The following is a 54798-nucleotide window of genomic DNA, read 5'->3' as shown; positions in this document are numbered from 1 at the left end:
CGGCCTGCTGCTGGTCAGCGCGCTGATGGTGGTGCCCGTCGCGGCGGCCCAGCAGATCAGCCGCAGCTTCGCCGCCACGTTCGCGATCGCCGTCGCCATCGGCGTGAGCGTGACGATCGGCGGCACGGTCACCTCGTACTACCAGGATGTCCCGCCCGGTGCGACGATCGTATTGCTGACCATCGGCGCGTTCATCGTGCTGACGGCACTCGCGGCTCCGCTGGCCCACCGCCGCGCCCGCGCCCGGGCTTCCGCGCAATCCGCCCATGACCCCGGCGAGTGCGCGATTCCGGGTACCCGGGAGGCGGCCGACGAAGTCGGCGTCTGACCGCCCCCACCCCGGGCTGGCACAATGACCCGGGCAAGGCAGACGTGAGGAGGCAACGGTGACGACCGCTGGACCGTCCGTGAAGGGCCGCGCCACCCGGCAGCGGGCCGCCGTGTCGGCGGCCCTGGAAGAGGTCGACGAGTTCCGCAGTGCGCAGGACCTGCACGACATGCTCAAGCACAAGGGCGACTCGGTCGGGCTCACCACGGTCTACCGCACGCTGCAGTCCCTCGCCGACGCCGGTGAGGTCGATGTCCTGCGCACCGCCGACGGCGAGTCCGTCTACCGCCGTTGCTCCACGGATGACCATCACCACCACCTTGTGTGCCGTGGGTGCGGCAAGGCCGTCGAGGTGGAGGGGCCGGCCGTGGAGAAGTGGGCGGAGGCCGTCGCCGCGGAGCATGGGTATGTGAACGTGGCTCACACGGTGGAGATTTTCGGTACCTGTGCGGAGTGTGCGGCTGCCGCTGGCGGTTGAGCGTCGGCTGCGGGTGCGTTGGGGCTTGTCGCGCAGTTCCCCGCGCCCCTGAGCCCCTGAGTGGGTGAAGCGGAGTTCGGCGCCCAGGTCGCTGGTGCCGGCGCGCTTGGCCTCGACCTGCTTGAAGAAGTCGTCGAGAAAGATCAGCGCCGCGCCCGCGCCCTGCACCACCCGGCACACGACGAGGACGCCCAGGGTGGGCGCGAGAGCACAGCCGACGATGACGAGACAGCCGATGGCGAGCATGTAGGCCGACACCGTCCACTGGGCTGCCGAGACCGTCGTGTCCAGCTCTGCGGAGATGCCGGGGATGGCCAGGTTGAGCGCGAAGAAGTCGAGCTGGATGCAGAACAGGGCGAGCGAGGCCGCGACGAAGGTCCCGGCCGTCCCACTCGTCTCGCGAGGTGCACTGACGGCCGTCGAACCCATGCCACCAGCACACCTCCGGTACGGCCCGGCTGCCACCGCAGGGGCTGCCGGGCCAAGGGAGGCCGGTGGGGCCAGGGGGCCGGGGGGGGCTACTCCTGCCTGCCCTCCATGGCCAGCAGCTCCTCGTTCGGGATGGCCCCGCCGAACCGCCGGTCGCGCGAGGCGAACTCCAGGCATGCCCGCCACAGGTCGCGCCGGTCGAAGTCCGGCCACAGCACGTCCTGGAAGACCATCTCGGCGTACGCGCTCTGCCAGATCAGATAGTTGGAGGTGCGCTGCTCACCGCTCGGGCGCAGGAACAGGTCCACGTCCGGCATGTCCGGGTAGTACATGTACTTCGAGAAGGTCTTCTCGTTGACCTTGGACGGGTCGAGCTTCCCGCTCTTCACGTCCTCGGCCAGCGCCTGCGCGGCGTCGGCGATCTCGGCCCGGCCGCCGTAGTTCATGCAGAAGTACAGCGTCAGCTTGTCGTTGTCCTTGGTCTGCTCCTGGGCGATCTGCAGCTCCTTGGCCACGGAACGCCACAGCTTCGGCATCCGGCCCACCCAGCGGACCCGGATGCCCAGCTCGTCGAGCTGGTCGCGGGTCTTGCGGATGAAGTCCCGGTTGAAGTTCATCAGGAAGCGCACCTCGTCCGGCGACCGCTTCCAGTTCTCGGTGGAGAAGGCGTACAGGGAGATCGCGCCCACGCCCATCTCGATGGCGCCCTGGAGCACGTCCAGCACCCGCTCGGCGCCGACCTTGTGACCCTCGGTACGCGGCAGGCCCCGGTCCTTGGCCCAGCGGCCGTTGCCGTCCATGACGATCGCCACATGCTTCGGTACGAGCTCTCCGAGCTTCGGCGGCCGTGCGCCGGACGGGTGCGGCTCCGGCGTCCTGTACTCCCGGCGCTGGCGCCCCAGGATCCCGCGTACGGCCATGTGTCTCTCGCTCCTCGTGCTCGCTTGCAATGCGTCTGTACGGGCGGGGCCTACTTCTCCACGTACCGCAGGGAACGCAGCCCGCGCTCCATGTGCCAGTGCAGATACGCGGACACCAGCCCGCTGCCCTCGCGGACGTACCGCGCCTCGCACGCGTCCGCGGTGTCCCAGTCTCCCGTAAGCAGCGCGGCGAGGAGTTCGAGGGCCTGAGGCGAGGGTACGACGCTGCCGGGCACCCGGCAGTCCACGCAGACGGAACCGCCCGAGGCGACCGAGAAGAACCGGTTGGGCCCGGGCATCCCGCACTTCGCGCAGTCCGTGAAGCTCGGGGCGTAGCCGTTGACGGCGAGGGAGCGCAGCAGGAAGGCGTCGAGCACGAGATGCGGGGCGTGCTCTCCCCGGGCGAGGGTCCGCAGCCCGCCGACGAGCAGCAGATACTGCTGCACGGCCGGCTCCCCCTCGTGATCGGTGAACCGCTCGGCGGTCTCCAGCATGACGGTCCCGGCGGTGTACCGCGCGTAGTCGCTGACGATCCCGCCGCCGTACGGCGCGATGGTCTCACTCTGCGTACACAGCGGCAGCCCGCGCCCGATCAGCTCGCTCCCCTTCGCGAAGAACTGCACGTCGACGTGGGAGAAGGGTTCGAGGCGCGCACCGAACTTCGACTTCGTCCGGCGCACGCCCCGCGCCACGGCCCGTACACGTCCGTGACCGCGCGTGAGCAGCGTGATGATCCGGTCCGCCTCACCCAGCTTCTGGGTGCGCAGCACGATGCCGTCGTCGCGGAACAGACTCATGGCGTCATTCTCGCAGGGTCACCGGGTCGCCCGGGTCAAGGGACCTCACCCCTGCTGCGGGCGTTGGCGTACGCCGTCGCCGCGCTCAGCCGCTCGGCCGGGGTGGCGTGCCGGACGGCGCCGGGGTCCACGTCCCATTCCTTCCCGCCCCCGTACGGCCGCAGCTGCACGTAGGGCCCCTCATGCCCCATGACGATGCCGATGCGGCCGCTGCGGGTGTCCACGACATACGCGCCGACCGGGGGCTTCATCGCAGCACCGCCGCGAGCCGCCGGGCGGTCTCCACGGAACACCGGCCCAATTCCACGAGCGGACAGGGTGCTTCCCGCGCAAGACTCACCGGGTCCAGGCCCAGTGACGGCAGGGTAATTCCCGCCTTGGCGAGTTCTGCCCGCAATTCTTTCACCGCGTCCTCCGCTTCTTCGACGCAGTGCGCCGAGTGTCGTGCCTCCACCGTGCTCCCCTTCCTTTTGCAGTTTCACTCTTCGCATCCCTACGGTGACGCTCCGCGCCTACACTCGGGAGGGGTCTGTGCCCTACAACTGCGGGGCAGCACAAAGGGGTTCGGTAATGGCCAACGGTTCTCGGCAGGCGGCGTGGGAGTTCTTCGGCACGGAGCTCAAGCGGCGGAGGGAGGACGCGGGGATCACCCAGGTGGAGCTGGGGTCGCGGGTTTTCGTCTCCGGCGGATACATCGGCCAGTTCGAACAGGCCATTCGCAAGCCGCAGTTGGACGTGGCGCAGCGGATCGACGGGGTGCTGCAAACCGACGGTATTTTCGAGCGGTTGTGCAGGAAGCTGATTGACGATAAGCGGTATGCGGATTATTTCGCGGAGGTTCTGGAGCTGGAGCGGCAGGCGACGGCGATCTGCGAGTTCGAGCCGACCGTCGTGCCGGGTCTTCTTCAGACGCCTGCGTACGTGAGGGCACTCACTCTGGCGACGCATCCATTCGCCGCGGACGAGTTCATCGAGGACAGAGTCGCCGCCCGCGTGGAACGCGCCCAGATCCTCGACGACGCTACAAGGCCTGTGTATTGGGTGATCGTGCACGAAACCGTGCTCCGGATCCCGGTCGGCGGTCCTCACGTCGCGGCGCAGGCCCTGGACCACATGGCCGACCTCGCGGGCGCACGCAAGGTGGTGCTGCAGGTGCTCCCGTTCTCGGCAGGTGCCCCCGCCAACAACGGCTCGCTACGGCTCATGCAGTTCGAGGAAGCGCCGCCCGTCGCCTATACAGAGACGTCGTTTTCGGGAACGTTGATCGACGACCCGGCCATGGTGAAGCGTGCACAGCGCGCCTACGATCTGCTCAGGGGTGCCGCGCTGTCGCCGGAGGCGTCCCTCGCCCTGGTCCGATCGGCGGCTGAGGATTTCAGACGATGCACTCCTACGACCTGAGCAACGCCCGCTGGCGAAAGAGCAGCTACAGCAACGGCGATGGCGGCAACTGCCTCGAGGTCGCCGACGGAATCCCCGGCACCGTTCCCGTCCGGGACAGCAAGCTGGCCGACAGCCCCGTCGTCCTGGTCGGGGTCACCGCCTGGGGCGCGTTCATACGTCACCACCGCCGCTGACATACTCCGGCCGTGCACTGGACCATGCGCCCCGCCGAACCGGCGGATGTCGAGCCGATCGCGGAGCTGCGGGCGGTCGTGATGCGCCCGGACCTGGAGCGGTTGGGCCGCTACGACGAGCACCGGGTCAGGCAGCGGCTGCGCGACGGCTTCGCCCCGCAGCACACGTCCGTCATCGAGGCCGACGGCACCTTCGCGGGCAGCGTCACGCTGCGCCCGTCCGAGGACGGCACCTGGCTGGAGCACTTCTACCTCGATCCCGGCCTCCAGGGCCGGGGCCTGGGTTCGGCGGTACTCCGAACCCTGTTGACCCGAACCGACGCCGACGGCGAACCCGTACGCCTGAACGTCCTCCAGGGCAGCCCGGCCCGACGCCTCTACGAACGCCACGGCTTCACCGTCGAGACCCAGGACCCGATCGACGTCTTCATGGTGCGACCGCCCGACAAGCCCTAGACCCCCAGGCCCACTCCCCCTCCACCCAACGCCCGATGACCAAGAAGGCGGGGCGTGGGAAGGTCCCCGTACCACCTGACGAAGGGGACCCCATGTCGTATCCGGAACCGCGCTACCTCGGTGAGAACGGCGAGATCAACGCCGTCTTCAGGTCTGCCGACACCCCGCCCGACATCGTCTCCCCGGGCGGGACCACCACCCACTACCTCGCGAGCCACGCCTCCACCGGAGGAGAGTTCGGGCTGTACAAGGTGGACATGGGACCCAAGGCACCCGGCGCGAAGACGCACTTTCACCGGAGCATCTCCGAGTCCTTCTACGTCCTGTCCGGCGAGATCGAGCTCTACGACGGCGAGCGTTGGGTCACCGGGCGGCAGGGCGACTTCCTGTACGTGCCGGTCGGCGGGCTGCACGCGTTCAAGAACGACAGCGACGACCCCGTGTCCATGCTGATGCTGTTCTCACCGGGCGCTCCTCGCGAGGAGTACTTCGAGCGGGTCGCCGAGTTCGCGCAGCGCGGCGGCGAGGAACTCCGGGACTTCCAGCTCCGGCACGACAGTTACTTCATTCAGTGATCGCGGCCTGGACGGCCAGTTGATCGCGGACGTACTGGACGAGGTTCTGCCACTGGCGGGTGAATCCCGGTGTCTGCTCCAGCACGTCCCACAGGTGCCCCAGCGAGGGGGCCACGCGGGCGCGCGGCATCCACAGATGCAGGAGGTGCTCGACGACCGGACGCAGGGCCGGGACGGGCGAGGAGGCGGCAACGCGCCGGCTGCGATCCAGCAGATGTGTCACGGTCGTGAGCAGCCAGTCGTGCAGCGCGAGGTCCTCGCACAGGCCCGCCGCCGTGGCGGCGGGGATGTCCTCCGGCAGTCGCAGCTCCACGGTCCGCAGCCCTTCCTCGGCCAGGGTGAAGCGTTCCAGTGACGCCCCCTCCCCCACGGGGACGTACCTCGCGACCCAACGCAGTTGCGTGGAGCGGGACTTGAACGGCACCCTCTGATCGAGCAGGGGGCCCCGGCGGAGTTGGGCGAGCAGCCCTTCGGCGATCATCCCCAGGTTCAGCTCGTCACGTTCCGGGCCGTGCAGAATGCCCTTCGCCGTCGCTTCCTCGGGCAGCTTTCCGAAGGGTTCGAGCACACCCGGCCGTACGAGGTACTGGCCCCAGGGCCGGCGTGTTTCCGGGCCGGAGGCCGGTGCGCTGAAGTAGGCGGAGGCCTGCAGGACACGGCCCTCGGTGAGCGCGGCGCGGGCGGCCACCGTCCCCACGGCACGGACCTTGGCACCGTTGGAGGTCGGCAGCCCGCAGTCCACGCCGGTGAGGACCTCCGGTGAACGGACGTACAGGTTCGGCCGCTCGGAGACACGGACGTGCTCGTCGGCACGCAGCCGCAGCATCCGGGCAGCGGCCAAGCCGTCCAGTGCCCGGAGGGCCGGCAGCAGACAGGTGCGCACCTCACCGCAGGCGAGGACCGACCGCACCGGCTGTCCGAGGGATGCCGCCACTCAAGTCGCCTCGGAGGTGCGGGAGGCCGTGGGCTCCTCGTAGAAGACGTACGTCGTCCGCTGCGCGATCGCCGCCGGCACCGGCACCCCTTCCCCCGCGGACCGCTCGGCGACCTGCTGCAGTGCCCCGGCGTCGATGTCCGTCTGGTCGAGGATGATCCGTACGGCGTCCTCGACGGGCAGGAAGCGGTTGGGCAGCAGCGTGCAGGTGCGGTAGGCGCTGAACGGGGCCGCGGAGTCGTTGAGCCGGAGCAGCGGCGGCAGGTGGTCCCAGTCGTCCGGGAAGCCGCCGCCGGTCCAGGGGCGCGGGGTGAGGACGGGCTCGCCGAGGTGCCGTAGGAGGCCGAGCCGGGCCAGTTGCCAGACGGCGGCCAGGAACGGGCAGGACCACATGCGCCGCCCGTCCTGCTCCGACCAGAGTTCGACGTCCATGAAGACCGAGTGGGTGCGGGCGGCCGTCTCCTGGGGCGGCTGCCAGCCGGGGGCCCCGGACAGCGCGCTGCGGGCCGTGCTAGGCGTGCGCTGCCCGTTGGCGAGCCAGCCGGTCTGGCCGACGGGTGGGCGCGCGCCGTAGCTGCCGGGCGGCGGCGACTCGACGAGGCGGTGCAGGACGGACTCGGCAGGCTCGGTCCTGCCGTCGACCGCGCAGCCGGACTCACGAGCCAGATAGTCGATGACCAGGCCCGCCCTCTCCGCCTCTTCGAGGACGACGGGGAGGAGTTCCGCCGGGGTGGAGAAGCGCGTGAAGTAGTCGTCGACGAGGAAGCAGGTGCTGACGCGACTGCGCCCGCCACCCACGCGACGGGCCGCAGCGGCACGGGCGGCATCCGCCCAGACCCGCACCTCGCCGAAGTGCTCCCGCAACCGCCCGGGCCCGGCCTCGAAGTCCTCCATGTAGAGATGGCCCACTTCCAGGGAGAGATGGGCGAGCGGTACGGCCTGGGTGCGGGGCTCGGCGGTGGACTCCCGGAACACGGACCCCGTCATGGCCGCCCCCCTTTCGCGCCGTCCTCAAAAAGTACAACTCGGCGCCAGACTTCGCCAGTTGTGCTGCACTATGACGAGACACGACTACGAACCGAATGAAATGGACGGATATGACTGCATGGTCCACCCGTCCGGCCCGCCCCGCCGATCTGGACCGACTCCGCTTACTTCTGGCCGAATCGTGCGAAGCGGAGGTCATTCCGTCGTCACCTCTCCTCATCGCGGCCGTGGAACGCGAGCTGGTCCGGGTGGTCGAATCCGAAGGCGAGTTGGTGGGGTGCATCGCCGCGGAGATGCCGTCGCCGGGGCATGCGCGGCTGTCGCTGATCGCGGTGCGGGACCGTTCGCGACGGCAGGGCATGGCCACGCGGCTTCTGGGCGAGATGGTGCGGGATCTGCCTAGGAAGTCGAGCGAGCCGCCGCTGATCTCCGCCGTGGCGGGGACGGAGGAACTGACGGTGACACGCCTCCTGCTGGCGTGCGGCTTCATCGGCACTCGTGTCATGCGCGCAGGGGACGGGGACTGCGCCGACCGCGTCTACTACCAGTACAAGTCGCGTGTCGAGTACATCGATCCGGACGCTCGGCATCTCGTCCATGTCACCGCGCGGGAGCAGCTCGCGGAGTCGCTGGGGCCGTCCGACCACGCGGTGACGGCGCTGGTGAGCCTGGGCGGTGAACCCGCCTTCGAGATCGCCCGGTTCGAGAAGGACGACCCCGCGACCCTCCAGTCCGGGGAGGCCGCGGCCGGAATAGCGTTCTCCGGCTCCATCCTGGCCGCCATCACGTTTCTCCTGGGCTTCGCCTTCTCGTCCACCCGGTTCCCCGACGACGTCCGTCTGCTTCTCATCGGGGCGACGTTCAGCACGGTGCTTTCCCTGATCGTCTACGCCAGCGCCTCCGGCGAGCTCGCCCGGATCCGCTCGAACGCGTTCGGCAAGATAATGAAGTGGGGAAACGTGCTGTCCGAGTACGGCGGCGTGTTCCCCTTCCTCATCTCACTGCCCGTCACCTATGCGCAGGTCAGCGGCAATCCCTGGACGACCATGGTGCTGGCCGTCGTGATCAGCGCGGCCATGGCCTGGTACGAGCGGTCGGAATTCTCCATCGCCCACCGATTCCGAAGGAGCAGGACCGAAATCAGCCTGATGGTCCTTACGGCGGCCTCTCCGACGGTCGGTGCGGCGCTGGTGGAGGCGGATGCCGTCAGCTGGCCCTGGACCATCGCCCTGACCGCCACACTCATGGCCCGCACCTGGCTGTATCTCTTTCGCAGAGGCGCGGAGGCCGACATCGCGGAGCGCAGGCAGTGGCAGATCAGGGGGTAGGTGGGCAGGTCCCGGCGCGGATCAGGGATGCGGCCCCAGCGCTGTGCGGATCCGGTCCGCGGACTCGCGGGCGCACCCCCAGGACAGGGTCAGTCCGGCTCCGCCATGACCGTAGTTGTGCAGAAGCAGCGTGCCCTGATGCCACTCGTCCGTCAGCCGGACCCGGCTGCGGGCCGGCCGCAGTCCCACCCGGTGTTCGACGACCCGGGTTCCGGCGAGCGACGGCTCGACGGCGGCGCAGCGCCGGATGATCGCCTCGGCCTCGGCCGGGTCGGGGACGAGGTCCCAGTTGCCCCGGTCCGAGGTTCCGCCTAGGACGACGACGTCGGAGTGCGGGTAGATGTAGGTGAGTTCCTCGGCGCCAGGGGTGTCGTCGGTGAAGAACGCCCGGATACCGGGGTTCTCCACGACGACGAGCTGGCCGCGCACCGCCTCGACGGCAGCGTCGGCCGCGAGGTCCCGGGCCCCGGTCCCGGTGCAGTTCACCACCACGGGCGCTGCGCCCATCGCGTCGTCGAGGGTGTCGTAGTGGTGCTCGCGGACGTGCCCACCGGCCTTGGCGAGCCGATCGACGAGGTACTGGAGGTAGCGGGGCATGTCCACGAGAGGGGCGCGGTACCGCCAGCCGGACGCGAAGCCGTCCCGCAGGTCGTCCGGTGGGCACTTCCGCGCCTCAACCAGGCCGCCCCAGGTCGGCAGTTCACAGGGAACCCTGGATTCCTGAGTCCCTTCCAGCAGCCGGATCCCCGTGCCGGCATCCGTGCTCAGCTCGGTCAGCTCCGAGAGGGTCACCCGGCTCCACCGCTCCACCAGGTCGCGGGGCTCGGCCAGATAGGGATCCCACATGGCGCCCGCGGCCGCCGAGGTCGTCGCGGACGGGGGCCGGTCGGTGTCCACCCGGACGTCCATGCCGGACTCCGCCAGGCACACCGCCGTGGTGAGCCCTGAGACTCCGGCTCCGATCACCACCGCACTGGCCGACACGAGCTCGCCTCCCTAGTCCGCAGCTCTCCGCCGAGACTAACCGACCCGCCTCGCGGTGCCCTGGCGGCACGGGGACCGGTTCACGCCAGTTCCCAGTGCCTGTCGTCGGTGAGCCGAGCGGCCAGGTCGCTCAGGGCCTGCCGGGTCGTCATGTCCGCGATCTGGCTGTCCAGCACGTCCTCGTCGGTGATGAGCTGCTCACGCCACTGCAGAACGGGCTCGAAGGGGACGGAGCCGAGGACCTGGCTGTGCCCCATGCCGTGTTCGGAGGCGAGCTGCTCGAGGTCGCCGTCGCGCATCCGCATCCACACCGACTGCGCGGGGCGCGCCTGCGACCACAGCGGCGAGTCGGGATCGGGTACGGCTGACCGTACGAAGCGGATGGCGCCGCGCAGGGCGTCCGCGTCGTGGCCTCGGGCGACGCCGCCGGCGACGAGGCCGCGTCGGCCGAAGACCAGGTGCGCGGCGCCGGCCACATGCTGGCGGGTCCAGCGGTGGAAGACCAGCCAGCGGGCCGGGACGGCCTTCATCTCGGGCTGTGCGGTGGCTGCCAGGGCCAGGTCGACGGCGTAGCTGCGGCCGGCCCGGAGGTCGACGACGATCAGGTCGAACTCGTGGTGCACCTTCAGCAGCAGGTCGACGCACCGCCGCAGGTCGTTCTCGGTCGTGGCGAAGTCTCCGCCGCCGAGATCACCGGGCATCAGCACGAGCCGTCCGGAGCGGGACGGCCGGTGGCGCAGCACCTGGTGCTCGGTCTCTGCCCAGACGTCGATGCGGGCGGGGTCGACGACCTCGCCCTTCAGGTAGGCGTGCAGGCCTTGGTCCTCGGCGGCCCGGCGGGCCTTGGGCACATCGAAGACGACCGACGCGGTGGGCGACCCGAAGTCGAAGTCCAGATAACAGACCTCGTCACCGGCCAAAGCCCGGCGATAGGCGAGATTGGCACTGGTGACGGAACGGCCCGCGCCTCCCTTGTCGGAAGCGGCGAAGATCAGCACATGCCTCCTTCCGGGAATCTACCGACGCCGTCCACGGGCAAGGATCATTCCCGAATAGCCGTCGCGCACTTCGGCGTGTGAATCGGGTCGCACGACCGTGACGTCGGTCGCGAAGGCGTCGAGACTCGCCTTCACCTCGGGTTCCCCCACGTCACAGGCGGGAAAGAAATACTCGCCCACACGGAGGCCCTTGGAATGTTCCATGAAGGCGGCGGCGAAGGGGGCACCGGGAGTCAGGGCCCGCAGGAAGCGCTCGACGCCGAGTCGGAACTCCTGATGTGAGCTCGTCATCGACTCCGCGACGAAGAACATGGTCCCCAGGGACCACCGCCCCTCGTGCCGCGCCAGGTCGAAGAGGTTGCCCTCCTTCACCTCTACGGCCAAGCCGAACCTCTCGCGCGGGTCCATCCCCAGCGAACGGTACGCCTCGTGCTCGCGCAGGACGTCCCAGAACTGGTCCCAGTTCCGGCCGTAGGACGCGACCTGACTCTTCAGGTAGCTCACGTTCGCGGGCGAGTACTCGAGGAGAGTGATCTCGTCGCACCAGGGCAGCATGGCGAGCGCGGGATAGAGGTTCGCGCCGGCACCCACGTCGATACCGGAAACCGGCCCGGTCGTGTCCGTCGTCCGGAAATGATCAGCGAAATAATCCCGGACGATGCACAGAATCTCCGCGTCCACTTCCTGCATGTCGCGGTAGTTGTGATCAACGTAGGCGATCGGGTCGAATTTCGCCCAGGCCACATCTGAATTCCGGGCGTTCCACGACGATCTCGACGTCATTCACTCACGGTATCCCGAAGGGCGGACCGGGGGTAATCCCCCTGAGATATCGGGCAGTTGTCCGGATGGGGAAGGGGGTCAGAGTCCGCCACGCTGCTCCACATGAAACAGATCACGAAGAACGCCGCGCTGATCGCCGCCGCCGGTGTCGTTCTCGGTCTGGCCGGGCCTGGCAGCGGTGCGTCCGCCGCCGGCCCCGAGTCCCTCAAGTGGACCAAGTGCGAAGGCACCGGCCTAGACCCCCGTCAGCAGTGCGCCACCATCGACGTGCCCATGGACTACTCCGACCCCGACGGGCGGCAGATCCAGATCGCCGTATCCCGTCTCCCCAGTGAGAAACCCTCCGCTCGCCGGGGTGCGCTGTTACTTATCCCTGGCGGGCCCGGTGGGGTGAGCCTCGAGGATCCGTCCGGCAAGGGGCAGAAGCTGCCGCAGGAGGTGCGGGACGTCTATGACCTGATCGGGTTCGCGCCTCGCGGGATGGCGCCGTCCAGTACCGCCTCATGCGGGCTCGAGAGCAAGGACCTCGCCCTCGCCAAGCTGCCCTGGCCCGCCCCGGACGGTTCCGTCGCCGAGACCATGACCACCGCCCGGCGTATCGCCGGCGCCTGTGCCCGTAACGGCGGTGAGCTGATACGGCACCTCAGCACCGCCAACGACGCCCGCGACCTCGACCGCGTCCGGGCCGCGCTGGGCGAGAGCCGGGTCTCCGCGTGGGGCGACTCGTACGGCACGTACGTCGGCTCCGTCTACAGCCAGTTGTTCCCGCACCGCACCGACCGCATCGTGCTGGACAGCAACAACAACCCCGACCACACCCGCGTCGGACGCGCCTGGCTCGCCGCGTTCGAGGCCGGCGTGGAGGACAACTTCCCGGAGTTCGCCAAGTGGGCGTCCCGCCCCGGGAAGTACCGGCTGGCCCGTCAGGCGGCCGACGTACGGCTCCTCTTCCTGCGCCTCGCCGAACGGCTCGACCGCGAGCCCCTCCCCTGGCCCGGTGCCGACCCGGCCGAGCTGAACGGCAACGTCCTGCGCCAGACCATGCTGACCAGCCTGTACGACCCCGACGACTACCCCGTGCTGGCGAGGATGATCCTCGCCGCCCGCAGGGGCACCGTGCCACCCGTGCCCGAGGCCCCGGACGAGTCGATGATGCAGAACGCCGCGGCGGTCGGCGCCGGCATCCTCTGCAACAACGTCTCCTGGCCCAGGTCCGCCGCCCACTACCAGAAGAGCGTCGACGAGAGCCGCGCCAAGTTCCCGCTGACGGCGGGCATGCCGCGCGGCCCGATGCTGTGCGCGGCCTGGCCGTACGAGCCGCGGGGGCCCGCGGTCCGGATCACCGACCGCGGGCCGTCGAACATCCTGCTCGTCCAGAACGAGCGGGACGTCGCCAGTCCGCTGAGCGGGGCCCGCGAGCTCCGGCGCGCCTTCGGCGACCGGGCCGTCATGGTGACGGTGAACTCCACGGGCCACGGCGCCTACCTCGCCAACGGCAACGCCTGCGGCGACCGGACCGTCTCCCGCTTCCTGGCGACGGGCGAGCGCCCGGACCGGGACACCTACTGCGCCTAGGTCAGCGCTGGGCGAGAGGCGCCGGGGCCTCCTGGACGGCCCAGCCGTTTCCGTCGGGGTCCTGGAAGAAGAGGAAGGAGTTCCAGCTCTCCTCGCCCCGGCCCTCCGCCCAGCCGGACGCGCCCACGTGCAGGACCGGCGATACCTCCACCCCGCGTCCCACCAGCTCCGCCCTGGCCTTCTCGATGTCCGTGACACAGAGCTGGAGGCCCTGCAGCGACCCCGGGGCCATACGAGGCTGCCCCGGCGGGTCCGGCATGCCGGACTCCAGCACGATGGAGCAGCGGGAGCCGGGTGCGGTGAGCTGGACGAAGCGGCCCACGCCCTCGAAGAACGAGGCGTCGATCTCGGCGCGGAAACCGCACCGGTCCACGTAGAAGGCCTTGGCCCGGTCCAGGTCGGTGACCGGTACGGCGACCACCTCAAGGGTCCATTCCATGGGCGCACCTCCTCAGCCATGGTCCCTCCGTGGCCCGGGCCGCGCCCGTCAGCCGTGTCGGTCGTGCCGGCCGTACCGGCGGGCCACCGCGTGGAACGCCTCCTTCGGCTCCCAGTGCCAGCCGGAGGCGGGGTCGTCCGGACCGTCCTTGATCGCCTTGGTGATGGCGTACGTCGCGATGTCGAGGTCGAGCCGGGGCTCGTCCGGGCGGTGTGGGGCGTCCGCGCTGATGAACTCGAAGGTCATCGCCGCGTACAGGCCCATCGACGCGAAGACGTCCAGCAGCTCGCCCACGTACTCGGCCTGAACGCGCTCGCTGCGGACCAGGTCCCCCTTGATCTCCGGCGGCTCCTTGTCGTAGTCGACGATGTCCCAGCCCATGCCGCCCGCCTCGGGAGCACCGACGTACGCGCACGTGCCGAACTCGGTGATGGCGAGCGGCTTGCCCCACCGCAGGTACCGCTTCAGCTCCCGGACGTGGTCGGACCGCTTCTCGAAGTACGAGTAGTAGTCGATGCCGACGATGTCGAAGAGGCTCCAGTCCGGGTCGTCGATGCTCTGGGCGGCGGCGTAGCTGAGGTTGCCCTTGAAGACGGAGCGGCCGACCTTGGCGGCCTTCGCCGTGAACTCGGCGAGGCGGCGCAGCGTACGCGGCCAGTCGACCGTGCCGTTCTGGAGGTGCCTGATGCGCTCCAGGGCCGTCTCGCCCGGCAGGATGCCGGGGACGAACAGCCAGAACTCGCAGCCGACACTGAGGTCGACACTCGCGCCCTGGCGCCGCAGCCGCTCCGCGAACCGGCCGGTCTCGGCGAGGTGTTCCAGGATGTCCCGCTGCGGTGCGTCCCCGAGGGTCGGCTGCAGCCAGACGTGCAGCCCGCGTTCGGCGGCCTCGGCGGCGGTGGCGGTGAGCCGTTCGACGCCGTCCCCTGTGACGTCGATGGTGTCGGCGTGCAGCTCGTCACGGATGGCCCGCACATCCGCCCGCATCCGGCGCGCACTCCACGCGGTGCCCTGTGTCTCCCCCGCCCCGACGGTGTAGACGACGCCTTGCCGGCGCAGCCCCCGGCCGTGCCCGGCTTCCGTGGCCCGGGCCTGTCCGGCCGGGCCCACCGCTCCGGCGACCCCCACCGCCGCCGCCCCGGCCAGGAACCCCGCCCGGCTGATCTCCTTCGTCTGCTTGATCCCCTTGGTCTCTTCCATGCCGTTCACTGTGCCGAGGCGGGTGCCGGGTCCGCTGTCGGCCGTCGGTCTACGGCGACGCGACCAAGGTATGAGCCGCCGTGCCGAAGGAGAGACCGACAGGCCCTACCCGAACCGGCGTACGTACCGCCGCTGCCACGGCGTCTCCACCGCATGCCGGTCGTAGTGCCGCCGCACATACGCCACCGCTTCCTCCCCCGGCACCCCGTCCAGAACGGCGAGGCAGGCCAGAGCCGTGCCCGTACGGCCGCGGCCTCCGCCGCAGGCGATCTCCACGCGCTCCCCGGCGGTCCGTTCCCAGGCGTCGGCCAGCACCACGCGGGCGGCGGCCCGGTCCGACGGGAGGCGGAAGTCGGGCCAGCGGATCCAGCCCGACTCCCAGGGGACCTCGGGCGGCTGCTTGCCGAGCAGGTAGACGCCGTGGGTGGGCACGGGCGCGTTGGGGTCCAGCGGGTGGCGAAGGCCTCGCCCGCGCACCAACCGGCCGGAAGGCAGTCTCAGGACGCCGGTGTCACTCTCACTCCACAGATCGGTCACGCCCCTCATCATGCTCCGCGCCCGCTCGACAAAGAGCCGAATCACCCCGGAGCGGAATCAGCCCACCCCCCGCGACTCCTCGGCCGCCCGCGCCTCGATCCCCCGGAAGTGGACCGCCATCGCCCGCTGCGCGCCCTCCACATCGCGGGCGCGCAGGGCGGTGACGATGTCGCGGTGGCGGCGGACCGTGACCTCGGGGGTCGGGTCGTCGGTCCAGCCGCGGGCGCCGGAGACCCGCCGGAAGACAGTCCAGAAGGCGGCGAGGAGCTGGGGGACGAGGGCGTTGCCGAGGGAGGCGTACAGCGCCTCGTGGAACTCTCGGTCGAGGTCGGGAAAGGTGCTGCCCATGTGGCCCGTGCCGCCCGCGGACTCCATGCGGGTCACCACGCCCTCCAGGTTGTCCAGTTCCGCCTCGGTGAGTGTCGCGGCGACCCGGCGGATCAGGCCCTCCTCCAGCACCTCGCGGACCTGGAGGATCTCGGCGAGGGCGCCGGTGTCGTCGTCGTGCCGGGCGAGGGTGCGGAAGGTCAGGCCGTCGACGAGCGGAGTGAGGGAGGCCTTGCCGACATAGGTGCCGTAGCCGTGTCTGATCTCGACGATGTCGAGGGCCTGGAGGGCCTTGAGGGCCTCGCGGACGGAGTTGCGGCTGACACCGAGGGCCTCCATGAGCTCGGCCTCGGTGGGCAGCGGCGCGCCGGCGGTGAGTCTGCGGTCGAGGATGAGCTGGACGACCTGGCGCTGTATCCGGCTGGTCCTGGGCTCCTCGGACATGCGCCGCATCGTACGCGCCCCGGACGTCCCACGTCCCACCTCTGGCGGTACCCGGTGCCGGGCCTGCCCTGATAGGCCGTCAACTCGCGCCAGATCGCGTGCCATTGGTGCGACCTCTGGCAGATACGCCATTCGTGTGCGACCCCTTGACCGCCCTCACGCCCCCTCCTATGGTCGCGCTGACCGCCAGGACGTAGGACGTCGTACCTCCCGCCCCCTTCACACCTTTCCAGACCTCTCCCTCTGGAGGACCCGTGCGCGACGTGACCCACGACGTACCGGCGCCGCACCGCCGGACGTTCCTGAAGTACACCGGCGCGCTGGGCGCGGCCGCCGCCGTCTCCGCGTCGCTGTCGGCCTGTTCGTCCGGGCCGGAGTCCACCAACGAGACCGGCGGGGGCGACGGCGCGGACCGGACGCTCACCGCGGTGATCGGCTACGGCAACGACGGCAGCTGGGACCCGACCCAGACGGCGTCCGCGTTCTGCATGGCCGCCAACAACCACATCTACGAGGGGCTGCTGGACACCGATCCGATCTCCCGCGAGCCGTACGCGGCCCTGGCGACCGAGGTGCCGAAGGACCCGGACAGCACGTCCTGGAAGTTCGCGCTGCGGGAAGGTGCGAAGTTCCACGACGGCAAGCCCGTGACCGCCGACGACGTGGTGTTCGTCTTCGAGCGGATCCTCGACCCGGACACCCAGACCCTCGCCAAGGGGTTCTTCGCGAACTGGCTGAAAGAGGTCCGGAAGATCGACGCGCGGAACGTGGAGCTCGTGCTCAAGTTCCCGTTCCCGGACGGGCTCTCCCGGCTGACGCTCGCCAAGATCATGCCGAAGCACGTGTTCTCCAAGCCGGGTGGCTGGGACGAGGCCATCAAGGGCCTGGCCGTCGGGTCGGGGCCGTACCGGCAGACCGCGCACCACCCCAAGTCGAACACCACCTTCGAGGCGTTCGCCGACTACAACGGGCCGCGCAAGCCCGCCTTCCGGAAGATGAACTGGCTGACGATCGTGGACGCCGCGCCCCGCGTCGCGAAGATCTCGGGGTCGAGCGCGGGGGCGCAGATCGCGGACAACATCCCGTACGCCAACATCGGGCAGCTGGAGAGCGGCGGTCTGACGGTCGCCGGCGGGGCCGGGATGAACAACCTGTTCCTGATGTTCAACACCAAGCACAAGCCCTTCGACGACGTACGCGTGCGCCAGGCCCTGCACTACGCCATCGACACCGAGAAGATGGTGGAGGTCGCGCTCAAGGGACGCGGGAAGCCGGCCAGCTCCTTCCTCGACGAGAGCAACCCGTCCTACCGCCGGGCCAAGACCGTCTACGACTACGACCCGGACAAGGCGAAGGCGCTGCTCAAGGCCGCCGGGGTCAAAGGGCTGAGCATCGAGATCCTCGCCGTGAACGTCAGCTGGATCGTGGACTGCCTGCCGACCGTCAAGTCCTCCTGGGACGCGATCGGCGTCCGCACGACCCTGTCGCCGCAGGAGACCACCGCCGTCTTCACCAAGATGGACCAGAAGCAGGACTACCAAGTGGTCGCCGCCGCCTCCAACCCCAACCAGTTCGGCCTCGACGCCGATCTGATCATGCATTACAACTACGGGCCCGAGAACCTGTGGATGCAGTACACGCGCTGGGCCGGCGACTCCGTCGCCAAGGCGCTCTTCAGGGACATGGACCGGGCCACCCGGGAGCCGGACGCCGGGAAGAAGACGACGATGGTCCAGGACTACATCGACGTCGTCGCCGAACAGGCCGTGCTCTACCCGGTCGTCCACAACGAGCTGATGACGGCCTGGAACCCCGAGCGGCTCAGCGGGATAAGGCCACAGCCCTACCCCGGCATCAACCTCCTCCAGGCCAAGTGGGCCTAGCGGTATGACCGCTGTTCTTCGGATCCTGCTCCGCCGTATCGCCCTGCTCGTGCCGCTGATGCTCGGCATCGTGCTGTTCGTGTTCCTGGTCATGCGGTTCTCGGACGTCGACCCGGCGTCCGCGTTCTTCCAGGGCGCCAACCCGACACCGCAGCAGCTGCACGACTTCCGGGAGGAACACGGCCTGCTCGACCCGCTGCCCGTGCGCTACGTGGACTTCGTCGCCGACGTGCTGCACGGCGACATGGGCACCAGCGCGCTGACCCGGGCGCCGGTGATCGACCAGGTCACCACCGCGCTGCCGCTCACCCTCCAGCTGACCTTCCTGGGCCTGGGCATCGCGGTCGTCCTGTCCCTGGTGGGCGGGGTGACCGCGGCGATCTACCGGGACCGGCTGCCCGACCAGATCATCCGGGTCGTGTCGCTGACCGGCGTCGCAGCCCCCGGCTTCTGGCTGGCGCTGCTGATGATCCAGTACCTGGCCGTCGACCTGGGCTGGTTCCCGACCGGCGGCTACATCAACCCGGCCGACTCCTTCACCGGCTGGCTGAAGACCATGGCGCTTCCCGCCCTCGCCCTCTCCCTGCCGGTGGCGGCGCAGCTGACCCGGATCGTGCGGACGGCCGTGGTGGAGGAACTGGACAAGGACTACGTACGGACGGCGATCGGGAGCGGGCTGCCGCCCCGGGTCGTGGTCGGGCGGAACGTGCTGCGGAACGCCCTGATCAATCCCCTCACCGTGCTCGGCCTGCGCGTCGGCTATCTCCTCGGCGGCGCGGTCGTCATCGAGACGATCTTCTCGCTGCCCGGCATGGGCAAGCTGATGATCGACGCCGTGAAGAACGGTGATCCGGCCGTCGTCCAGGGCGTCGTCCTGACCACGGCGGCCGGGTTCGTCGTCGTGAACCTCGTCATCGACGTCCTCTACCTGCTGGTCAACCCGCGACTGAGGGATGCGACCACATGATGACCCGCAAGAGTCTCGCCACGGCGCTGTCCCGGCCCGGCGTACGGCTGCGCGGCCTGCGCCGGCTGCCGTTGCTGTCGAAGGTCGCCGTCTGCTTCCTGGCGGTCGTCGTCCTGATGGCGCTGCTCGCGCCGGTCCTCGCCCCGCACGACCCGCTCGACCAGCAGCCGCCGGTCGACGGCACCGGGCATCCGTCCGCCGCGCACTGGATGGGCCAGGACAGCCTCGGCCGGGACATCCTCAGCCGGCTGATGTACGGGGCGCGCTGGTCGCTCGCGATCGGGCTCGGCGCCACCGGCCTCGCTCTGGTGGTCGGCGCGCTGCTCGGGGCCGTCGCCGCCACCTCGCGCAAGGCGGTCGACGAGACGCTGATGCGCTGTCTGGACGTCGTGATGGCGTTCCCGGGCATCGCGCTGGCCGCCGTGCTGGTGGCGGTGTTCGGCGGTGGCATCACGGTGCTGATCTGCGCGATCGCGTTCCTGTTCACGCCACCGGTGGCACGGGTCGTCCGGGCGAACGTCCTCGACCAGTACGGCGAGGACTATGTGACGGCGGAACGGGTGATCGGCGCCCGGACCCCGCACATCGTGCTGAAGCACGTGGCGATCAACTGCGCCGCGCCCGTGCTGGTGTTCTGCACGGTCCAGGTCGCCGAGGCGGTGGTCTTCGAGGCGTCGCTGTCCTTCATCGGGGCGGGTGTACGGCCGCCCGACCCGTCCTGGGGCAGCGTCATCGCGGACGGCAAGAACATGGTGCTGACCGGCGGCTGGTGGGCGACCGTGTTCCCCGGGCTGCTGATGCTGGTCACGGTGCTGTCGCTGAACATCCTGTCCGAGGGGGTGTCCGACGCGTGGGCGGCCCCGTCGGCGCGGGAGGTGGACGCGCCCGGCGACGACCGGCTGCAGGCTCCGGAGCCCGGCAGCGGGGAGGTCGTGCGGCTGCCCGGCCTGGCGGAGGCGGCCCGGCGGCTGCGGGCCCGGGCCCGCCGGTTGCCCCGGGACGGTCAGCCGGTGCTCGCGGTGGAGAACCTCGCCATCGGCTTCGACCAGCGGCACGGCGGCGTGGACATCGTGGACGGCATCAGCTTCGAGGTGCGTCCAGGTGAGGTGCTGGGCCTGGTCGGCGAGTCGGGCTGCGGCAAGTCGCTGACCGCGCTGGCGGTCATGGGCCTCCAGCCGAAAGGGGCGCGCGTCAGCGGACAGGTCCGCTTCCAGCAGCGGGATCTGATCGCCGAGCCGATGCGCGTACGCCGCAAGCTCCTGGGCCACGAGATGGCGATGGTCTACCAGGACGCGCTGTCGTCGCTGAACCCGGCGATGACGATCCGCGCCCAGCTCAAGCAGGTCGTCCGGCGCGGCGGGCGGCGCACTCCGGCCGAGCTGCTGACCATGGTCGGCCTCGACCCCGAGCGCACCCTGCGCAGCTACCCGCACGAACTGTCCGGCGGACAGCGCCAGCGCGTCCTGATCGCCATGGCCCTGTCCCGCGACCCGAAGCTGATCGTCGCCGACGAGCCGACGACCGCCCTCGACGTCACCGTGCAGGCCCAGGTCATAGAGCTGCTGCTGCGGCTGCGCGAGGAGCTGGGCTTCGCGCTGATCCTGGTCTCGCACGACCTGGCGCTGATCGCGGACGTCACCGACCGGGTGGTGGTGATGTACGGCGGGCAGATCGTGGAGACGGGCGTGACCGCCGACCTGGTGGAGGCACCGGCCCACCACTACACGCGCGGCCTGCTCGGCAGTGTGCTGTCGCTGGAGTCGGCGCAGGAGCGGATGACGCAGATCAGGGGCGTCGTGCCGTCTCCGGCCGACTTCCCGGCCGGCTGCCGGTTCGCGGACCGCTGCCCGCGCGCGAGCGGGGTCTGCCGTACGACGGCTCCGGTCCTGGCCGGCCCCGAGGCGCACACGGCGGCCTGCCATCACCCGGCCATAGAGCTGTCGGCCACCGAGACCGAGGCGGTGTCATGAGTGCGCTCGTGGAGTTGGCGGATGCTCACGTCGTCCACAAGGCCCGCAGCGGCGGCCTGTTCACCCGGGACCGGGTGTACGCCCTGACCGGCGCCGACCTGGCCATCGCGCCCGGCGAGACCGTCGGTGTGGTCGGCGAGTCGGGCTGCGGGAAGTCGACGCTGGCGAAGGTGCTGGTGGGGGTGGAGCGGCCGACGCGGGGGACGGTGTCGTTCCGGGGCCGGGACCTGTGGGCGATGCCGGCCGCCGAGCGCCGCCGGGCCGTCGGCAGCAGTACCGGCATGATCTTCCAGGACCCGTCGACGGCCCTGAACCGCCGTCTGCCCGTCCGGCAGATCCTGCGGGACCCTCTGGACGTGCACGACCGGGGCACTCGCGGCCAACGTGACGAGAGAGTCCGGGAGTTGATGTCCCTCGTAGGGCTCCCCCGGGCCCTGGCCGACGCCCTGCCGGGCCAGTTGTCGGGCGGGCAGCGGCAGCGCGTCGCGATCGCCCGGGCGCTGGCCCTGGACCCGGACCTGGTCGTGGCGGACGAGCCGACGAGCGCCCTGGACGTGTCGGTCCGGGCGCAGATCCTCAACCTCCTGCTGGATCTGAAGGAGCGCCTGGGCCTGGCCCTGGTGTTCGTCTCGCACGACATCCAGACGGTGCGGCGGATGAGCGACCGTGTGATCACCATGTACCTGGGCCGGATCGTGGAGGAGTCCCCGGCCGCCCTGGTCACCGACCGGGCCCGGCACCCGTACACCCGCGCCCTGTTCTCCGCCACGCCCGGCCTGCTCGACCCGATCGACCCGATCCCGCTGGTCGGTCCGGTGCCGTCGGCGACGCGCCCGCCGAGCGGCTGCCCGTTCCGGACGCGCTGCTGGAAGGCGGACGGGACGTGCGCGGCGGCGATGCCGGACTTCTCGGCCGCGTCGGCCCCCGGGCATCGCTTCCGCTGCCACCATCCTGTCCAGGAGGACGAGTCGACCCGCGACCTCGTCCGCCAGAGCGACCCGATGGAGGCTTCATGACCCTCACCCCGCTGACCGGTGTCATCCCGCCCGTGTGCACACCCCTGACACCGGACCGCGAGGTGGACGTCCCCTCGCTGCTCAGGCTGGTCGACCATCTGGTCGCCGGCGGGGTGAGCGGGCTGTTCGTGCTCGGCTCGACGTCCGAGGCGGCGTATCTGCCGGACCGGCAGCGCGGGCTGGTGGTCGAGTCGGTCGCCGCGCACGTGAGCGGACAGCTCCCGGTGCTGGCCGGGGCGATCGACATGACGACGGCCCGGGTCCTGGACCATGTCGCGTCGGTGACGGCGGCCGGAGCGGACGCGGTCGTCGTCACCGCCCCGTTCTACGCCCGCACCCACCCGGCGGAGATCGCCCGCCACTACCGCGCGGTCGCGGCCGGCAGCCCGGTCCCGGTCATCGCCTACGACCTTCCCGTCGCCGTCCACACGAAGCTGCCCGCGGACGTGGTCCTGGAACTGGCCGCCGACGGTGTCCTGGCCGGACTCAAGGACTCCAGCGGCGACCTGGCCGCCTTCCGCCAGGTCCTGACCGGCGCCCGGGACCGCCAGGGCATCACCGGCTTCAGCGTGCTGACCGGCTCCGAGCTGATCGTCGACGCGGCGCTCGCGCTCGGGGCGGACGGGACGGTGCCCGGCCTCGGCAATGTCGACCCGCACGGCTACGTCCGCCTGGACAGGCTCTGCCGCTCCGGGGACTGGGAGGAGGCCCGTGCCGAACAGGAGCGCCTGTGCGCCCTGTTCGGCATGGTGACGGTCGGCGACCCGGCCCGTATGGGCCCGGGTTCCTCGGCGATCGGCGCCTTCAAGGCCGCGCTGCACCTGCGGGGCGTGATCGACTGCCCGGCGACGGCGGAGCCGCAGGTGCCGCTGTCGCCGGACGAGGTGGAACGGGTGGGGAAGTACCTGGCGGCGGCCGGGCTGCTCTAGAGGTCACCGACGGGGAGGCGGCGGAACTCGATGGTCTCGTAGGTCCCCTGCGTTCCCGTCTCGTAGAGGATCCCCACCGTCTTCCGGCCGAGCGGCACCAGGTCGGAGTAGGCCGCGGGCCGCTGGGAGAGCGTCAGGGCCTTGGTGAACGTGGCCCCGCCGTCGGTGCTGCGCCAGAGGGCCATCGCCCGGCGGGCGGTGGGGACGGACGGGCCGGAGAACAGCAACGGCGCGCGCTTTCCGGCGAGTTGCAGGACGCTGCCCTGGACGACCGGGACGTCGTTCAGGGCGGGCTGCACGGTGTACGGCCGCTCCAGGGACCGGCCGCCGTCGCGCGAGTGACTGTCGAGGCGGTTGCCGGGGCTCGTGCCGTGCTGGTCGCGTGCGTTGAAGTAGACCCTGCCGTCGGGGAGCTGGGCGGCGATCGACTCGTTGGCGTTGTTCACGCCGTCGTAGGAGTCGTCGACGAAGCCCAGGCGCCAGGTCCTGCCGCCGTCGTCGCTGAGGAGCGCGTGGGCGCCGTAGTGGCGGGGCTCCTGGCCGGTGTCCGGGGAGCCCGCGGGCGGTGCCGCCGAGTGGTTGGCGGGGACGACCAGCCGCCCCGCGTACGGGCCGCGGGTGAGGGCGATCGCGTGGCCGGGGCCGGTCGCGTACCAGCGCCAGGTCGGGCGCTTGACCTGGGCCGTGATCTCGCGGGGTGCGGTGAAGTGCCGGCCGTCGTCCCGGCTGTGCTGCACGAACACCCGGCGGCTCTGCTCGGGCGTGACCTCGCCCCGCATGATCTGGGCCTCCGTCACCTTGCCGCTGTTGTAGGAGGTGAGGAGCACGACCGCGCCGGTGCGCGGGTCGACGACGGGTGCCGGGTTGCCCCGGGTGTCGCCCTTCCCGGCCGCGACGACGGTGAGCGGGCCCCAGGTGCAGCCGCGGTCCGCCGAGCGCCTGAGCACGACGTCGATGGCGCCGGTGTCCCCCGCGCCGCCGCGTCTGCCCTCGGCGAAGGCGAGGACGGTGCCTTCGCCTGTGGTGACGGCGGCCGGGATGCGGTACGTGTCGTAGCCGCCCTCGCCCGAGACGTACGGGACGGAGGACCCGCAGCCTGGGGCGGCCGAGGCGGAGGTCGTCGCGGTGAGGGCGGGGAAGAGGACCGTGGTGACGAGGAGGGTGCGGCAGAGGAGTCTCATCCTGCTCCTGAGGAAGAGGGGCGTCGGACCGTGCCTGTCCGTCAGATGTTCCCCGGTGTCACGATCCCCGACTCGTACGCCACGATGACCAACTGCGCCCGGTCCCGCGCCGCCAGCTTGCCCATGATGCGGCTGACGTGGGTCTTCGCGGTCAGCGGGCTCAGGCCCAGCACCTCTGCGATCTCGGTGTTGTTGAGCCCGCGCCCGACCAGGCCGAGCACCTCCCGCTCGCGCTCGGACAGGCGCTCCGGCCCGCCGGTCGCCGGTGCCGAGGGGCTGCGCAGGAACCGCTCGATCAGCCGTGCCGTGGGCCCGGGCGACAGCAGGGAGTCTCCGGCCGCGACCGTGCGGATGGCGTCGAGGAGTTCGGCCGGCCTGGTGTCCTTGACCAGGAACCCGGAGGCGCCGGCGCGCAGGGCGTCCACGATGTACTCGTCGGTGTCGTAGGTGGTGAGGACCAGGACGCGGACGCCCGCGAGGTCGTCGTCGGCCGCGATGAGCCGGGTCGCCTCGATGCCGTCCAGGTCGGGCATGCGGATGTCCATCACCACGAGGTCGGCGCGCCCGCCGCGGGCCAGTTCCACGGCCTGGCGGCCGGTGGCGGCCTGGCCGACGACCTCCATGTCACGGGCCGACTCCACGAGCATCGCGAACGCCTCCCGCACCAGGGTCTGGTCGTCCGCGAGCAGCACTCGGATGGTCATCCGGTCCTCTTCCCCGTCGTGGTCAGCGGCAGGACCGCGGTCACCTCGAAGCCGCCCCCGGCACGCGGTCCGGCGTCGAGTGTGCCACCCACGCTGCGGGCCCGCTCCCGCATTCCGACGAGCCCGAAACCCGGCGTGCCGCCCGGGTCGGGTCCGGTGCCGTCGTCGCTGACCGACAGATGCAGGGCGCCCTGCCGCTCGTCCAGCTCCACACGGACCGAGACATCGGGTCCCGCATGCCGGACCGCGTTCGTCAGGGCCTCCTGCACGATGCGGTAGGCGGCGGCGCCGACGGCGGGCGGTGCCTGCCGTATCCGCACGGTCTGCTCGACCCGGGCACCGGCCAGCCGCGCGGCCCCCGCCAGGTCGGGCAGGCCGTCGAGGCCGGGCAGCGGGCCGCGGGCCTCCGGCGGGCCGTGCTCTCGCAGCACCTCCAGCGTCGTACGGAGTTCGCCGCGGGCGCTGCGGCAGGTCTCGGCGATGTCGTCGAGGGCCTTGGCGACCGTCTCCCGGTCGAGCCGCTCGGGGTCGGCGGACAGCACATGGGCGGCGACGGAGGTCTGCACGCCGATGAGGGTGATGCTGTGGGCGAGCAGGTCGTGCAGGTCCCGGGCGATCCGCAGCCGCTCCTCGGCGACCCGCCGCCGGGCCTCCTCCTCCCTGGTCCGTTCGGCCCGTTCGGCACGCTCCACGATCGAGGCGACGTACTGGCGGTAGAACCGCACGTCGACGCCGCAGAACAGCACGGCGACGACCCAGCCCGAGATCTGCAGCATCCTCAGGGCCTCGTGGGCGTTGATGGTGAGCATCACGCTGGTCGAGAGGGTGAGGACGCCGGCCCCGACCAGGACGGCCCGCAGCGGACGGCCGGTGACTGCGACGGTGTAGAGCGCGATGTACGTGGCCGGGGTCGGCGCGGAGTGGGGGTTGTCGAGGGCGTGGTACGGGGCGACACAGGCCACGACCCCGAGCAGCACGAGCAACGGCCGACGCCGCCGCCACACGATCGGCACGTTGCACGCGAGCAGCAGCACCCACCCCAGCGCGTCGGGCCCACGCCCGTCGTCGACCAGCAGCCCGAGGGCGACGGCGACCGCTGCGGCGGCGACCGCGAGCAGCGCGTCGTTGCGGAGGGCGTGCGGGGCGGTGAGGGGGTCGCGGTTGATGGCGGCCATGACCCGCTCCCCCGGCCGCGACCAGGTCGCGGCCGGGGGGCGGTCCGATGTGGTGGGTGCCTGCACGGGCATCATCCTCGGCTCTCTCAGCTGCGGGCATGCGTGCCGCTGGGGGCGGCACGGGTGGGCGCAGCGGCACCCCGCTACGCCGGGCTGCGCACCCGCCCGCGCTCAGCCTCAACGGCCGGTTCCGGTGCACGAGAGAGCCTCCCCGGCCACCAGACCCGCCGCCGCAACAGCACACTCGCCGTGGTCACCAGATACGTACGCACAAGGAACGTATCCAGCAACACCCCCACAGCGATGACGAACCCGAGTTCCACCAGCCCGACCATCGGCAAGGTCGTCAGCACAGCGAACGTCGCCGCGAGCACAACCCCCGCAGAGGCGATCACCCCACCCGTCGTCCGCAACGCGGTCAACGCGGCCACCTCCGGCTCGGCCCCCCGCACGGACTCCTCCCGCATCCGGTGCATCAGGAAGATGCCGTAATCCACACCAAGCGCGACCAGGAACACGAAGGACAGCAACCCGAGCCCCGCATCCGTACCGCCGAACCCGAACACCGGCTCGAACACCAGCCCGCCGATGCCCAGCGCCGCACCCCACACCGCGACCACCGCCGCCAGCAGCAGCAACGGCGCGACGAGGCTGCGCAACAGGCCGACCAGGATCACGAACACGGCGACGAGCACCAACGGCACGACCACCTTGCGGTCCCTGGACTCACTGTCGGCCAGGTCGATCTGCTGGGCGCTGGGCCCGCCGACATACGCGCCCTGAGGATCCAGCCCAACCCGCAACGCCTCGATGGTGCGGGTCTCCGACGGTGTCTCGGGCGCGGCGGTCGTGAAGACGGCGATCTCCGTCCACCCGGAACCACTCCGCCCGGGAACCACCTCGGCGACACCGTCGGTGGCACGGGCCCGCTCCGCCACCGCCCCGGCACGCCCCTCGGGCGCCATGACCGTCACGGGCCGGCTGCTGCGCTCGGGATACTCCTGCGCCAGCGTCCGCATCGCGGTGATCGACTCGGGCCGCTCGGTGAACGAGTCCTCCTGCTTGATGCTGCCGGACAGATTGAGCGTGCCGAGCGCGAGGGCGCCGAGCAGCACGCCCCCGCCGACCAGCACCAGGGCGGGGCGGCGCGTCGCCGAGGTGCCCATCGCGGCGAACAGCGACCGCCGGGCCTTCGGCTCACTCCCGAACGCGGGGATCAGCGGCCAGAAGACGCGCCGCCCGAGCAGGACCAGCACCGCGGGCAGCAGGGTCGTCATGGCGACCAGCGCGGCGAGCACCCCGACCATGCCGACCGGCCCCATGCCGCTGCTGCTGTTGAGGTCGGCGGCGAGCAGGCACAGCAGCCCGGCCGCGACGGTCCCCGAGGAGGCGAGGACCGCCGGACCGCAGCCGCGCAGGGCGGCGCGCATGGCGTCGTACGGCCGCTCGTGGCGCCGCAGTTCCTCGCGGTAGCGGGAGACGATCAGCAGCGCGTAGTCGGTGCCGGCGCCGAGGACCAGCACGGTCATCACACCGCCGCTCTGGCCGGTGACGGTGACGTCGAACAGTTCGTGGAGTCCGTATCCGGCGGCCATCGCCGTGGCGGCGGCGACGCCGGCGACGGCGAGCGGGACCAGCCACAGGAAGGGGCTGCGGTAGATGAGGACGAGCAGCACGGTGACGACGCCGAGCGTGGCGAGCAGCAGGGTGGCGTCGAGCGTCCCGAACACCTTGTTCATGTCGGTGTTCAGCGCCCCCGGCCCGCCGACCTCGACGCTCAGCCCGCCGCCGCCCTCGGCGATGTCGCGCACCCCGTCGACGAAGGCGTCCCGGGCCTCCTCGTCCTGGCCCGGCTGGGTGCTGGAGACCGGGTACATCAGGGTGGAGCCGTCCTTGGACGGAACGCCCCGCGCCTCGCCGCCCGTCAGGTCGTAGGCACCGCTCACCTCGGCGACCTGCTCGGCGGCGGTGCGCCGGTCGGCGTCGGTCAGGCCGCCGTCCCGGTGGTAGACGAGCACCAGGTCGGTCGACTCCCCGCCGGGCAGCCGGTCCTGGACGCGGGCCACCTGGGTGGAGTCGGCGCTGTCGGGCAGGTAGTCGACCGCGCGGTTCTGCTGGATGCCGGCGAACTTCCCGGCGAGCGGCCCGAGCAGTACGAGGGCGGCCAGCCACAGTCCGACCACCACCCAGGGCACGGCCCGTCGCCCCGTACGTGTCCTTGTGTCCCCCATCAGCCGGGCTCCCTCCGGGTCGGGTGTCTGGAACGCTCTCCAGACTCCCGGCGCGCGGGGGCGGGTTCGTCGGGCGCGAGGCCGAGTTGAGGGGTACTGCCCGGGGCGGCACGGGCCGCGGACTACTCCCCGGGGAGTAACGCGGGGACGTGTCCTACGACGGCGTACGCGCGGCGGCCGCCAGCAGCCGGGTCACATCGTCCGAGCAGATGGTCAGCGCCGCCCCCACCGTCGCGAGGACGTCCCGCTCGGCCGGGGTGTACGGCCCGTCCGCCAGGGCGATGCGGGCGCCCTGGAGCAGGATCGCTTCGCGGCCGACGGTGGCGAGGTGCGGGGCGAGCGGGTCCAGGGCCTCGTGCAGCTCTATGGCCAGCCCGGCACCGCAGGGCTCGCCGCTGATCCGGCCGGTGTCCGCCTCCAGCGCCTCGACGAGGGCGGCCAGCTGCTCCTCCGTGCAGTCGTCGAAGCCGGCCGCGCGCACGGCCAGCACGGCTGCCTCCAGTGCCGTACGGGCACCGGCGCCGCCCGCTGCCAGTACGGCGAGGGCGACGGTGTGCACGGCGTCGCGGAGCATCGCGGAGAAGCGGGTGGTCGTCGGATGGTCGAGGACGTCCGTGCCGAAGTGGCGGCGGCAGGCGGCGCACTCCACGACCGGGCCGGTCTCGCCGCGCGGCAGCACGGGCAGGCCGAGCAGGGTGAAGCGGCGCTGTCCGGTCAGCCGCTGGTAGTTGCGGTCGCCGCCGCAGCCGGGGCAGAAGAACTCCCCGTCACCGGCGGCGGTCCATGCGATACGGGTGCCCAGGATGCTGGAAAACCTGGCGGCATGGCCGTTTCGTCCCCGTCCTGGCAGCACGTCGCACCTCCGTCACGCCGCACGGCAGCGTCGCCGCGCTTGCGTGATGTTAGCCACATCCGTGAGGAGGAGTCAGCACCCCGGAGGAGACCTTTCCGTGACCCTCACAGGGATTGGCCGGTATGTGACGGGGCTCCACCCGCCGGACAACGGCGGGCAGAGCCCCATAATCCCCGTTACGACTGGTCAGCGCGTCGCGCGGTTGACGGCCGAGACGACCGCCTTCAGGGAGGCGCGCGTGGTGTTCGCGTCGATCCCGATCCCCCACAGGACCTTGTCGTCGATCGCGCATTCGATGTAGGAGGCGGCCTGCGCGGAGGCGCCCTCACTCATCGTGTGCTCCTGGTAGTCCAGCAGGCGTACGTCGATGCCGACGGACTGCAGGGCGTCGAAGAAGGCCGAGATCGGGCCGTTGCCCGAGCCGGTCAGCACGGTGTCCTGGCCGTCGACCGTGGCCTCCACCTTCAGCGTGTCCACGCCGTCGGTGTCGGTGGTCGACTGGTTGTTCTTGACCTGGATCCGGCCCCACGGGTTCTCGGGGTTGGGCAGGTACTCGTCCTGGAAGGCCGCCCAGATGTCCTTCGGCGTGACCTCGCCGCCCTCAGCGTCCGTCTTGGTCTGGATGACCTTGGAGAACTCGACCTGCATACGGCGCGGCAGGTCCAGGCTGTGGTCGTTCTTCAGGACGTACGCGATACCGCCCTTGCCGGACTGCGAGTTGACCCGGATGACCGCCTCGTAGGAGCGGCCGACGTCCTTCGGGTCGATCGGCAGGTAGGGCACCGCCCACTCGATGTCGTCGACGGTGACGCCCTTGGCGGCGGCGTCGGCCTCCATGGCGTCGAAGCCCTTCTTGATGGCGTCCTGGTGGGAGCCGGAGAAGGACGTGTAGACCAGGTCGCCCACGTACGGGTGGCGCGGGTGGACCTCCATCTGGTTGCAGTACTCCCACGTACGACGGATCTCGTCGATGTCGGAGAAGTCGATCTGCGGGTCGACGCCCTGGGAGAAGAGGTTCATGCCCAGGGTGACCAGGTCGACATTGCCGGTGCGCTCGCCCTGTCCGAACAGGCAGCCCTCGACGCGGTCGGCGCCGGCCATCAGGGCCAGCTCGGCGGCGGCGACGGCCGTACCCCGGTCGTTGTGCGGGTGGATGGACAGGCAGACGTGCTCGCGGCGGGAGAGGTTGCGGCCCATCCACTCGAAGCGGTCGGCGTGGGTGGAGGGCGTGGAGCGCTCGACGGTCGCCGGCAGGTTGAGGATGATCTCGCGGCCCGGGCCGGGCTGCCAGACGTCCATGACCGCCTCGCAGACCTCCAGCGCGAAGTCCAGTTCGGTGTCCGTGAAGATCTCGGGCGAGTACTGGTAGCCGAACTCCGTCTCCGGGCCCAGCAGCTTCTCCGCGTACTCCATGACCAGCCGCGTGCCGTCGATCGCGATCTGCTTGATGTCGTCCTTGGAGCCGCGGAAGACGACCCGGCGGAAGACGGGGGCCGTGGCGTTGTACAGGTGGACCGTGGCGCGCTTGGCACCCTTCAGGGACTCCACGGTGCGCTCGATCAGGTCCTCGCGGGCCTGGGTCAGTACGGAGATGGTGACGTCGTCGGGGATCGCGCCCGGCTCCTCGATGATGGAGCGCACGAAGTCGAAGTCGGTCTGGCCGGAGGCCGGGAAGCCGACCTCGATCTCCTTGTAGCCCATGGTGACCAGCAGGTCGAACATGGCGCGCTTGCGCGCGGGCGACATGGGGTCGATCAGCGCCTGGTTGCCGTCACGCAGGTCGGTGGAGAGCCAGCGGGGGGCGGTGGTGATCCGGTTGGCCGGCCAGGTGCGGTCCGGGATGTCGACCTGCTCGTAGCGGCCGTACTTGTGGATCGGCATGGTGCTGGGCTGCTGGCGGTTCGCCATGATGCGGGGGCTCCTCAGGATGTCCGGAAGGACGGCCGACGACGCAGCACCAAGCTCCGCGGGGAGGGAGTCGGCCTCGACTACAGGCCCTCGCCGCGGCAGCTAAGGAGAAGCAGCCCGAAACGCATGATGCGCAGCATGCTAGCCGAGGCCCTCCAAGGTGCGCGGGTCCGTATCAGTATGCGGGACCGGGCGAACATACGGGACAAAAAGTGCGCTATACCACTTCGCCACGGAGCGTGAAGTCGCTTGTCCCCGTATTTCACCAATCATGGTGGCGACTAGTGACAGCCTCGTCACGCAGTGCAAGGGTGCCGGTCATGACGACTCACGGGGGCTTCGAGCCCGTCTTCTGCACCATCGTTCCGCCCCATGTCCTCGACAAGCTCTCCCAGGCCGAGGACCCCGCACTGGCCGGACCCGCCCGCCGCACCCTGCAGCGCGACGCCTTCGAGCGCACCCAGCGCCGCCTCACCACGGTCCTCGGCGCGAGTGCCGTCGCCTCGGTCGCCGACGGCAAGCCGCAGCGCACGGTCCACGACGCCCGGCACGGCACGGACCTGCCCGGACACAAGGTCCGCGGCGAGGGCGACAAGCCCGGCAAGGACGCCACGGTCAACCGCGCCTACGCCGGCCTCGGCGCCACCTTCGAGCTGCTCCTCACGGCGTACCAGCGCGACTCGATCGACGGAAACGGCCTGCCGCTGGACGCGACGGTGCACTACGACCGCGACTACAACAACGCCTTCTGGAACGGCGAGCAGATGGTCTTCGGGGACGGTGACGGGGAGATCTTCCTCGACTTCACCATCCCGATCGACGTCATCGGCCACGAGCTGGTCCACGGCGTCACGCAGTACACCGCGAACCTCACCTACTTCGGCCAGCCCGGTGCGCTGAACGAGTCCGTGTCGGACGTCTTCGGCGCGCTGATCAAGCAGTACACGCTCGGCCAGACCGCCGCCGAGGCCGACTGGCTGATCGGCGCGGGCCTGCTCGCCCCGCGGGTGACGGGCGTGGCGCTGCGCTCCATGAAGGAGCCGGGCACGGCGTACGACGACGACGTCCTCGGCAAGGACCCGCAGCCCGCGACCATGGACGACTTCGTCCGCACCGGCCGCGACAACGGCGGTGTCCACATCAACTCCGGCATCCCCAACCACGCCTTCTACCTCGCGGCCACGGCCCTCGGCGGCCACGCCTGGGAGCGCGCCGGACAGGTCTGGTACGACGTGCTGACCGGCGGCGAGCTGAAGGAGAAGGCGATGTTCACCGACTTCGCCACGCTCACCGTCAAGGCCGCCCGGGAGCGCTTCGGCGACGGGGAGGAGCTGGACGCCGTGTCGAAGGCCTGGGAGCAGGTCGGGGTGCGGACCCTGTAGTTCCGTACTAGACAGGTGCCATGCGGATTCAGGTGAGGCGCACAGGCGGGTTCGCGGGCATCGAGCGGCATGCCGAGGTGGACACCTCGGGCCGCCCCGATGCCGCCGAGTGGCACGCCCTGGCCGAGCAGGCGGTGGCCGCCGGCCGGGGCACTCCGCCGATCGGGGTGCCGGACGGTTTCAGCTACCAGATCACGGTGGACGGCAAGACGGTCTACTGCTCGGATCCCCGGCTGACGGACGAGCAGCGCAAACTGATCTCGCGGGTCCTGAAGGAAGGGGCTTAACAGGTCCCGGGCGGCGGCCTGTTGACTTGAGTTACCACCGGTACGGATGATCCGCGCATGGCGACTGACGCAGGCAACCCGATTCCCCGCTTCCCGGCCGGTTTCCTCTGGGGCGTGTCGACCTCGGCGCACCAGATCGAGGGCGCGGTGGACACGCGCGAGCCGTCCGTGTGGGACGCCTTCACGGCCGAGCCGGGACGGGTGAAGGACGGGTCGACGGCGGCGATGGCCTGCGATCACTACCACCGTCACCGCGAGGACGTGGCACTGCTGGCCGGGCTGGGCGTGAACGCGTACCGCTTCTCGGTCTCCTGGCCGCGGGTGCGCTCCGAGAAGGGCCTGGACTTCTACGACCGGCTGGTGGACGACCTGTGCGCGGCGGGCGTGCGCCCGGTGCCGACCCTGTTCCACTGGGACCTGCCGGCGGACTTGGACTGGCTGGAGCGGGACACGGCCGCGCGCTTCGCCGAGTACGTGTCGCTGGTCGCCGAGCGCCTCGGTGACCGGGTGACCAAGTGGATCACCCTGAACGAGCCCGCCGAGCACACCCTGCTGGGCCACGCCCTGGGCGTGCACGCCCCGGGCCGGAAGCTGCTGTTCGACGCACTGCCGGTGGCGCACCACCAGTTGCTGGCCCATGGTCTGGCCGTGCGGGCCCTGCGCGCCTCGGGTGCCACGGACATCGGCGTCGCCAACTCGCACGGCCCCACCTGGGCGGCGTCGACCGAGGCGGCGGACGTGGAGGCGGCCGAGTTCTACGACCTGCTGCTGAACCGCCTCTTCGCGGACCCGCTGCTGCTGGGCCGGTACCCGGACGGCATCGGCGAGCTGATGCCCGGGGACGTCGAGGCCGACCTGAAGGTGATCGCCGAGCCGCTCGACTGGTACGGCGTCAACTACTACGCCCCGACGCGGGTGGGCGCCCCGCAGGGCACGGAGATCGAGTTCGGCGGCGTCTCCATGCCCGCCGAACTGCCCTTCTCCGTCCGGGAGATCGAAGGCCACCCGGTCACGGACTTCGGCTGGCCGGTCGTACCCGAGGGCCTCACCGAACTGCTCACCGGCTTCCGCGAGCGCTACGGCGACCGGCTCCCGCCCGTCGTCATCACCGAGAACGGCTGCTCCTACCCGGGCGTCGACGACCAGGAGCGCGTCACCTACCTGGACGGCCACGTCCGGGCCCTGCACCGGGCGCTGGAGGCGGGCGTCGACGTGCGCGGCTACTTCGTCTGGTCCCTGCTCGACAACTTCGAGTGGGCGGAGGGCTACGCACGCCGCTTCGGCCTGGTCCACGTCGACTTCGAGACCCAGGAGCGGACCCCGAAGTCGTCGTACCGCTGGTACCGGGAGCTGCTGAGGGCCCAGGACGCTACGGCTTGATGCCCACGCCGGTCCACAGGCTGACCTCGGCGTCCGTCGGGGTGTCGCCGTCGGTGGGCTCCGGGCGCCAGCGGTGGCCCACGGTGACGCCCGGCTCCAGCAGGTCCAGGCCGTCGAAGAAGCGGGCGACGTCCTCCCGGGAGCGGAACCGCACCGGGGTCCCGGCCGTGGTGTAGATGTCGGTGACCTTCTGCCAGGTGGGGGCGTCGAAGTCGGGCGTGCAGTGGCTCAGCGCCAGGGCGCTGCCCGAGGGCAGGACGTCCAGCAGGCGGCGCACGATGCCGTAGGGGTCCTGGGCATCGGTGACGAAGTGCATCAGGGCGTTGAGGGACAGCGCCACCGGGCGGCTCAGGTCCAGGATCTCGGCCAGCGCGGGCGCGTTCAGCAGGGTCTGGGGGTCGTTGACGTCCGCCTCTATGTACGTCGTACGGCCCTCAGCCGAGCTGCGCATCAGGCGCTCGGCGTACTTGAGGACGAGGGGGTCGTTGTCGGCGTAGACGACCCGGGCGTCGGGGACCACGGACTGGGCCACCTGGTGCAGGTTGGGCTCGGTGGGGATGCCGGTGCCGATGTCCAGCCACTGGCGGATGCCGTGCTCGCGGGCGAGGACCCGGGTGGCCCGGTGCATGAAGGCCCGGTTCTCCCGCGCGCACACGAAGATGGCGGGGTAGGCCTCGGCGACCCGCTCGGCGGCCTGCTTGTCGACCTCGAAGTGGTCCTTGCCGCCGAGGTAGTAGTCGTACATGCGGGCGGAGTGGGGCCTGCTGGTGTCTATGTCCCGCGCGGCCTGCGAGTGGGTCATGCTGTGCCTCTCGGTGGGGGGTGGTGGTGCGGATGCGACCGGGTGTCAGTGAGCCGTCAGATAGTCGGCGAGGCCCTGCTTGACCCCCGCGACGAACGCGGTGATCTCCTCGGGCGTGTAGATCAGCGCGGGACCGGCCGGATCCGTGGACTGCCGGACCGCCACGCGGCCGTCGGCGAGTTGCTTGGCCTCCACGCACTGCCCCCCGTTCGGACCGCTCCAGGGCCGTTCCCAGCCCTGCTCCCCCAGGTCCGACGCGGGCATCCCGTTGTAGACGGTGCCCTCGGCGATGGTCATGAGTACTCCTTCCGCATGCGGTTCAACAGCGCCTTGCTGTCCGCGGACGAGGTCTTCAGAGACAGCCGGTTGTGCGCCTCCAGATGCGCCACGACGTCGGCACGCTGGTCGAGGTAGACGGAGGCGGACAGGATCTCGCTGTAGACGATGTCGGGCAGCTCCCGCTCCTCGAAACGGAAGTAGGTGAAGGGCGCGCACGCCCCGACGTGGGCGCCCGCGGCGAACGGGACGATGTCGACGCTGACGTGCTCCAGCTCGGACGCCTCCAGGAGCCGGTCGATCTGCTCCCGCATCACCTCGGGGCCGCCCACCACGCGGTGCAGTACGGCCTCCTCCATCACCACCCAGAGCGTGGGCGGGTCCTGCTTGGTGAGCAGGCCCTGGCGGCGCAGCCGCAGCTCCACGCGCCGCTGGAGGTCCTCCTCGTCGTCGTTCGGGAAGCCCCCGCCCAGCACGGCACCCGCGTACCCGGGCGTCTGGAGCAGGCCAGTGACGTACTGCGGCTCATAGGTGCGCAGCGTTCTCGCGCCGGTCTCCAGGCTCACGTAGGCGGTGAACCAGGACGGCATCACATCGCGGTACGGGTGCCACCAGCCGGGCTCGTTGGCCCGCTCGGCCAGGGTGACGAACTCGTCGATCTCCTGCCGGCCGGCGCCGTAGGTCTCCAGCAGCTTCTCGACGTAGAGGATCCTCAGGCCGACCTCGGCCTTTTCCAGGCGGCGGATGGTCAGCGGGGTCACGCGCAGGGTCCTGGCCGCGTCGTCGAGGGTGAGGCCCGCGTGCTGCCGGGCTTCCTGAAGGCGGCGGCCGAGGATCATGCGGAGGACGGTGGGTGCGCCGGCGCCGGTGCCTGATCGCGCGTCGTTCACGCCGTACCTCCTGAGGGGTCGTCATCGGCGCAAGGCCGGCGGGGACTTGATCGTTCTGCCGGAGATCCGAGCGGGGCGATGCGTTCCGTTTGAAATTATCAGGGAGATGGTTGCAGCGTGAACTGCTCTGCGAGCATAGTTACTTGTGTGACCAGGGCGCCGGAAGCCCCCACTCCCCTTTTCCGGCCGGTCCGTTGTCCGCCTCGCCCCTTCCCACCCCCCACGGAAGGCGACCGCCGTGTCCCCCCACACGACATCCACTCCCCGGTTCCTGGACGCGGTGCGCCCGGGCCGCACGCACTGGCTGGAACTGCCGCCGCAGCGGACCAGCGTCAGAAGCGCCCGTCATGCCATGCGGGCGCGGCTGGACTCGTGGCAGGTACCCGACGAGGTGTGCGCGAACGCCGTCCTGCTCATATCCGAGCTGGTGACCAACGCCGTGCTGCACACGCTCAGTGAGCGGATCCTGTGCGGCGTCGGGCTGATGCCCGACGAGCGCTTCCGCCTCGAGGTGCACGACGGCGACCTCTCGGGCCGCGGCATCCCCGGCCGTCGCCCCGGCCTCGACGACGAGAACGGCCGCGGCCTGCTGCTCGTCCGGGAGATAGCGGAGAGCTGGGGGATCACCCGCTCGACCCTCACGGGCGGCAACGCGGTCTGGGCGAGCCTGGCGAGGGTGTTATGACGCCGGTGCCGCCACTGAGGAATCCTAAAAGTTGAATCACCATCGAAACCGGACCTTCCAGGCGAACCGGCCTTTTTGGCCAATTCGCCGAATAGGTGCCTATCGTGGAAGAAGTAACCGATAGCGACGCACGCAGTTCAGGAGGTGCAACGACATGCGCACCTACGAGCGTCCGACGCTGACCGCGGTCGGCTCATTCCGCAAGACCGGTCTTGGCTTCAGGGCTGGACCGGAACGGTTCTGGTTCTTCCGGAGGAGGTTCTTCTGATCCGCCGGTTGTTCCACCGGCACGAGATCTCCAGGCGGCGGTAGGGCGTCAGTCCTGCCGCCCAGGTCAGGAAAGGACCGGCATGGTCGATTTTCCTGATTCCGGCGAGGGGCCGGGCTGGCTGGCCGTCCTTCCGGACTGCGCTTCGGCGGGCCGGGCGGCTGCCGCACTCCGCACCCGGAAGGTCCAGGAGGTCAGCCACCCATCGGGACGGCCGTGGCTGCTCGGCCGCTGGTCCACCGATGCCCTGACCGTCGGTGAGGCGGGCCGGACGAAGATCGCGGTCGTCGGTGAACACGCCCTCACCACCGACCGGCTCGACCCGGCGGCCGGCCGCGTCGACACCCTCTCCGGCCTGGACGGTCTGGCCCGTGACATGGCCGGGAGTTCCCATCTGATCGCCTCGGTCACCGGACGGGTGCGTGTCCAGGGGAGCCTCACCGGCTTTCGCCGGGTGTTCCACGCCAGGATCGGTGACGCCACCGTGGCCGCGGACCGGGCCGACGTCCTGGCCGCCCTGCTCGACGCGGACGTCGACGAGCAGCGGTTGGCGGCCCGCCTGCTGAATCCGTGCGCCCCCCACCCGCTGGCCGGCGAGCCGGTGTGGCGTGAGGTGAGCGCCGTGGGAATCGGCCACTACCTGGCGCTCGACGCCGACGGCCGGGGACGGCCCGTCGCGTGGTGGGCCCCTCCCGAGCCGGTGGTGCCGATGGCCGAGGGCGCGCCGGCGTTGCGCGAGGCGCTCTCGACGGCGGTGGAGGTCCGTGTCCGGGGACGGGACCTGGTGAGCTGCGACCTGGGCGGGCTGGATTCGACCTCGGTGTGTGCTCTGGCCGCACGCGGCACGGCGAAGGTCATCGCCTACACCGCCGACGGCCTCGATCCCCTGTGCGACGACGTGACCTGGGCCCGCCGGACGGTCGCGGGACTGGGCGACGTCGGACACCACGTCATCGCCGGAGACCGGTTGCCGATGGTGTTCGAGGGCCTTCGGGAGGTGGACGAGCGCTTCGACGAGCCGTGCCCGGCGATGATGCATCCCAGCCGCTGTCTGGTCATTCCACGGCTGGCCGCGGCACAGGGATCGCGCATGCACCTGACGGGCTTCGGCGGGGACGAGTTGCTCGCCGGTTCACCCGCGCATCTGCACACGCTGATACGAACCCACCCCAGGACCGCGTGGCAGAGCCTGCGTGGCTTCGCCGCCCAGGGCCCGTGGCCGTATCGGGAAACGCTCCGGCAGCTGTGGGACAGCAGTTCCTACCGTGCGTGGCTCGCCCGAGCCGGCGAGCTGCTCACCGCCGTACCACCCCCATGGGAGACGCCCGCGCTGGACTGGGGGACGCCACCGCGGCTCCCCCCATGGGCGACACCGGACGCCGTCGAGGCCGTACGAGAGCTGATCCGCACCGCGGCGCGTACCACCGAACCACTGGCCGAGAGGCGCGGACAGCACATCGAGCTGGAGGCCATGGGAAACAACGCCCGCATGGTCCGGCAAGTGGGGCAGCTGGCCACCCGCGCCGGGCTCACCCTCGCCGCCCCCTACTACGACGACCGCGTGATCGAAGCGGGCCTGGCGGTACGGCCGCAGGACAGGATCACCCCCTGGCAGTACAAGCCGCTCATCGTCGAGGCGATGCGCGGCATCGTTCCCGACGAGAGCCTGACCCGCCACACCAAGGACGAGGGTTCGTACGAGGCGGAGGCCGGGATGCGGGAGCAGCGCGGCGAGTTGCTGGCCCTGTGCGAGGACTCCCGGCTGGCCCGGTCGGGCTTGATCGACGCGGAGGTGTTGCGCGAGATGTGCGGTGGGCCGCTGCCCCCGACTCTGCCGTTCGACGCGCTGTACCAGACCGTGGTGTGCGAGCTGTGGCTCCGCACGCTGGAGCTGGAGAGGGCCGATGGCATTCAAGCTGCGTGAGGGTGTGTTCACGGCAGAGACGGACTACGGAATCGCGCTCCTCGACGAGGTCCGCGACCAGTACTGGACGCTCAATCCCAGCGCCGCCCTCACCTTGCGGACCTTGCTGGACGGCGGCACCGAAGCAGATGCCGCGCGGATGCTCAGCGAGGAGTACGCGGTGGACATCGGCACCGCGCACCGGGACGTCCGGGAGCTGGTCGGCGAACTGCGTTCGGCGGGCCTGGGCGAGGACGACTCCGGCCGTAGGGCGCACGGCCGACAGCCCCACGGACTCGGTCGACGGGCGGGGAGGAGGCGGCGATGACCTCACCGGAGGCGATCTTCCACGACCCGCGTTCGGTGCCCCTACGGCGCCGTATCCCGGTCCGGCTCGCCGTCGGCGCCGCGCGGCTGCTGGCCCGCCGACGCCCACGGCGCATCAGGACCGTGCTGGAGTGGCTGCGCCGGGGCGCCCGTCCGGCCACCCTCGAACAGACCCGCGCCGCCCGGGACTCCGTGGTCGCCGTCAGCCTGGCGTGCGGGGGGCGGGAAGGATGCCTGCCCCGGTCCCTGGCCACGATCCTGCTGTGCCGTCTGCACGGCCAGTGGCCGACCTGGTGCGTGGGCGCGCGGCGTCTGCCGCCCTTCGGTGCGCACGCCTGGGTGGAGGCGGAAGGGGTGCCGGTGGGAGAGAACCACCCGCCCGACTACTTCCGCCCCCTGTTCACCGTCCCCTGCGCTCCTGGTTCCGTCAGCCGCGAGGCCGTGATCCATGAAGCCCGAAGCGACGGATGAGACCGCCGAGCGGAGCCGGACCGCCCCGTGGGACTTTCTGCGCCTGCTGCACGGACACCGGCGGTGGGTCGCGCTCGCCGTCCTGCTCACGCTGGGAGCATCGGCTCTGAGCCTGGCTCAGCCGCTGCTGGTCAGGCAGGTGATCGAGGCGACCGGGTCCGGAACCGCGATCGGGCCCGCCCTGGCCCTGCTCGTCGCCCTCTTCCTCGCCCAGGCACTGGTGCAGGGCCTCGCCCAGTTCGTCCTGGCCCGCACCGGCGAAGGGATCGTCCTGGGAATCCGGCTCGGCCTGATCAAGCAGGTACTGCGACTGCCCATGGCCGTCTACGACCGCCACCGCATCGGCGACCTGATCTCGCGCACCAGCACCGACAGCACCACCTTGCGGCTGCTCGTCGCGGAGGGCTTCACCGAAGCGATCACCGGTGTCATCGGGCTGATCGGCGTCGTGGCGCTGATGATCTGGCTCGACTGGCTGATGTTCCTCGTCGTGCTGGGCATGGTGGCGATCGCCGCCGTGATCGTAGTCTCGGTGCTGCACGGCATCGAGGTGGCGTCGCTGTTCACGCAGCGGGCGACGGGGGCGATGACCGCTGATCTGGAGCGCGCGCTCGGCGCCATCCGCACCGTCCGGGCCAGCCGCGCCGAGCAGCGCGAGACCGATCGCATCGCGGACGGCGCCAGGTCGGCCTATGCGGGAAGCGTGCGGATGGCGAAGCTGGACGCCGTGGTGGCACCGGCGATCCAGCTGGCCGTCAAGGGATCGTTCGTCGTCGTGCTGCTCATCGGCGGCATGCGCGTCGCCGACCGGCAGGGGTCGATCGCCGATCTCGCCGCCTTCCTGCTGTACATGATCTACCTGGTGGAGCCGATCGGCATGCTGTTCCAGTCGCTCAGCACCATGGAGCAGGGCGTGGGCGCGTACCGCAGGGTCACGGAGGTGATGGAACTGCCCACGGAGCAGGACGCGGTGTCAGAAGCCGGGGCTCCGGCGGACGGCCCGGCGGACGGCGGCAGCGGCCGGCCGCGAGCGCCCGCGCTGGAGTTCCGTGACGTGTGGTTCGGCTACGAACCGAGACGCCCCGTCCTGCGCGGCGTGACCTTCGAAGCACCGGAGCACTCCCATGTCGCCCTGATCGGCAGCTCGGGAGTCGGAAAGTCCACCGTTTTCGCCCTGATCGAGCGGTTCTACGACCCGGACCGCGGCCACATCCTCTTCGGCGGCCGTGACATACGGGAGACCGGCCGAGCCGAACACCGGGCCCAGGTGGGTCTGGTGGAACAGCATGCCCCGGTGCTGTACGGCACGCTGCGGGAGAACCTCACCTACGCCGTCCCGGACGCCGGGCCGGAGGAGGTGGACCGGGTGGTAGAGCTGGCGCACCTCTCGGACCTGATCGCCCGACTGCCGCGGGGCATGGACACCGAGGCCGGGGAGCACGGCATGGCGCTCTCCGGTGGCGAACGCCAGCGGATCGCGATCGCCCGGGCTCTGCTGGCCCGGCCTCGCCTGCTCCTGCTGGACGAGCCGACCGCCCATCTGGACGCGGTCAGCGAAGCGGCGCTGCGCGGGTCGATGCGGGAAACGGCGCGCGAGTGCACGCTGCTCGTGATCGCGCACCGCATGTCGACCATCCGCGCCGCGGACCTGATCGTCGTCCTCGACGCCGGCCGGGTCGTCGCCACGGGCAGTCATGGGGAGCTCCTCGACAGCAGTGAGCACTACAGGTCGCTCCTGCGCGCCCAGCAGCCCGGGGACCTCCGCGTGCCGCGCACGGCAGATCTGAAGGGCGGAGCCGGGTGACCGAGAAGCGGCCCCTCAGAACCCCAGCTTGCGCAGCTGCCTCGGATCCCGCTGCCAGTCCTTCGCGACCTTCACATGGAGGTCCAGGAAGACCGGGGTGCCCAGGAGCGCCTCGATCTGCTTGCGGGACTTGATGCCGACGTCCTTCAGGCGCTTGCCCTTGGGGCCGATGATGATGCCCTTCTGGCTGGGGCGCTCGATGTAGACGAAGGCGTGGATGTCGAGGAGGGGCTTGTCGGCGGGGCGGTCCTCGCGGGGCAGCATCTCCTCTACGACCACGGCGATGGAGTGCGGCAGCTCGTCACGGACGCCCTCCAGCGCGGCCTCCCGGATCAGCTCCGCGATCATGACCTGCTCGGGCTCGTCGGTCAGGTCGCCCTCGGGGTAGAGCGCAGGGCCCTCCGGCAGGAGGGGGACGATCAGGTCCGCCAGCAGGTTCACCTGCTTGTCCCCGACCGCAGACACCGGGACGATCTCCGCCCACTCGAAGCCGAGCTCCTTGCCGAGCTGGTCGATCGCGATGAGCTGCTCGGCGAGCGTCTTGCCGTCCACCAGGTCGGTCTTCGTGACGATCGCGATCTTCGGCGTCTTCTTGATGGACGCCAGTTCCTTCGCGATGAAGCGGTCGCCGGGGCCGAGCTTCTCGTTCGCCGGCAGACAGAAGCCGATCACGTCCACCTCGGCCCACGTCGTGCGCACGACGTCGTTCAGCCGCTCACCCAGCAGTGTGCGCGGCTTGTGCAGCCCCGGGGTGTCGACCAGGATCAACTGCGCGTCCGGGCGGTGCACGATGCCCCGCACGGTGTGCCGCGTCGTCTGCGGCTGGTTCGCCGTGATCGCCACCTTCTGGCCGACCAGAGCATTCGTGAGGGTGGACTTGCCCGCGTTGGGACGGCCCACGAAGCAGGCGAAGCCAGCCCTGTGGACAGCTTCGGCCGGCTCTTCGGATGACTGGGTACGAACGCTCATGGCGCCCATTCTCCCTGATTCCCGGAGCCGCCCTGTACCGGACGTGCGTCGTGAGCTTCCCGAAACCCTCACGCAACGAAACGTCACGGAAACACACCCGTACGCAACCGGAAACGCGGTCCGGTGAACCTCTGACGAGCCCCCGCACCGTTGGAGACAACCGTGACCCTCGCCGCCGCAAGTGCCGACACCGGCGACACCGCCTGGCTGCTCGCCGCCACCGCCCTCGTCCTGCTGATGACTCCCGGCCTCGCCCTCTTCTACGGCGGCATGGTCCGCACGAAGAGCGTGCTCAACATGCTGATGATGAGCTTCGTGTCGATCGCCCTGGTGACGGTGGTCTGGCTGGCGGCCGGGTTCTCCCTCACCTTCGGCGAGGACGCCGCGGGAGGTCTCATCGGCGGCCTCGACCACATCGGCATGAGCGGTCTCGGCCCGGACAGCGTCCAGGGGACGGTGCCCACGCTCCTCTTCGCCACCTTCCAGCTCACCTTCGCGATCATCACCGCCGCGCTGGTCAGCGGCGCGGTCGCCGACCGGGCGAAGTTCGGGGCGTGGCTGGTCTTCGTACCGGTGTGGGCGCTGCTCGTATACGTTCCGGTCGCGCACTGGGTGTGGGGCCCGGGCGGCTGGATCCTGGAGAGGCTCGGCGCCCTCGACTTCGCCGGCGGCCTGCCCGTCGAGATCGTCTCCGGCGCCTCGGGACTCGCGTTGTGCCTGGTCCTGGGCCCGCGCATGGGCTTCAAGAAGGACTCCATGCGCCCGCACAACCTGCCCATGGTGATGCTGGGCGCCGGTCTGCTCTGGTTCGGCTGGTTCGGCTTCAACGCCGGGTCCGCCCTCGGCGCCAACGGCCTCGCGGCCGCCGCGTTCCTCAACACCCTCGCCGCGGGCTGCACCGGCCTGCTCGGCTGGCTCTTCGTCGAGCAGAAGCGCGACGGCCACCCCACGACCCTGGGCGCCGCCTCCGGCGCGGTCGCCGGCCTGGTCGCGATCACGCCGTCCTGCGGCTCGGTCTCCCTGCTCGGCGCCCTGGTCGTCGGCCTCACCGCCGGTGCCGTCTGCTCGTACGCCGTGAGCTGGAAGTTCAAGCTGAACTACGACGACTCCCTGGACGTCGTCGGCGTCCACCTGGTCGGCGGTGTCATCGGCACGCTCCTCATCGGCGTCTTCGCCGCCCGGTCGATGACGGGCGGCGCCGAGGGCCTCCTCTACGGCGGCGGCCTCGTCCAGCTGGGCAAGCAGCTGGTGGCCGTGGTCGTGGTGGCGGTGTACGCGTTCGCCGTGACGTACGGCATCGGCAAGCTGATCGACGTCACCATGGGCTTTCGCGCGAGCGAGGAGCAGGAGCAGACCGGCCTGGACCTTACGGTGCACGCCGAGACGGCCTACGATCACGGGGTCCTGGGCCACGGCGCCCCGGTCTCCTCCTCCGTCGTCCCCCACGCCCAGAAGGTCACTCCCCAGGCATGAAGCTCATCACCGCGATCGTCAAGCCGTACCGCCTCGACGAGGTCAAGAACGCCCTGCAGGAACTCGGCGTGCACGGCCTGACCGTGAGCGAGGCCAGCGGCTACGGCCGGCAGCGCGGCCACACCGAGGTGTACCGCGGCGCCGAGTACCAGGTCGACCTGGTGCCGAAGGTCCGTATCGAGGTCGTCGTCGAGGACGCGGACGCCGAGGCCGTCATCGACGCGGTCGTCAGGGCCGCGCACACCGGCAAGATCGGCGACGGGAAGGTGTGGGCGCTGCCCGTCGACACCGTCGTACGGGTGCGGACGGGCGAGCGCGGCCCCGACGCGCTCTGACACCGGGGCCGCGTCGCTTCGGTCTCAGTCGAACACGAACGGGCCCGGCGACTGCGGCCCGGTCGCCGTGCAGGTGATGGTGATGCCGAAGACGGTCATCTTCAGCGAGCCGCCGAAGGCCTCCAGGCTGTCGCCGGAGGCCACGGTGCCGCTGAGGGGGCCGACCTCGACGGGAGCGCCGGCGGCCATCGCCGGGTTCTTCGTGCCGGTGAAGGCGACGGTGCCGCCGCCGGACTTCACCAGCGTGAGCGAGGACGAGATCGAGTCCGCGCCCAGGGCGATCGGCGCGGTGATCGCCGAGGACTTGACGGTGACGGTGGCGGCGGTGCCGTTCTGCGTGGCCGTGAGGGTGGCCTCGCCACTGCCGAAGGTGCCGCAGTCCGCGCTGATCGTCGCCGCCTGTGGGGTGACGGCGAGAGCGGCGGGGGCGAAGGCGAGCCCGCTGACCGCGAGGACCCCGGCGGCCAGTGCCGCACCTGCTCCGATTCGCTTGCATCTCATGGGATTCCGGCTCCGTTTCCGTGGGGGGGGTGGACCGCTCGGCACATGGATGCGGACACACTGCCGAGAGTCGAACCTGACGGTCCGTCGGAACTGACGGTTCCATTGATGCGTGTGGGGCAGGCGGCGGCAAGGTTGAAATCTGGCCTAATTACCGCCGGTTACAGCGAACTTCGGCCAGCACTGGCCGCGGACGGGGCAGACCGGCACCAACCAGCCCGTCCGGCGTCTGAGGACGAGGCCGTTCAGGCCGATGGAGGGTCTGGGGGCACAGCCCTCAGGGCTCAGCCCGCCGACACCGTCAGCCGGACGACCCCGTCGAACCCCGCCACCAGCACCGGAGTCTCCGCACCGCCGAGATCCCGTACCGCCGCCCGGTCCTCGGCAGAGGGCGACTCCGCTTCCGTCACGACCGCCGCCGCCTCCAGGGACGTCGCCCCCGAGGCCACCGCCATCGCCACCGCCGTCTGCAGGGCACTGAGCTTCAGGGAGTCGAGGGCCACGGTCCCCGCGACATACGTACGTCCGGTCTCGTCCCGTACGGCCGCCCCCTCGGGCACGCCGTTGCGGGCCCGCGCGGAACGGGCCAGGGTGACGATCTTGCGGTCCTCGGGGGCGAGCGCGTTGCTGTCGGTCATGATCCGAGCATACGGAAGCGTCACGGACGGTCGAGGCGGAGGCGGTCCGCCCGCGGCAGGCCCGCGACCACGAGGTCGTACGAGTCCTCGATGAGCTCCCGGACCAGCCGGTCCGGGAGCCCGCCGTCGGCCGTGACCGTGTTCCAGTGCCGCTTGTTCATGTGCCAGCCTGGGACAACGAGGCCCTCGTGCTCGCCGCGCAGCCGGATCGCGTCGTCCGGGTCGCACTTGAGGTTGACCTTCAGGGGCCGCTCGTCGAGGTGCGACAGGGCGAACAGCTTGCCCTGGACCTTGAAGACCGCGATCTCCGGGCGGAACGGGAAGTCCTCCACCGCCGCGTTGAAGGACAGGCAGAACGCGCGCAGCTCCTGCGGGGTCATTCCTGCGTCTCCTCCCGAGCGGCGTCCGCCGGCTCCACCGGCTCCGCGAGCACCGTCACGATCTTGTTGCGGCGGCCGGCCGCGGCCTCCGCCGTCAGACGCAGTTCCCGGCCGTCGGGCAGGCCGACGACGGACGACGCGCCCGCGATGGGGACCCGGCCCAGCGCCTTCGCCAGCAGGCCGCCGACCGTCTCCACGTCCTCGTCGTCGAACTCCTCCAGGCCGTACAGCTCGCCCAGGTCGCCGATGTCGAGCCGGGCGGTGACCCGGAAGCGGTCCTTGCCGAGGTCCTCCACCGGCGGCAGCTCGCGGTCGTACTCGTCGGTGATCTCGCCGACGATCTCCTCGAGGATGTCCTCGATGGTGACGATGCCGGCCGTGCCGCCGTACTCGTCGACGGCGACGGCGACGTGGTTGCGCTCCTTCTGCATCTCGCGCAGCAGGTCGCCCGCGTTCTTGGTGTCGGGCACGAAGAACGCCGGGCGCATCGCCGTGGACACCTGCTCGGACTCGGCCTCGCGGCTGATGTGCGTCTTGCGGACCAAGTCCTTCAGATACACGATCCCTACGATGTCGTCCTCGCTCTCGCCGGTCACCGGGATCCGGGAGAAGCCGGAGCGCAGGGCGAGGGTGAGGGCCTGGCGGATGGTCTTGAACCGCTCGATGACGACCAGGTCCGTGCGCGGGACCATGACCTCCCTCACGAGGGTGTCGCCCAGCTCGAAGACCGAGTGCACCATGCGGCGCTCCTCGTCCTCGATGAGGGACTCCTTCTCGGCGAGGTCGACCAGCGCACGCAGCTCCGCCTCGGAGGCGAAGGGACCGCGACGGAAGCCCTTGCCGGGGGTGAGCGCGTTACCGATGAGGATGAGCAGCGAGGGGATCGGGCCCATGATCCGGGCCAGCGGCACCAGGACGTACGCCGAGAGCGTCGCCGTGTTCAGCGGGTGCTGGCGGCCGATGGTGCGCGGGGACACCCCGACGGCGACGTACGACACGAGGACCATGACCGCGATGGCGATCAGGAGGGCCTCGGTCGTGTTGTCGAACTCCATCAGGCAGCCGTACGTGATCAGCGCGGCGGCGGCCATCTCGCAGGCGACGCGCACCAGCAGCGCCACGTTCAGATAGCGGGTCGGGTCGGAGGCGACCTGGGAGAGCTTGGCGCTGCCGCGCCTGCCGCCGCGGACGGCCTCCTCGGCGCGGAAGCTGGAGACCCGGGCGAGGCCCGCCTCCGCGCAGGCGGCGAGCCAGGCCACGACCACCAGGGCGACCGCGCCCAGGGCGAGTTGCGGATTCATCGGCGGCGGCTCTACGAGACCGTCGGCGCGGGGGACGGGCCGGTCAGGCCCCGCTCCGAGCGCCAGCCGTCCACGATGGCCGCCTGAAGGCCGAACATCTCGGCCTTCTCGTCCGGTTCCTCGTGGTCGTAGCCCAGCAGGTGCAGCACCCCGTGGACGGTGAGCAGCTGGAGCTCCTCGTCCATGGAGTGCTGCGTGTCGGCCTCGGCGCCCTGCTTGGTGGCGACCTCGGGGCAGAGCACGATGTCGCCGAGCAGCCCCTGCGGCGGCTCGTCCTCGTCCTTGGACGGCGGGCGCAGCTCGTCCATCGGGAAGGACATGACATCCGTCGGGCCGGGGAGGTCCATCCACTGGATGTGGAGCTGCTCCATGGCGTCGGCGTCCACGACGATGACCGAGAGCTCGGAGAGCGGGTGGATGCGCATCCGGGCGAGCGCGTAGCGGGCGATGTCGAGGATCGCCTGCTCGTCGACCTCGGTGCCGGACTCGTTGTTGACGTCGATCGACATGGTGTGGTGCTTGTCTACTTCCCCTTGTGCACGGACTTGCCGCGGCTCTTGTGCCCGCCGTTCTGGGTGCCGTGCTTGGTGTCGTACTGCTCGTACGCGTCGACGATACGGCCCACCAGCTTGTGCCGGACCACGTCCTGCGACGAGAGCCGGGAGAAGTGGACGTCGTCCAGGCCCTCCAGGATGTCCTGCACCTGCCGCAGACCGCTCTTGGTGCCGTCCGGGAGGTCGACCTGCGTCACGTCACCCGTGATCACGATCTTCGAGTCGAAGCCGAGGCGGGTGAGGAACATCTTCATCTGTTCGGGGCTCGTGTTCTGGGCCTCGTCCAGGATGATGAAGGCGTCGTTGAGGGTCCGGCCACGCATGTACGCCAGCGGCGCGACCTCGATGGTCCCCGCCGCCATCAGCCGCGGGATCGAGTCCGGGTCGAGCATGTCGTGCAGCGCGTCGTAGAGCGGGCGCAGATACGGGTCGATCTTCTCGTAGAGCGTGCCCGGGAGGAAGCCGAGGCGCTCTCCGGCCTCGACCGCCGGGCGGGTCAGGATGATGCGGTTGACCTGCTTGGACTGCAGGGCCTGCACCGCCTTGGCCATCGCCAGGTACGTCTTGCCGGTGCCGGCGGGGCCGATGCCGAAGACGATGGTGTGCTTGTCGATCGCGTCCACGTAGCGCTTCTGGTTGAGCGTCTTGGGGCGGATCGTGCGGCCGCGCGAGGACAGGATGTTCTGCGTGAGCACCTCGGCCGGGGTCTCCTGGCCGTCGCTCTCCCCGTTCTCGCTCGCCTTGAGCATGGCGATCGAGCGTTCCACTGCGTCCTCCGTCATCGGCTGCCCGGTGCGGAGCACGAGCATCATCTCGTCGAACACGCGCGAAATGAGGGCGACGTCCGCTGGGTCGCCGACCGCGCTGATCTCGTTGCCCCGGACATGGATGTCGGCCGCCGGGAAGGCCTTCTCGATCACGCGCAGGAGGCTGTCGCCGGACCCCAGCACGGTCACCATGGGGTGCTGGGCGGGGACGGTGAACTGCGCTCTCGCCTGCTCCTGCGCGGGGGTGTGAGCTGTGGGTGTCTGAGTCATGGGCCGGCGCTTAAGGCCTGCGATTCCTCCTCGTCACGGCCGCGTAGCTGAGGGCGGCCTCGCGATTCCAAGGGTACGACGGAGCACTGACAACGCCGTAGGGCTTTTAGGGGTGGGGGTGGAAACGAGGCCGGCAGTTTCCCTTGACCGACGCTTCGGGTGGTGGGTGGGCACAGGTCCGGGGGTCCAGGGGGCGGAGCCCCCTGGCAGGCCGGGGCCTCACGCCGAGCGCCGGAACCCGATCGTAGGAACAGCCCTCCGCAACGGCCAGGGCCGCACAAGCTTCTCCGGCACAAGCCCTGCAAGGAACCCGTACCGCCGCAACGCCGTCGACGACTGCCCCTGGACCGACTGCACCTTCCGCCACCACCCCGCGATCTCCGACCACCCCGGCGCCGACAACGACCCGCCGAACTCCTGCACCGACAGCGCCGCGGTCAGCCCGGCGAAGGCCAGCCGGTCCGCGAGCGGCCAGTCCGCCAGCGTCGCGGTCACGAACCCGGCGACGAACACGTCACCGGCCCCGGTCGGATCGAGCGCCTCGACCTCGATGGCCGGCACCTCGGCGGTCTCCCCCGTACGCCGGTCCACCGCGTACGCCCCGTCCGCCCCGAGCGTGACCACCGCGAGCGGCACGTACTCGGTCAGGGCGTGCGCCGCGGCCCGCGGGCAGTCGGCGCCCGTGTAGCGCATGGCCTCCTCCGCGTTCGGCAGGAACGCCTCGCAGTGCCGCAGGTCGGGCAGTGCCGCCAGGTCCCACGCGCCGGTGTCGTCCCAGCCGACGTCGCCGAAGACCCGGGTGCCCTTGCTCGCGGCCTGGGCGATCCAGGGCGCGCTGACGCCCGGCGCGAGGGAGGCGACGGCGGCACGGGCGCGGGGCGGGCACTCGACGGCCGGTTCCTCCGGGGGCGGCTCATGGCCGTGGGAGACCATCGTGCGCTCCCCCTCGTACGCCATGGAGACGGTCACCGGGGAGTGCCAGCCGGGCACCGTGCGCGACGGGGAGAGGTCGATGCCCTCGCCGTGCTCCAGGGCGTCCCAGCAGTAGTCGCCGTAGTGGTCGTCGCCGAAGGCCGCCGCGAGGGACGTGCGCAGGCCGAGGCGGGCCAGGGCGGTGGCCATGTTGGCGACGCCTCCGGGGCTCGACCCCATCCCGCGTGCCCAGGACTCGGTCCCGCGCACCGGGGCGGAGTCGAGCCCGGTGAAGATGATGTCGAGGAAGACGGTGCCGGTGAGATAGACGTCCCAGGGCGGGTCGTCCGGCACGCGCAGCGGGGCGAGGGGATCGACCGGGGTCTGGCGGTGCGATCCCTTTCTCGGGCCCTTTCCGGCCGGGGCGGTGGACGCGATCACGGTGCGCTCCCTGACGTGGTGCGGATCAGGCCAGTCTGCACCACACCACCGACAACGTGACGCCGATCACGCGGTCATGTCCTACCAGCGGGGCATCGAGGGCGTCACCCACTCCGGGTCGGCGATCCGCATGGCCGCCGCGTCGTCGCGGTCCCGCAGCGCCCCGTCGTCGTCCAGCCACCGCCGGTGCAGTTCGGCGAGCCGCTCGCGGTCGAGCTCCACACCGAGCCCGGGCGCGTCCGACACCGCGACCTTGCCGCCCTCGAAGGCCAGCCGCTCGGTGAGGACGTCCTCCGACTGCCAGGGGTAGTGGGAGTCGCAGGCGTGGTGGAGGTTCGGGACGGTGGCCGCCACGTGGGTCATCGCGGCGAGCGAGATGCCCAGGTGGGTGTTGGAGTGCATCGACACGCCGACGCCGAAGGTGCGGCAGACGGCGGCGAGCTGCTGGGTGTTGCGCAGGCCGCCCCAGTAGTGGTGGTCGGAGAGGACCACCTGAACGGCGCCCTTGGTGAACGCCTCCTTGATCTCGGCGAAGGTCGTCACGCACATGTTGGTGGCGAGCGGCACGCCGGTCCGCTCGGCGACCTCGGCCATGGCCGGGGTGCCCAGCGCGGGGTCCTCCAGGTACTCCAGGACGTCCCGGAGTTCCCGGGCCACCTTGACGGACGCCTCGACGGACCAGGCGCCGTTGGGGTCGAGCCGCAGCGGATGCCCGGGGAACGCCTCGGCGAGCGCCCGGACGGCCGCGACCTCCTCGTCGGGCGGGAAGACGCCGCCCTTGAGCTTGAAGGAGGTGAAGCCGTAGCGCTCCTTGAACCGCCGGGCCTGTTCCACCACCCCGGCCGGGTCGACGGCGGCGCCCCAGTCGTCCTTCTCGGCGGGTACGCCCTCCGGGTGGTCGGCCCACTTGTAGAACAGGTAGGCGCTGTACTCGACGGCGTCGCGCACCTTGCCGCCCAGCAGCGCGTGCACGGGCAGTCCGAGCGCCTTGCCGAGGGCGTCGAGGCAGGCGACCTCGAAGCCGGAGACGACGGACAGCCGCAGCTTGTCGGCGGTCTGGACGCCCCGCAGCCCGCCGACGTCGACGGCGTTCTCGACCCGGGAGCGGTCGACGGCGACCTGGTCCGCGAGCGTGAACAGGCCGTTCAGATCGCTGACCTGGTGCCCCTTCAGCCGCTCGGCGAAGGGGCGGGCCAGCTCCAGGTACTTGGCGTCGCCGTAGGTCTCCCCCACGCCCGTGACGCCGTCGGCCGTGACGACCTCGACGATCAGCCGGGGCGTGTACGGCTGGTGCACGCCCTGCGTGTTCAGCAGCGGCGGGTCCGCGACCAGGATCGGCGTCAGCCGTACGTCCGTGATGGCGAGGTTCACAGGGCGGCTCCTACGAGGTCGAGGCCGGTGGTGAGAACGGTCCTGAGGGTCGCCAGGTCCGCGGGCGAGGGGTCGGTGAGCGGGGCGCGGACCGGCCCGACCCGGTGGCCGCGCAGCCGGGCCGCCGCCTTCACCAGCGACACGGCGTACCCGGGGACGCGGTCGCGCAGTTCGACGAGCGGGACGTAGAAGTCGCGCAGCAGTTTGTCGACCGTGCCGTGGTCGCCGTCGCGCAGGGCGGCGAAGAAGGCGTCGGCGATCTCGGGGGCGAAGGCGTGCACGGCGGAGGAGTAGGCGGGGACGCCGACGGTGGCGTAGGCGCGGGCCTGGATCTCGGCGGTGGCGGCGCCGTTGAAGAACAGGAAGTCCTCGGGGGCGGCGAGCGTGAGGCGCTGCAGCCGGTCGAGGTCGCTGTGGCCGTCCTTGAGGCCGATGACGTTCGGCAGGGCGGCGATGCGCTGGAGCGACTCGGCGGTGAAGGCGACCTGGCCGCGCTGGTAGGCGATCAGCGGCAGCCGGGTGCGGGCGGCGATCTGTTCCAGCTGGGCGACCAGGCCGTCCTGCGGGGCGGCTACGAGGTAGTGCGGCAGCACGAGGAGGGCGTCGGCACCGGCGTCCTCGGCGATGCGGGCGAACCGCACGGCCTGCGCCCAGCCGTATCCGATACCGGCCACGACGGGTACGCGGCCCGCCGCCTCCTCGACGGTGATCGTGACGACCTGCCGGTACTCGTCCTCGTCCAGCGAGAAGAACTCGCCGGTGCCGCAGGCGGGGAAGACGGCGCCGGGCGAGGCGGCGAGCCGCTGCGCGACGTAGGCGCGGAAGCCCTCCGGGTCGAGGGTGCCGTCGTCGCGGAAGCCGGTCAGCGGGAACGACAGCACGCCACCGGCCATGCCGTCCCGCAGCCGCTGCGCGACCGCTTCCGGTCCAGCGCCAGCGCTCACGGTCATCTCCTTATGTAGACGTCATCTATATATGAGAATGGCGGTTGGATACGCGAACGTCAACCGCCCGAGGCCGCCCGATTACCATCGGCACATGTCAGACACAGGGGGCGTCCGCGAAGTGAAGTCCGCGGCGCGCGCGGTCGAGCTGCTGGAACTCCTCGCGGCACGCGGCGACCGCCCGGCCCGGCTGCAGGAGCTGGCCGACGCACTCGGCGTGCCGCGCAGCTCGATGTACGCGCTGCTCCAGACCCTGATCTCGCGCGGCTGGGTCCGCACCGACGTCACCGGCTCCCTGTACGGCATCGGCATCCACGCTCTGCTCACCGGCACCGGCTACCTCGATTCCGACCCACGGGTGCGGGCCGTACGGCCGTATCTCGACGAGGCGTCAGAGGCGCTCGGCGAGACCATCCACATGGGGCGTCTGGACGGCCGGGACGTGGCCTATCTGGCGACGCGGGAGTCGCACGAGTACCTGCGCACGATCAGCCGGGTGGGGCGCCGGCTGCCCGCGCACGTCGGGGCCCTGGGCAAGGCGCTGCTGGCGGAACGCCCGGACGAGGAGCTGCCCGAGGGGCCGTACGAGGCGCTGACCCCGAACTCGCACACGAGCCGGGAGTCCCTGGTGGCCGACCTCGCGCGGGTCCGGACCCGTGGCCACTCCGTGGACCGGGAGGAGGGCGTGAGCGGGATCGTCGGCTTCGGGTTCGCGCTGCGCTACGACTCCCCCGCGCTGGACGCGATCAGCTGCTCGGTGCCGGTCGCCCGGCTCACTCCGGAGCACGAGGAGCGGATCGTCACCGTGATGCGGGAGATCCGGGCGAAGGCCGAGGCGACGGTTCCGACGGGCGCCGGATCGGTGCACTGGCGTTAGCCGAAACCCGCTGGTGAGGGGCCACCGGCGTGAGCAAAAAGCGCACTTCTACCCGACCTTCCCTACCTCAAACACAACGTGCTCTAGATCACACCTTCTGGGTTCACGCGTTCGACTACTTGCTTGATACAAATTGCCCGCGCGTTCCTGTCCGTCGACGGTCGTCGCCCAATCCCCCTTCTTAGCCGCTCCTTTCGCATGCCCTGGGAACGCCCGTGTTCGCCCCCCGCACCACACCCTGGCCCCTCGTCGCCCTTTTCACGGCCGGGTACCTCGCCCCGTATCTGCTGCCGACCACCGTCGGCAGGCTCGACTCGGGCCTACCGCTCTCCGCCACACAGGCCGGCGCCGTCGGCAGTGCCCTGCTGCTGAGTTCGGCCGCCGCCGGATTCGTCCTGGCCTCACGGGTCGAACGGATCGGGGCCCGCGCCCTCGCCCGCATCGGCCTCGCCCTGGCCTTCTTCGGCTACGGCGGCGCCGCGCTCACCACCGCTGTCCCGGCCGTCGTCGCCGGGGCCGTCCTCGGCGGGTTCGGGTCCGGCACGGCCACCACCGTCGCCGCCACCCTCATCGCCGGACAGCGTGATCCGCACCGGGCCTCGACAGCCGGGCTGCTCACCGTCTCCGCCCTCGCGGGTGCCGTGTATCTGACGGTCCCTCGCCTCGGCCCGGGGCACGGCCTGCCGCTGGCCGCGATCGCCCTCACGGCCTTGGTCGTGTGGCCGCTGACCGGCCGCCTCCCCGCCGGTGCGCCCGCCGCACCCACGCGGCATCACAAGGCCCGGTTGCCGCACGCCCGTTCGGGACTGGTACTGGCCGCCGCCATGCTGTGCTGGTCGCTCGCCCAGAACTCCCTGTGGGGCGTGAGCGGACGGATCGGCCTTGACCAGGCCCAGTTGAGCGAGGCCACCGTCGGTGCCGTCTTCGCCCTGGGACTGGGCGCCGGACTGACCGGGGTCCTGGCGGCGGGCGCGCTGGGCGCCCGGCTGGGACGTGCCGTTCCCATCGGGGCGGGCACGGTCCTCATCGCCGGCTGTATCGCGCTCAGCGCCTCCTCGACCGACCTGACGACTTTCGCGACCGGCGAGATCGCCTGGAACACCCTGTACCCGGTAGTGCTGTCGTATCTGATCGGGCTCGCCGCCTCGCTCGACCCGCGCGGCCGCTGGGCGGTGCTGGTCGGCTCGGCGTCCTCGCTGGGCACGGCCGCCGGACCGCTCACCGGCAGTGTGCTGTCGGCGCAGGCCGGGTTCCCGGCCATGGGCGCGGTCCTCGGCGCCGGTCTGCTGGTGATCGCCCTGCCGATGACCGCCGTCGCCCTGCACACCGGCGGACGCCCACTGCTGCCCGGCGCGATCCGCCGCCGCGGCGGCCACCCGGCCGCCCTGGTCGCCGCCGCCACGGGCACGCCCACCGGCACGGTCCCCGAGATCGGCGCCCCGGAACAGCCGGTCGTGGAGATCGCCGTGGAGGCCGCGGCGATTCCCACCCAACGGGCCTACGACAAGGCAGGACCCCGGCAGGCGGGTGCCTCACCGGGGTCCGGAGCCCTGTAGGTCAGAGGGCCGGGGCGCCCGCGCGGGCGGGCCGGGACACGAACCCACCCGTCGCCAGTGGGGGCGCCGCCCGCGCGGTCCTCTTCCGGACGGTTGCGCCTGTTGAGGAGAGGGTTCCCGA

Annotated in this window: 58 protein-coding genes (1 of these 58 cut by a window edge); 26 read left to right on the top strand and 32 right to left on the bottom strand. The window is 70.9% G+C overall.

Annotated features, from left to right (window positions below; translation table 11 throughout):
* Both ACZ58V_RS15550 and ACZ58V_RS15545 read left to right on the top strand, forming a co-directional pair.
* Positions 1–328: the 3' portion of a metal ABC transporter permease gene (locus tag ACZ58V_RS15550; protein WP_468191619.1), read on the top strand. The gene continues 575 nt to the left of window position 1, outside the view; only the last 328 of its 903 coding nucleotides appear in the window; its start codon lies beyond the left edge, outside the window; its stop codon occupies positions 326–328.
* A gap of 58 nt (positions 329–386) precedes the next feature.
* Complete coding sequence (locus tag ACZ58V_RS15545) at positions 387–806, top strand: Fur family transcriptional regulator (RefSeq protein WP_468191622.1); 420 nt, start codon at positions 387–389, stop codon at positions 804–806.
* A 518-nt stretch (positions 807–1324) separates the two neighbouring features.
* Here ACZ58V_RS15545 and ACZ58V_RS15540 read toward each other — a convergent pair.
* Genes ACZ58V_RS15540 through ACZ58V_RS15525 form a run of 4 tightly spaced genes read right to left on the bottom strand, consistent with a single transcriptional unit; the run spans position 1325 to position 3406 of the window.
* The gene (locus tag ACZ58V_RS15540; RefSeq protein WP_469410674.1) at positions 1325–2155 is read right to left on the bottom strand and encodes an isoprenyl transferase; all 831 of its coding nucleotides are present in this window, start codon (positions 2153–2155) and stop codon (positions 1325–1327) included.
* Positions 2156–2205: 50 nt separating this feature from the next.
* A complete protein-coding gene (gene recO, locus ACZ58V_RS15535; protein WP_189723392.1) occupies positions 2206–2952 on the bottom strand; it encodes a DNA repair protein RecO in 747 nt (248 codons plus the stop codon).
* A gap of 35 nt (positions 2953–2987) precedes the next feature.
* Positions 2988–3203 carry a hypothetical protein gene (locus tag ACZ58V_RS15530; protein ID WP_189723394.1) on the bottom strand — a complete coding sequence of 72 codons (216 nt, stop codon included), beginning with the start codon at positions 3201–3203 and terminating at the stop codon, positions 2988–2990.
* The gene (locus ACZ58V_RS15525) at positions 3200–3406 is read right to left on the bottom strand and encodes a hypothetical protein (protein WP_229845541.1); all 207 of its coding nucleotides are present in this window, start codon (positions 3404–3406) and stop codon (positions 3200–3202) included. The genes ACZ58V_RS15530 and ACZ58V_RS15525 overlap by 4 nt, the downstream gene beginning before the upstream one ends.
* A gap of 116 nt (positions 3407–3522) precedes the next feature.
* On the opposite strand from ACZ58V_RS15525, the gene ACZ58V_RS15520 reads away from it, so the two are divergent.
* The 4 genes from ACZ58V_RS15520 to ACZ58V_RS15505 all read left to right on the top strand — a co-directional run bounded on the left by ACZ58V_RS15520 (position 3523) and on the right by ACZ58V_RS15505 (position 5560).
* Positions 3523–4353, top strand: a complete 831-nt coding sequence (locus ACZ58V_RS15520) for a helix-turn-helix domain-containing protein (RefSeq protein WP_471290367.1) — start codon at positions 3523–3525, stop codon at positions 4351–4353.
* A complete protein-coding gene (locus tag ACZ58V_RS15515; RefSeq protein WP_471290366.1) occupies positions 4335–4529 on the top strand; it encodes a DUF397 domain-containing protein in 195 nt (64 codons plus the stop codon). The genes ACZ58V_RS15520 and ACZ58V_RS15515 overlap by 19 nt, the downstream gene beginning before the upstream one ends.
* Positions 4530–4553: 24 nt before the next feature.
* A complete protein-coding gene (locus ACZ58V_RS15510) occupies positions 4554–4985 on the top strand; it encodes a GNAT family N-acetyltransferase (RefSeq protein ID WP_471290690.1) in 432 nt (143 codons plus the stop codon).
* Between the two features lie 92 nt (positions 4986–5077).
* Positions 5078–5560, top strand: a complete 483-nt coding sequence (locus tag ACZ58V_RS15505; protein WP_471290365.1) for a cupin domain-containing protein — start codon at positions 5078–5080, stop codon at positions 5558–5560.
* Here the strand turns inward: ACZ58V_RS15505 and ACZ58V_RS15500 are convergent.
* Together ACZ58V_RS15500 and ACZ58V_RS15495 are read right to left on the bottom strand one after the other, a co-directional pair.
* Positions 5550–6494 carry an SCO2521 family protein gene (locus ACZ58V_RS15500; RefSeq protein WP_471290363.1) on the bottom strand — a complete coding sequence of 315 codons (945 nt, stop codon included), beginning with the start codon at positions 6492–6494 and terminating at the stop codon, positions 5550–5552. The two genes, ACZ58V_RS15505 and ACZ58V_RS15500, sit on opposite strands and share 11 nt — an antisense overlap.
* The gene (locus ACZ58V_RS15495) at positions 6495–7481 is read right to left on the bottom strand and encodes an SCO2522 family protein (protein ID WP_471290361.1); all 987 of its coding nucleotides are present in this window, start codon (positions 7479–7481) and stop codon (positions 6495–6497) included. It lies immediately after the preceding gene.
* A gap of 110 nt (positions 7482–7591) precedes the next feature.
* On the opposite strand from ACZ58V_RS15495, the gene ACZ58V_RS15490 reads away from it, so the two are divergent.
* On the top strand, positions 7592–8809 hold the full coding sequence (locus tag ACZ58V_RS15490) for a GNAT family N-acetyltransferase (RefSeq protein ID WP_471290359.1): 1218 nt from the start codon (positions 7592–7594) through the stop codon (positions 8807–8809).
* A gap of 21 nt (positions 8810–8830) precedes the next feature.
* On the opposite strand, the gene ACZ58V_RS15485 is transcribed toward ACZ58V_RS15490, so the two are convergent.
* The 3 genes from ACZ58V_RS15485 to ACZ58V_RS15475 form a co-directional block, all read right to left on the bottom strand.
* Entirely contained in the window at positions 8831–9793 is a 963-nt protein-coding gene (locus tag ACZ58V_RS15485) for an FAD-dependent oxidoreductase (protein WP_471290357.1), read from the bottom strand.
* Between the two features lie 80 nt (positions 9794–9873).
* Positions 9874–10791: an SCO2523 family variant P-loop protein gene (locus ACZ58V_RS15480; RefSeq protein WP_471290355.1), complete on the bottom strand. Its 918-nt coding sequence runs from the start codon at positions 10789–10791 to the stop codon at positions 9874–9876.
* An 18-nt stretch (positions 10792–10809) separates the two neighbouring features.
* The gene (locus ACZ58V_RS15475) at positions 10810–11574 is read right to left on the bottom strand and encodes an SCO2525 family SAM-dependent methyltransferase (protein ID WP_471290353.1); all 765 of its coding nucleotides are present in this window, start codon (positions 11572–11574) and stop codon (positions 10810–10812) included.
* 102 nt (positions 11575–11676) lie between these two features.
* Here ACZ58V_RS15475 and ACZ58V_RS15470 point away from each other — a divergent pair, with 102 nt between their 5' ends.
* Complete coding sequence (locus tag ACZ58V_RS15470) at positions 11677–13149, top strand: alpha/beta hydrolase (protein ID WP_471290351.1); 1473 nt, start codon at positions 11677–11679, stop codon at positions 13147–13149.
* A 1-nt stretch (position 13150) separates the two neighbouring features.
* Here the strand turns inward: ACZ58V_RS15470 and ACZ58V_RS15465 are convergent, their stop codons facing one another.
* The 4 genes from ACZ58V_RS15465 to ACZ58V_RS15450 form a co-directional block, all read right to left on the bottom strand.
* Positions 13151–13588, bottom strand: a complete 438-nt coding sequence (locus tag ACZ58V_RS15465; RefSeq protein ID WP_471290349.1) for a VOC family protein — start codon at positions 13586–13588, stop codon at positions 13151–13153.
* A gap of 48 nt (positions 13589–13636) precedes the next feature.
* A complete protein-coding gene (locus ACZ58V_RS15460) occupies positions 13637–14788 on the bottom strand; it encodes an abortive phage infection protein (RefSeq protein ID WP_471290347.1) in 1152 nt (383 codons plus the stop codon).
* A gap of 105 nt (positions 14789–14893) precedes the next feature.
* The gene (locus ACZ58V_RS15455) at positions 14894–15325 is read right to left on the bottom strand and encodes a protein-tyrosine phosphatase family protein (protein ID WP_471290345.1); all 432 of its coding nucleotides are present in this window, start codon (positions 15323–15325) and stop codon (positions 14894–14896) included.
* A gap of 57 nt (positions 15326–15382) precedes the next feature.
* Positions 15383–16105: a FadR/GntR family transcriptional regulator gene (locus ACZ58V_RS15450; protein WP_468191640.1), complete on the bottom strand. Its 723-nt coding sequence runs from the start codon at positions 16103–16105 to the stop codon at positions 15383–15385.
* A 245-nt stretch (positions 16106–16350) separates the two neighbouring features.
* Between ACZ58V_RS15450 and ACZ58V_RS15445 the strand changes: the two genes are divergently transcribed.
* From ACZ58V_RS15445 to ACZ58V_RS15425, 5 genes are read left to right on the top strand one after another with little or no spacing between them, the layout of a single operon-like run.
* Positions 16351–17979, top strand: a complete 1629-nt coding sequence (locus tag ACZ58V_RS15445) for an ABC transporter substrate-binding protein (RefSeq protein WP_471290342.1) — start codon at positions 16351–16353, stop codon at positions 17977–17979.
* A gap of 4 nt (positions 17980–17983) precedes the next feature.
* On the top strand, positions 17984–18946 hold the full coding sequence (locus ACZ58V_RS15440; RefSeq protein ID WP_468191645.1) for an ABC transporter permease: 963 nt from the start codon (positions 17984–17986) through the stop codon (positions 18944–18946).
* Positions 18943–20916, top strand: a complete 1974-nt coding sequence (locus ACZ58V_RS15435) for a dipeptide/oligopeptide/nickel ABC transporter permease/ATP-binding protein (protein WP_471290339.1) — start codon at positions 18943–18945, stop codon at positions 20914–20916. The genes ACZ58V_RS15440 and ACZ58V_RS15435 overlap by 4 nt, the downstream gene beginning before the upstream one ends.
* Positions 20913–21932 carry an oligopeptide/dipeptide ABC transporter ATP-binding protein gene (locus ACZ58V_RS15430; RefSeq protein ID WP_471290338.1) on the top strand — a complete coding sequence of 340 codons (1020 nt, stop codon included), beginning with the start codon at positions 20913–20915 and terminating at the stop codon, positions 21930–21932. The genes ACZ58V_RS15435 and ACZ58V_RS15430 overlap by 4 nt, the downstream gene beginning before the upstream one ends.
* Entirely contained in the window at positions 21929–22861 is a 933-nt protein-coding gene (locus tag ACZ58V_RS15425; RefSeq protein WP_468191654.1) for a dihydrodipicolinate synthase family protein, read from the top strand. Before ACZ58V_RS15430 ends, ACZ58V_RS15425 begins: the two co-directional genes overlap by 4 nt.
* On the opposite strand, the gene ACZ58V_RS15420 is transcribed toward ACZ58V_RS15425, so the two are convergent.
* From ACZ58V_RS15420 to leuA, 6 genes are all read right to left on the bottom strand, one after another.
* Entirely contained in the window at positions 22858–24042 is a 1185-nt protein-coding gene (locus ACZ58V_RS15420; RefSeq protein WP_471290337.1) for a sialidase family protein, read from the bottom strand. The two genes, ACZ58V_RS15425 and ACZ58V_RS15420, sit on opposite strands and share 4 nt — an antisense overlap.
* A gap of 41 nt (positions 24043–24083) precedes the next feature.
* A complete protein-coding gene (locus ACZ58V_RS15415; RefSeq protein ID WP_471290335.1) occupies positions 24084–24746 on the bottom strand; it encodes a response regulator transcription factor in 663 nt (220 codons plus the stop codon).
* Positions 24743–25996, bottom strand: a complete 1254-nt coding sequence (locus ACZ58V_RS15410) for a sensor histidine kinase (protein ID WP_468191660.1) — start codon at positions 25994–25996, stop codon at positions 24743–24745. The genes ACZ58V_RS15415 and ACZ58V_RS15410 overlap by 4 nt, the downstream gene beginning before the upstream one ends.
* Before the next feature lie 68 nt (positions 25997–26064).
* The gene (locus ACZ58V_RS15405; RefSeq protein ID WP_471290333.1) at positions 26065–28152 is read right to left on the bottom strand and encodes an MMPL family transporter; all 2088 of its coding nucleotides are present in this window, start codon (positions 28150–28152) and stop codon (positions 26065–26067) included.
* A gap of 154 nt (positions 28153–28306) precedes the next feature.
* A complete protein-coding gene (locus ACZ58V_RS15400) occupies positions 28307–29005 on the bottom strand; it encodes a tellurite resistance TerB family protein (protein WP_468191666.1) in 699 nt (232 codons plus the stop codon).
* 186 nt (positions 29006–29191) lie between these two features.
* Positions 29192–30913 (bottom strand): 2-isopropylmalate synthase, encoded by a 1722-nt coding sequence (leuA, locus tag ACZ58V_RS15395; protein WP_189723439.1) that lies wholly within the window; start codon positions 30911–30913, stop codon positions 29192–29194.
* 320 nt (positions 30914–31233) lie between these two features.
* Here leuA and ACZ58V_RS15390 point away from each other — a divergent pair, with 320 nt between their 5' ends.
* From ACZ58V_RS15390 to ACZ58V_RS15380, 3 genes are read left to right on the top strand one after another with little or no spacing between them, the layout of a single operon-like run.
* The gene (locus ACZ58V_RS15390; protein ID WP_468191668.1) at positions 31234–32295 is read left to right on the top strand and encodes a M4 family metallopeptidase; all 1062 of its coding nucleotides are present in this window, start codon (positions 31234–31236) and stop codon (positions 32293–32295) included.
* A gap of 20 nt (positions 32296–32315) precedes the next feature.
* Positions 32316–32582: a protealysin inhibitor emfourin gene (locus tag ACZ58V_RS15385; RefSeq protein WP_184592473.1), complete on the top strand. Its 267-nt coding sequence runs from the start codon at positions 32316–32318 to the stop codon at positions 32580–32582.
* A 57-nt stretch (positions 32583–32639) separates the two neighbouring features.
* Positions 32640–33962, top strand: a complete 1323-nt coding sequence (locus tag ACZ58V_RS15380) for a GH1 family beta-glucosidase (RefSeq protein ID WP_471290332.1) — start codon at positions 32640–32642, stop codon at positions 33960–33962.
* On the opposite strand, the gene ACZ58V_RS15375 is transcribed toward ACZ58V_RS15380, so the two are convergent.
* Genes ACZ58V_RS15375 through ACZ58V_RS15365 form a run of 3 tightly spaced genes read right to left on the bottom strand, consistent with a single transcriptional unit; the run spans position 33952 to position 35930 of the window.
* Positions 33952–34764 (bottom strand): SAM-dependent methyltransferase, encoded by an 813-nt coding sequence (locus ACZ58V_RS15375; protein WP_471290331.1) that lies wholly within the window; start codon positions 34762–34764, stop codon positions 33952–33954. The genes ACZ58V_RS15380 and ACZ58V_RS15375 overlap by 11 nt on opposite strands.
* 45 nt (positions 34765–34809) lie before the next feature.
* Positions 34810–35061 carry a DUF397 domain-containing protein gene (locus ACZ58V_RS15370; protein ID WP_468191677.1) on the bottom strand — a complete coding sequence of 84 codons (252 nt, stop codon included), beginning with the start codon at positions 35059–35061 and terminating at the stop codon, positions 34810–34812.
* On the bottom strand, positions 35058–35930 hold the full coding sequence (locus ACZ58V_RS15365) for a helix-turn-helix domain-containing protein (protein WP_468191680.1): 873 nt from the start codon (positions 35928–35930) through the stop codon (positions 35058–35060). The genes ACZ58V_RS15370 and ACZ58V_RS15365 overlap by 4 nt, the downstream gene beginning before the upstream one ends.
* A gap of 238 nt (positions 35931–36168) precedes the next feature.
* On the opposite strand from ACZ58V_RS15365, the gene ACZ58V_RS15360 reads away from it, so the two are divergent.
* The 6 genes from ACZ58V_RS15360 (at position 36169) to ACZ58V_RS15335 (ending at position 41388) form a co-directional block, all read left to right on the top strand.
* Positions 36169–36615: an ATP-binding protein gene (locus ACZ58V_RS15360; protein WP_471290330.1), complete on the top strand. Its 447-nt coding sequence runs from the start codon at positions 36169–36171 to the stop codon at positions 36613–36615.
* 154 nt (positions 36616–36769) lie between these two features.
* Positions 36770–36883, top strand: a complete 114-nt coding sequence (locus ACZ58V_RS15355) for a keywimysin-related RiPP (RefSeq protein WP_107092234.1) — start codon at positions 36770–36772, stop codon at positions 36881–36883.
* 82 nt (positions 36884–36965) lie between these two features.
* Positions 36966–38807, top strand: a complete 1842-nt coding sequence (locus tag ACZ58V_RS15350; protein ID WP_471290328.1) for a lasso peptide isopeptide bond-forming cyclase — start codon at positions 36966–36968, stop codon at positions 38805–38807.
* The gene (locus ACZ58V_RS15345; protein WP_468191690.1) at positions 38788–39114 is read left to right on the top strand and encodes a lasso peptide biosynthesis PqqD family chaperone; all 327 of its coding nucleotides are present in this window, start codon (positions 38788–38790) and stop codon (positions 39112–39114) included. Before ACZ58V_RS15350 ends, ACZ58V_RS15345 begins: the two co-directional genes overlap by 20 nt.
* On the top strand, positions 39111–39584 hold the full coding sequence (locus ACZ58V_RS15340; RefSeq protein WP_468191692.1) for a lasso peptide biosynthesis B2 protein: 474 nt from the start codon (positions 39111–39113) through the stop codon (positions 39582–39584). Before ACZ58V_RS15345 ends, ACZ58V_RS15340 begins: the two co-directional genes overlap by 4 nt.
* On the top strand, positions 39562–41388 hold the full coding sequence (locus ACZ58V_RS15335; protein WP_468191695.1) for an ABC transporter ATP-binding protein: 1827 nt from the start codon (positions 39562–39564) through the stop codon (positions 41386–41388). The genes ACZ58V_RS15340 and ACZ58V_RS15335 overlap by 23 nt, the downstream gene beginning before the upstream one ends.
* Before the next feature lie 15 nt (positions 41389–41403).
* On the opposite strand, the gene era is transcribed toward ACZ58V_RS15335, so the two are convergent.
* Positions 41404–42366, bottom strand: coding sequence for a GTPase Era (era, locus tag ACZ58V_RS15330; protein WP_189723452.1), 963 nt, complete (start codon positions 42364–42366; stop codon positions 41404–41406).
* A gap of 153 nt (positions 42367–42519) precedes the next feature.
* Here era and ACZ58V_RS15325 point away from each other — a divergent pair, with 153 nt between their 5' ends.
* Positions 42520–43830, top strand: a complete 1311-nt coding sequence (locus ACZ58V_RS15325) for an ammonium transporter (protein ID WP_471290327.1) — start codon at positions 42520–42522, stop codon at positions 43828–43830.
* Positions 43827–44165 (top strand): P-II family nitrogen regulator, encoded by a 339-nt coding sequence (locus tag ACZ58V_RS15320; RefSeq protein ID WP_114252339.1) that lies wholly within the window; start codon positions 43827–43829, stop codon positions 44163–44165. The genes ACZ58V_RS15325 and ACZ58V_RS15320 overlap by 4 nt, the downstream gene beginning before the upstream one ends.
* 24 nt (positions 44166–44189) lie before the next feature.
* Here ACZ58V_RS15320 and ACZ58V_RS15315 read toward each other — a convergent pair whose 3' ends face one another.
* From ACZ58V_RS15315 to ACZ58V_RS15275, 9 genes are all read right to left on the bottom strand, one after another.
* Entirely contained in the window at positions 44190–44666 is a 477-nt protein-coding gene (locus ACZ58V_RS15315) for a hypothetical protein (protein ID WP_189723455.1), read from the bottom strand.
* 284 nt (positions 44667–44950) lie between these two features.
* The gene (locus ACZ58V_RS15310; protein WP_468191707.1) at positions 44951–45304 is read right to left on the bottom strand and encodes a cytidine deaminase; all 354 of its coding nucleotides are present in this window, start codon (positions 45302–45304) and stop codon (positions 44951–44953) included.
* Positions 45305–45324: 20 nt separating this feature from the next.
* Complete coding sequence (locus ACZ58V_RS15305; protein ID WP_471290326.1) at positions 45325–45684, bottom strand: MmcQ/YjbR family DNA-binding protein; 360 nt, start codon at positions 45682–45684, stop codon at positions 45325–45327.
* Positions 45681–46985: a hemolysin family protein gene (locus ACZ58V_RS15300; RefSeq protein WP_471290325.1), complete on the bottom strand. Its 1305-nt coding sequence runs from the start codon at positions 46983–46985 to the stop codon at positions 45681–45683. The genes ACZ58V_RS15305 and ACZ58V_RS15300 overlap by 4 nt, the downstream gene beginning before the upstream one ends.
* 11 nt (positions 46986–46996) lie before the next feature.
* Positions 46997–47494 carry an rRNA maturation RNase YbeY gene (ybeY, locus tag ACZ58V_RS15295; protein WP_184592507.1) on the bottom strand — a complete coding sequence of 166 codons (498 nt, stop codon included), beginning with the start codon at positions 47492–47494 and terminating at the stop codon, positions 46997–46999.
* A gap of 14 nt (positions 47495–47508) precedes the next feature.
* Positions 47509–48576 carry a PhoH family protein gene (locus tag ACZ58V_RS15290; RefSeq protein ID WP_454359434.1) on the bottom strand — a complete coding sequence of 356 codons (1068 nt, stop codon included), beginning with the start codon at positions 48574–48576 and terminating at the stop codon, positions 47509–47511.
* 219 nt (positions 48577–48795) lie between these two features.
* Positions 48796–49929 (bottom strand): carbohydrate kinase family protein, encoded by a 1134-nt coding sequence (locus ACZ58V_RS15285; RefSeq protein ID WP_471290323.1) that lies wholly within the window; start codon positions 49927–49929, stop codon positions 48796–48798.
* Positions 49930–50010: 81 nt separating this feature from the next.
* Complete coding sequence (locus tag ACZ58V_RS15280) at positions 50011–51300, bottom strand: glucarate dehydratase family protein (protein WP_468191719.1); 1290 nt, start codon at positions 51298–51300, stop codon at positions 50011–50013.
* A complete protein-coding gene (locus ACZ58V_RS15275) occupies positions 51297–52250 on the bottom strand; it encodes a 5-dehydro-4-deoxyglucarate dehydratase (protein WP_468191721.1) in 954 nt (317 codons plus the stop codon). The genes ACZ58V_RS15280 and ACZ58V_RS15275 overlap by 4 nt, the downstream gene beginning before the upstream one ends.
* An 88-nt stretch (positions 52251–52338) precedes the next feature.
* On the opposite strand from ACZ58V_RS15275, the gene ACZ58V_RS15270 reads away from it, so the two are divergent.
* Both ACZ58V_RS15270 and ACZ58V_RS15265 read left to right on the top strand, forming a co-directional pair.
* Entirely contained in the window at positions 52339–53121 is a 783-nt protein-coding gene (locus ACZ58V_RS15270) for an IclR family transcriptional regulator (RefSeq protein ID WP_468191723.1), read from the top strand.
* 215 nt (positions 53122–53336) lie between these two features.
* The gene (locus ACZ58V_RS15265; RefSeq protein WP_468191726.1) at positions 53337–54677 is read left to right on the top strand and encodes an MFS transporter; all 1341 of its coding nucleotides are present in this window, start codon (positions 53337–53339) and stop codon (positions 54675–54677) included.
* Positions 54678–54798: the final 121 nt, after the last annotated feature.

Source organism: Streptomyces sp. NPDC040589 (genome assembly GCF_055594445.1).
This window is presented reverse-complemented; position numbering and strand designations above follow the sequence as displayed.

Coding starts and splice junctions, on each gene's coding strand:
- ACZ58V_RS15385 (WP_184592473.1), top strand. CDS start 32,316: ATGCGGATTCAGGTGAGGCGCACAGGCGGGTTCGCGGGCATCGAGCGG.
- ACZ58V_RS15345 (WP_468191690.1), top strand. CDS start 38,788: ATGGCATTCAAGCTGCGTGAGGGTGTGTTCACGGCAGAGACGGACTAC.
- ACZ58V_RS15460 (WP_471290347.1), bottom strand. CDS start 14,788: ATGGAAGAGACCAAGGGGATCAAGCAGACGAAGGAGATCAGCCGGGCG.
- era (WP_189723452.1), bottom strand. CDS start 42,366: ATGGGCGCCATGAGCGTTCGTACCCAGTCATCCGAAGAGCCGGCCGAA.
- ACZ58V_RS15305 (WP_471290326.1), bottom strand. CDS start 45,684: ATGACCCCGCAGGAGCTGCGCGCGTTCTGCCTGTCCTTCAACGCGGCG.
- ACZ58V_RS15335 (WP_468191695.1), top strand. CDS start 39,562: ATGAAGCCCGAAGCGACGGATGAGACCGCCGAGCGGAGCCGGACCGCC.
- ACZ58V_RS15380 (WP_471290332.1), top strand. CDS start 32,640: ATGGCGACTGACGCAGGCAACCCGATTCCCCGCTTCCCGGCCGGTTTC.
- ACZ58V_RS15310 (WP_468191707.1), bottom strand. CDS start 45,304: ATGACCGACAGCAACGCGCTCGCCCCCGAGGACCGCAAGATCGTCACC.
- ybeY (WP_184592507.1), bottom strand. CDS start 47,494: ATGTCGATCGACGTCAACAACGAGTCCGGCACCGAGGTCGACGAGCAG.
- ACZ58V_RS15505 (WP_471290365.1), top strand. CDS start 5,078: ATGTCGTATCCGGAACCGCGCTACCTCGGTGAGAACGGCGAGATCAAC.
- ACZ58V_RS15390 (WP_468191668.1), top strand. CDS start 31,234: ATGACGACTCACGGGGGCTTCGAGCCCGTCTTCTGCACCATCGTTCCG.
- ACZ58V_RS15350 (WP_471290328.1), top strand. CDS start 36,966: ATGGTCGATTTTCCTGATTCCGGCGAGGGGCCGGGCTGGCTGGCCGTC.
- ACZ58V_RS15520 (WP_471290367.1), top strand. CDS start 3,523: ATGGCCAACGGTTCTCGGCAGGCGGCGTGGGAGTTCTTCGGCACGGAG.
- ACZ58V_RS15320 (WP_114252339.1), top strand. CDS start 43,827: ATGAAGCTCATCACCGCGATCGTCAAGCCGTACCGCCTCGACGAGGTC.
- ACZ58V_RS15410 (WP_468191660.1), bottom strand. CDS start 25,996: ATGATGCCCGTGCAGGCACCCACCACATCGGACCGCCCCCCGGCCGCG.
- ACZ58V_RS15270 (WP_468191723.1), top strand. CDS start 52,339: ATGTCAGACACAGGGGGCGTCCGCGAAGTGAAGTCCGCGGCGCGCGCG.
- ACZ58V_RS15495 (WP_471290361.1), bottom strand. CDS start 7,481: ATGACGGGGTCCGTGTTCCGGGAGTCCACCGCCGAGCCCCGCACCCAG.
- ACZ58V_RS15435 (WP_471290339.1), top strand. CDS start 18,943: ATGATGACCCGCAAGAGTCTCGCCACGGCGCTGTCCCGGCCCGGCGTA.
- ACZ58V_RS15425 (WP_468191654.1), top strand. CDS start 21,929: ATGACCCTCACCCCGCTGACCGGTGTCATCCCGCCCGTGTGCACACCC.
- ACZ58V_RS15415 (WP_471290335.1), bottom strand. CDS start 24,746: ATGACCATCCGAGTGCTGCTCGCGGACGACCAGACCCTGGTGCGGGAG.
- recO (WP_189723392.1), bottom strand. CDS start 2,952: ATGAGTCTGTTCCGCGACGACGGCATCGTGCTGCGCACCCAGAAGCTG.
- ACZ58V_RS15420 (WP_471290337.1), bottom strand. CDS start 24,042: ATGAGACTCCTCTGCCGCACCCTCCTCGTCACCACGGTCCTCTTCCCC.
- ACZ58V_RS15440 (WP_468191645.1), top strand. CDS start 17,984: ATGACCGCTGTTCTTCGGATCCTGCTCCGCCGTATCGCCCTGCTCGTG.
- ACZ58V_RS15530 (WP_189723394.1), bottom strand. CDS start 3,203: ATGAAGCCCCCGGTCGGCGCGTATGTCGTGGACACCCGCAGCGGCCGC.
- ACZ58V_RS15275 (WP_468191721.1), bottom strand. CDS start 52,250: ATGACCGTGAGCGCTGGCGCTGGACCGGAAGCGGTCGCGCAGCGGCTG.
- ACZ58V_RS15290 (WP_454359434.1), bottom strand. CDS start 48,576: ATGACTCAGACACCCACAGCTCACACCCCCGCGCAGGAGCAGGCGAGA.
- ACZ58V_RS15300 (WP_471290325.1), bottom strand. CDS start 46,985: ATGAATCCGCAACTCGCCCTGGGCGCGGTCGCCCTGGTGGTCGTGGCC.
- ACZ58V_RS15540 (WP_469410674.1), bottom strand. CDS start 2,155: ATGGCCGTACGCGGGATCCTGGGGCGCCAGCGCCGGGAGTACAGGACG.
- ACZ58V_RS15510 (WP_471290690.1), top strand. CDS start 4,554: ATGCGCCCCGCCGAACCGGCGGATGTCGAGCCGATCGCGGAGCTGCGG.
- ACZ58V_RS15490 (WP_471290359.1), top strand. CDS start 7,592: ATGACTGCATGGTCCACCCGTCCGGCCCGCCCCGCCGATCTGGACCGA.
- ACZ58V_RS15475 (WP_471290353.1), bottom strand. CDS start 11,574: ATGACGTCGAGATCGTCGTGGAACGCCCGGAATTCAGATGTGGCCTGG.
- ACZ58V_RS15375 (WP_471290331.1), bottom strand. CDS start 34,764: ATGACCCACTCGCAGGCCGCGCGGGACATAGACACCAGCAGGCCCCAC.
- ACZ58V_RS15340 (WP_468191692.1), top strand. CDS start 39,111: ATGACCTCACCGGAGGCGATCTTCCACGACCCGCGTTCGGTGCCCCTA.
- ACZ58V_RS15315 (WP_189723455.1), bottom strand. CDS start 44,666: ATGAGATGCAAGCGAATCGGAGCAGGTGCGGCACTGGCCGCCGGGGTC.
- ACZ58V_RS15355 (WP_107092234.1), top strand. CDS start 36,770: ATGCGCACCTACGAGCGTCCGACGCTGACCGCGGTCGGCTCATTCCGC.
- ACZ58V_RS15450 (WP_468191640.1), bottom strand. CDS start 16,105: ATGCGGCGCATGTCCGAGGAGCCCAGGACCAGCCGGATACAGCGCCAG.
- ACZ58V_RS15515 (WP_471290366.1), top strand. CDS start 4,335: ATGCACTCCTACGACCTGAGCAACGCCCGCTGGCGAAAGAGCAGCTAC.
- leuA (WP_189723439.1), bottom strand. CDS start 30,913: ATGGCGAACCGCCAGCAGCCCAGCACCATGCCGATCCACAAGTACGGC.
- ACZ58V_RS15465 (WP_471290349.1), bottom strand. CDS start 13,588: ATGGAATGGACCCTTGAGGTGGTCGCCGTACCGGTCACCGACCTGGAC.
- ACZ58V_RS15430 (WP_471290338.1), top strand. CDS start 20,913: ATGAGTGCGCTCGTGGAGTTGGCGGATGCTCACGTCGTCCACAAGGCC.
- ACZ58V_RS15370 (WP_468191677.1), bottom strand. CDS start 35,061: ATGACCATCGCCGAGGGCACCGTCTACAACGGGATGCCCGCGTCGGAC.
- ACZ58V_RS15405 (WP_471290333.1), bottom strand. CDS start 28,152: ATGGGGGACACAAGGACACGTACGGGGCGACGGGCCGTGCCCTGGGTG.
- ACZ58V_RS15470 (WP_471290351.1), top strand. CDS start 11,677: ATGAAACAGATCACGAAGAACGCCGCGCTGATCGCCGCCGCCGGTGTC.